The sequence below is a fragment of the Muricoccus vinaceus genome, from assembly GCF_042433125.1.
Lineage (GTDB): Bacteria > Pseudomonadota > Alphaproteobacteria > Acetobacterales > Acetobacteraceae > Roseomonas > Roseomonas vinacea.
Genome location: NZ_JBHLVZ010000005.1, coordinates 1 through 54,690, shown reverse-complemented (window position 1 = coordinate 54,690; position 54,690 = coordinate 1). Strand labels below are relative to the sequence as shown.

The window sequence follows — 54,690 nt, the reverse complement described above, 5'->3', positions numbered from 1 at the left end:
CCAGCGGGCGCGGCCGTCAGGGCCCGTGCGCTTCGACGGGTTGAAGGCCGTGGGATCGAGTCCCGATTTGCGGGCGAGGCCCGAGGCGGAGAGGCCGTTCTCCGCTGCCAGGGCGTCGAGCGCGCGCCAGATGTCGCTGTGTTGCATGTTTCCTATCATATAGGCGGTGAATCACGGGGCAACAGGAATAACGTCGTAGAATCGCCTTGACGTTCACGAGTTCGCGGGTAGATGTTCATGTTGTGTTCACAACCGACAGGATCAGCCCCCGATGACCCGTCCCGCATCCGGCACTCTTCGTGCAGCGGTTGCTACCCTCTCCAGCCTCGACAAGGTGCAGCCTTTCCGCAGTGCCGACGAGGCCTGGTTCTGGACCATGTCGGCCCTTGTCGCGCGGCGCGACGGGGCGCGCATCGTGTCCGGCCGAGGCCTGGTCAGCCGGCCCTGCGAGCCCGATGACGTGGTGAAGTGCCTCGACCGGCTGTACCGGCAGCGTCGGATCGACCTTGCCCATGCCCGGATCATGCGGATCTGGGGGGAGCGCGGCACGGCGCCCGACCCGACCTCTCCGCGGGAGCGTGGCGACCACCGGCTTTGGCGCGAGGCGATGGACCGCATGGAGTGGCCGCTGCGGCTGAAGGGCATCGTGGGAGGGGCGGCCACGAGCGCCGAGGCCGGCGGCGTGGTGCCCTTTCCAGGGAGCTGACCCTTTGGAAAGGCTGCGTTTGGCGAATACGGCCGACCTGCTCGACGCCGCACCGGGGAACCGGGGCGGCGTTGCCGTGCGTGGTGGCGCCGGGCACCGGCGGGTGGCGGAGTCGCGGCCGCAACTGCTGTGGCTGGCCTTCGGCGGGCGGGCGGACCAGGGATGGATGCGGCTGCTTCGGCCGGAGTTCCGGCACTGCTTCGCGGCGCTACGCGACGAGGCCGGGTGGACGGTGCTGGATCCGTTGTCCGGGCGGTTGCTGGTGACGCGCCTGGATGTGGGGGCGGGGTTCGACCTGCCGGGCTTCTGGAGGAGGGCGGGGTGCCGGGTGCTTGGCCCCTTTGTTCCCGGCGAGCCCTCGCGCGCCTGGCCATGGGGGCTGCCATTCTCCTGCGTGTCCCTTTGCCGGGCCTTGCTGGGCACGGGGGCTCCCGTGGCCATGACGCCATGGGGCTTGTTCCGGCAGTTGGAGAAGAATTTCCAAGAAAAGGAAAATCTTCTTGACAGCGGGGTGGCTCGCCTGTAGAACCCTCCTTGTCAACGGGTGAATTGCGCCTGGCGACGCACCGCCCCGATCGCTTCCGAACTTTCAGACCCGGCCCGGACCCTTCCGGCGCCGGGTTTGCGCTGTTGGGGACGGGCCGATCAGGCGGAGCGGGATTTCAACAGAGAGGAGCAGGCGCGCATGGGCGACAGCAACCCTTCCCCGCCGCGCCCCGAGGGAGGGGCCGCGGCATGACGCCCGACGAGATCGTTGCCCGCGCCGAGCGCGCGCTGGAGCGGCGCCGCCCCTGGGAGGCGGTTTGGCGCGATTGCTACGACCATGTGCTGGCCTGCAGCCCCGGCACCGGCGGTCCGGCGCTGTTCGACGGTACGGCGGCCGATGCGGCGGAGAATCTGGCGGCTTCGCTGCTGGCGGAACTGACGCCGCCCTGGTCCCGCTGGTTCGGCCTGGCGCCGGTGGAGGATGGCGCGGACCCGGCTCTCGGCGCCGCGCTGGAGGGGGCAGCGGAGGTGCTGCAGGGGCACCTGGACCGGTCCAACTTCGCGCTGGAGATGCCGCAGGCCTTCCTGGACCTGGTGGTGGCCGGCACCGGCGTGGTGCTGGTGGAGGAAGCGCCTTCCGGCGAGGCTTCGGCGCTTCGCTTCACGGCGGTGCCGCTGCGCGAGGCGTTGCTGGAGGAGGGCGAATCCGGGCGGCTGGACACGGTGTTCCGGCTGGTGCGCATGGGCGGGGCAGCGATCGCCGCGCGCTATCCGATGGCGGCGCTGCCGGCGGACATGCCGGGGGCGGATGAGGGCGGTGACGGCCACCGGGTGATCGAGGCGGTGTGGCCGGGCCTCGGCGGCACCTGCTTCGCCGCGGTGCTGGAGCGCGACGGCGAGGCGACGCTGCTTGGTTCGGGACGCTTCGAGGAAAGCCCGTTGCTGGCCTTCCGCTGGATGAAGGCGCCGGGCGAGACCTATGGCCGCGGCCCCGTGATGAAGGCGCTGCCGGATATCCGCACCGCCAACAAGGTGGTGGAGCTGGTGCTGAAGAACGCCTCCATCGCGGCCACGGGAATCTGGCAGGCCGATGACGACGGCGTGCTGAACCCGGCAACAGTGCGGCTGGAGCCGGGGGCGATCATTCCCAAGGCGGTGGGGTCCTCGGGGCTCACGCCGCTGGCGGCGCCGGGTTCGTTCAACGTGTCGCAGCTTGTGTTGTCGGACATGCGGGAGCGGATCCGCGCCGCCCTGCTGGCAGACCGGCTGACCGTGCCGGGGCGCCCGAACATGACGGCAACGGAGGTGCTGGAGCGGAGCGCCGAGACGGCGCGGCTGCTCGGCGCCACCTATGGCCGGTTGCAGGCCGAGCTGCTGACGCCGCTGATCGCGCGGTGCCTGTCGATCCTGCGCCGGCGCGGGGAGGTGCCGCCGATCCTGCTGGACGGGCGAGAGGCGCGGATCGCCTATCGCTCCCCGCTGGCGCGGGTGCAGGGGCGGGCGGATGCGGCGAACACGATGCTGTTCCTGCAGGCCGTGGCCGCGATGGGGCCGGCGGCCTCGGGCGTGGTCGACCTGCCGGCGGCGGCGCGGCACCTGGCCCGAACCCTTTCGGCGCCCAGCGCCATCCTGGCGCCCAATCAGGAGAAAGAGAGCGCATGAGCGAGAACCTGCTGGAGGTCGAGCCGCTGCCCGCGGAGGAGGTGGTGCCGGAGGACGCCGTTCCCGCGCGGCCCGAGGACGTGCCGGAGAAGTTCTGGGATGCCGGGCGCGGCGTGTTGCGGACGGAGGCGCTGCTGAAGTCCTACCGCGAGCTGGAGCGCAAGCTCTCGGCCCGCTTCGCCCCCCCGGGGGAGGATGCGCCGGAGGAGGAGCGGCTGCGCTTCCGGCGGGCGATCGGGGTGCCGGACACGGCGGAGGAATATGCCGTGGAGCCCCGGCACGAGCTGGTGGGCCCCGATCCCGAGGTGAATGCCGTGCTTCACCGCGCGGGTTTCACCCCGGCCCAGGTGCAGCTTGTTTACGACCTGGCGGCGGAACGGCTGTTGCCGATCGTGGCGGAGGCGGCCTCGAACCTGGAGGCGGAGCGGCAGCGGGACCGGCTGCGGGCCGAGTTCGGCGGTGAGGCGCGGTATTGCCGCACCGCCGGCCAGATCTCGGCCTGGGGCAAGGCGAACCTCCCGCCGGAGGTGCTGGCGGCGCTTTCCACCACGGCGGATGGCGTGATCGCGCTGGCTCGCATGATGGAGAAGGGCGAGCCGGTTCTATCGCGCCAAGCCGAGGCCCCGGCGGCGGCGGACGAGGCTGCGCTCCGACGGATGATGCGCGACCCGCGCTACTGGCGGTCCCGCGAGCCGGACTTCGTGAAGAGGGTGACGGAGGGTTTTCGACGCCTCACGGGAGGGTGATTCCGAAGCTCAACCGAATCTTCAGGTTCCTGCGCTAAGTTCCTGAAACCGAGGTTCGGCTGGCGTGTTCTTCCGATACCTCCGCGACGTGATCACCGCATACTTCCCCCCATGGTGATCGCGTTGTTGCCGGCCCCGCATCCCCCCTCGTGCGGGCTGGCTGCGGGGGCGGGTGGCACCGTACTTCCCCTTGGTGCCGCCCGCCCCCGTTTTCTTCGGCCCGAAAAAGGCCCCTTCGCTCGGCGAAGGGGCCTTTTCGCGTTTCGAACCCGTTTTTCCGGCGCGAACAACCTGCCCTGGCCCCTGATGGCCGCGGCGGGCGCGTGCCGTTTCGCGCGCCGTTCGGCCACGCCCCTTCCGGCCGTGCCAACCGGCCGGCCGCACCCCCAGCACCGAAACCCCATCCGAAGGAGGACGTGCGTGTCCGCCACGATCGACCAGGCTTTCGTCAAGCAGTTCCAGGCCGAGGTGCACGAGGCCTTCCAGCGCCAGGGCAGCAAGCTGCGCCCCACCGTGCGCTCCAAGACGGGCGTGCAGGGCGCCTCCACCGTGTTCCCGCGGGTCGGCAAGGGCGTGGCTGCGGCCAAGTCCCGCAACGGCGTCGTGCCGGTGATGAACCTCGACTATTCCGCGGTGGAGTGCTTTCTCCAGGACTATTACGCGGGCGAGTGGGTGGACAAGCTCGACGACATCAAGACCAACGTCGATGAGCGCGCGATCGTCGCCAATGCCGGCGCCTACGCGCTGGGCCGGAAGACGGACGAGTTGATCATCTCCGCGCTCGATACCGGGATGCAGGAGGCGGTGGGCACCGCGTCGGGCCTCGCGGACACGGACGGGCTGACCAAGGCAAAGGTGCTGATGGCCTTCGAGATGCTCGGCGCCGCCGATGTGCCCGATGACGGCAACCGGTATGCGGTGGTCGGGTGGAAGCAGTGGAGCCAGCTTCTGCAGATTCCGGAATTCGCCAACTCGCAGTTCATCGGCGAGGGCGACCTGCCGTGGAAGGGCATGCAGGCGAAGCGCTGGCTGGGCGCGCTGTGGATGCCGCATTCGGGGCTGACCAAGAGCGGCAACCTGCGCTTCTGCTACTTCTACCACCGCACGGCCATCGGCCATGCCGTGGCGCAGGACGTGGTGACGGACGTGACCTGGCACGGCGATCGCGCCGCGCACTTCGTCAACAACATGATGAGCCAGGGCGCGGTGCTGATCGACAACGCCGGCGTCGTGCGGATGCGCGCGGCGGAGTAGCCGCAGAGAGCATCGAAACGGCGCCGCGCGCGACGGGTATCGCCGCGCGCGGCGCCGCCCATTCTCCGGGAGGATGCGCGCCGTTGCTCAGGCGGAGCGCCCTGCGCAGGGCTGGCCGCCCGCTGGCGCCGCCTGCCGCCGGCTCCGTGCCGGCGGCGTTCGCGGTCGATCCGCGGTCGGCCCCGCGCGCCTCCATCCGCTTGCCCTCCAAACCCCATCCAGGGAGCAACGATACGATGGCGCTCTCCGCCCTCGCCCTCTGCACGCGCGCGCTGCTCAAGGTCGGCGCGCAGCCGGTCGCCTCCCTCGAGGAAGGGACGGCCGAGGCGGAGGTGGCCGCCAACCTTTACCCGGGCTCGCGGGACTCGCTGTTGTCCTGCCATCCCTGGACCTTCTGCACGGGGCAGATGCGCCTCAACCGGCTGGATGCCGTACCGGTGGCGGATCTCGCGAACGCCTTCCAGCTTCCCGCGGGGCTTCTGCGCGTGATCTCGGCCGGAACCGGGCGGGGGCGCGGCGCGCCCTATCGCATCCATGAGGGCCGGCTGCACGCGGATGCGGCCGAGGTGACGCTGACCTATGTCTTCCGGGCCGACGAGGCGGAGTTCCCGCCCTTTTTCGCGGCCGCGCTGGTTTCGCGGCTGGCGGCGGAGTTCTGCCTGCCGCTGACGGAGAACACGTCGCGCGCCGAGATGCTGCACCGCCTCGCCGAGGCCGAGCTGCGCCAGGCGCGGCTGGTCGACAGCCAGCAGCAGACGACCCGGGGCTTCGAGAACTTCCCGCTCGCTAGCGTCAGGGGTTGAGCGCCATGCCCGCGATCAGGCGCGCGAAGAGCGCCTTCACGGCCGGGGAACTGGCGCCGGAGCTGTTCGGACGCGACGACGTGCCGGCCTGGGGCAACGGGGCCGCCCGGCTGCGCAATGTGTTCATCCAGCCGACCGGCGGCGTGCAGCGCCGGCCCGGGCTGCGCCACCTGCTGACGCTGCCGGGCACGGCTCGCCTCGTTCCCTATGAAGCGAGCACCGAACTGACCTTTCTGCTCGTGCTCACGGACGGAGCCCTGCGCGTCGTGCGCGACGACATGCTGGTCACGCAGGTGGCAGCGCCATGGACGGCGGCGATGCTGCCGCAGATCACCTTCACCCAGAACGCGACGATGCTGCTGCTGCTGCACCCTTCCATGCCGCCACAGGTGGTGCGGAGGTCGGACGAGGGAAACTGGTCGGTCAGCCCCTTCGCCTTCGCGGCGGAGCCCTTTTTCCGGCATGCACCGGCCGGGATCGGGCTGGTGCCGAGCGGCACCACGGGCAGCGTGTCGGTGACGGCCACGGACGCGGTCTTCGCGGCCGGGCATGTCGGCGCGCAGCTTCTTCTGCGCGGCAAGCGGCTGCGCATCACGGGCGTGGCGGGCGCGACGGCGGCCACGGCGCAGGTGGTGGACACGTTGGAGTCCACCGAGGCAAGCACGGAATGGACTGAGTCCGCGTTCAGCGGCGCGCATGGCTGGCCGGTCAGCGCCTGCTTCCATCAGGGAAGGCTGGTGCTGGGCGGCGGGCGGGACGCGCCGAACCGGCTGTGGTTCTCGCGCAGCGCGGACTACGGGAACTTCGACCCCGGCACGGGGCTGGACGATCAGGCGATCGCCTTCTCGCTCGTGTCGGACCAGCTCAACGCCATCCGTGCCGTGTTCGCGGGGCGGCATCTGCAGGTTTTCACCTCCGGCGCGGAGTGGATGGTCTCCGGCGACCCGCTGACGCCGGCCTCCATCCAGGTGACGCGGCAGACGCGGGTGGGCTCGATCGCCGAGCGCAGCGTGCCGCCGATCGACGTGGACGGGATGACGGTGTTCGCCTCGCGGTCCGGGCGGGCGGTGTGCGAGTTCTCCTATACCGACCTGCAGCAGGCTTATCAGGCGGATGACCTGGCGCTCGTTGCGCGGCACCTGGTCGTGACCCCCGTTGCCATGGCCTACGATTCCCGCAGGCGGCTTCTGCACATTGCGATGGCGGATGGCGGGCTGGCGACGCTGACCATCTACCGCGCGGAGCAGGTGACGGGCTGGACACGCCAGGAAACCGACGGTGCCTTCCGCTCCCTCGGGGAGATCGACGGCACGCTCTACGCCGTTGTCGAGCGCGCGGGCAGCTTCCGGCTGGAGCGCTTCGACGACGCGATGGGCATGGACGCCGCGGTGATGGCCAGCGGCGACGCGTCGGGCCTGGCATGGTCCGGGCTGGGACATCTGGAAGGGCGCGACATCGGCGTGCTGGCGGACGGCGCACCGCGCGGCGCGGCGACGGTGACGAACGGACGGGTCACGCTCGATGCGGTGGCCACCAGCGTGCAGGCGGGGCTTTCCTTTGCCCATGTGGTCGAGCCGATGCCGCCCGAGAGCGCTTCGGCGGCCGGGGTACGGATGGGGCCGCTGCGGCTGGTCGCCGCACGCTTCCGGCTGTTCGGGACGGGCGCGCTCTCGGTGGATCTCGGACGGGGCGTTCAGCCCGTGCCGTTCCGGCGGCTGGACACCCCTGTGCTGGACGCGCCGCCACTCGCCTTCACCGGCGATGTCACCCTGCGCGGCCTGGGCTGGCGGCGGGACACGTTTGCGCCGCTCTGGCGGATCGAGGGTGACGTGCCGCTGCCCTTCACCCTGCTTTCCGTCACCACAGAGACGAGGACGACCGACTGATGGCGCAGCTTGCCCCCATCGTGACGCTCGCTGCCACCGGCGCTTCCATCTACGCGCAGACGCAGGAAGCGGAGCGGCAGAAGAAGAACGCGCGGACCCAGCAGGAGAACGCGGCGGCGCAGCAGGCGGCGCAGCGGCAGGTGCTGGCCGTGCAGGCGGCGCAGGACACCGCCGAGCGGCAGGCGGCGCTGGAGCGCGGCATCGCCTCCGCCCGGGCCCGGCTGGCTGCGGGCGGGGTGAACCCCAATGACGGCTCCGCCGCAGCCCTGACCGAAGGCCTGCGCAGCACGGCCGCCGCTGCGCAGGCGAGCGACGACGCGACCTATGCGGCACGGCTCACGGCCGGACGCAGGTCGCTGCTGAACCAGGACTCCTCGATCCTGAACTGGGCACGCGCGGGGCAGGGCCTCGGACGCGTTGCGAGAAGCCTGCTGGACTGACCCCGAGACACGCCCCCGCGGCAGAACTGGAGATCCCTGATGCCCGAGCACATCCGCATCGGCGACATCGCGCCGCGCGTGCAGTACGTGGCCGACGGTGCGCAGAACAGCTTCGTTTATCCCTTCCCCGTTTTCGGGGCGGGCGACATGGACGTGCATGTCGATGGCCTGTTCATCGCGGGCGGCTATGCCGTTTCCGGTGCCGGCAGCTCGGAAGGTGGGCTGGTCACCTTTGCCGTTCCTCCGGCGGCGGGCGCAAAGGTGGTGCTGCGGCGCCGGCTGGTGATGGAGCGCGTCACCGATTACCAGCCCAATGGCGTGTTGCGCGCCAACACGTTGAACGACGAGCTGGATCGCCAGGTGGCGGCCCTGCAGGAGCTGCGCGAGGACATCGCGGGTGCGCTCCGACAGTCGCCGGGCGAGGTGGGGGCGCGGCTCGAATTGCCCATGCGGCCGGCGCGCGCAAACCGGCTGCTGGGATTCGACAGCCTCGGCGATGTCGCGACCTTCTCCCGCGGCGAGGCGACGCTTTCGGCGCCCTTCCCGGGCGGCGTCCCGCGCACGGTGGAGGACAAGCTGTCCGAACGGCTGTCCGCGCGTGACTTCGGCGCGGTGGGCGATGGCATCGCCGATGACGGGGCGGCGCTGCAGGCGGCCATGAACGCCGCGGCGGCGTCCGGCAAGCACCTGCAGATCGGGGAGGGGACCTATCGCACGACCATACCGCTCACCTTGCCCGGGGCGGCCGCCGGGCTGACCATGCGTGGCGCCCTCCTGTATGACGGCGCGGGCGGCGAGGCGGCGCTGACGCTGGGCGATGGCGGCGCGGTGCGCAACCGCACCAAGGTCTATGAGGGGCTGCGGGTGCTGCGCAATGCGCTGTCCTCCTGGGAGGACGAGCGCGACGTGGGCATCGTGATCCGCAACCAGGACTCTGGCCTGATTGAAATCCGCCAGGTGGAGCGCTTCACCATCGGCGTGCAGACACTGGGCGTGGAGCGCGGCTTCGAGGACAGCGTGCTGCATCTCGGGCGCATGGTGGACAACCGCTACGGCCTCGACGTCCGCACGGCCAGCGCGGGGGCCTGGAACACCTCGGTCCGCTACCATGGCGGGCATTTCGCGATGTCGGCCGCGACATGGCCGGACAAGGACCGCTACGGCATCCGCCTCTCGGCCGCGCCCGGCGCCTATGTGGCGCACAACCGCCACGTGTTCGACGGCCCGGCCTTCGAGCTGCAGTCGCGCGACCGGCCTATCGACGGCATTCCCTTCCTGGTCGAGGTGAACTCGCGCGCCGTGATCGCGCGCAACATCCGCATGGAGGGCTGCGACGCTTACGTGGCCCGCCACACGGGGGCCGCGCAGGACCATGTCTATGAGGTGGCCTGGGCCAGCCAGGGCTACGGTGTCGATGTCGACTACACCGCCACGGCGACGCGCGTCGGCAGCGTGGTGCGGGCCTACCATCAGGCGGTGGCGCATCGCGACGCCACGCGCACCCTGGCGGAGGTGCCCAACCTGCGCGCCGCCGCGATCCGCTGGAACGCGACGGAAACGGGCTTCGAGAAGCTGGCCTGCCTTTCCACCAATGTCGGCGGAACACCGACCCTGCTCCAGCACTTCGCCTTCCAGGCGCTGGACAGCTACACGCTGACCGACCGTGGCGTGGTCCTCACGGGCGGGCGGGGCCTTGGCTTCGTCGTGGATGCGCGGCGCTGCAAGGAGTTCGCCCTGGCGGTGGACGCCGACGATCCCCGCATGATCATCCAGTGCTTCGGCGCGGGCGGCACGCTGCTGTCACCCGTGGATGGAACGATGGTGCGGGCATCCGGCATGTCGCTCACCTATGCCACGGGGCCACGCTGGTGGCAGGGCAACGCCGACAGCAACGACGCTGGCCTGACGCGCCTGCAGGTGATCCGCCTGGCGCCGCAGGTGCAGAGCGCGATCATCGGCGTGGCGCGCATCGACGTGGATTACGAAGTGCGGAGCCTGCGCCTCGCCTGCGATCCCTCGCAGAGCCCGCCGGTTCTCTACGGCACGCCGGAGCTGCCGCACGGCGTGCGGGAGCTCAGGGCGGAACTTGCCTGGGATCCTGCCTCCATCGCGGCCGGCGGCACGGCGCAGGTCAACGTGCCCTGCCCGGGCGCGCGGCCGGGGGACTTCGTGCAGGCGGCCTTCAGCCTTTCCACCTCGGGCGTCGTGTTCCTGGCGCAGGTGGGCGCGCAGGACGTGATCACGGTGACGGCCTGGAACCGGAGCGCGGCCGCGATCGACCTGGCGGCAGGCACGGTCCGCGTGCGGGCGGTGAAGTCGTGACGCCGCTGACGCCCGAGGAGCTGCGCCGTGCGGTGCGCAAGGTGGTCGCGGATTACGAGGCTTTCGTGGCCCGTGGGCCGGCTGCGGACGCCGAGGAGGACCCAAAGGCCTTCGCCGCCCGCCATGCCGCGGCGCGTTCCGCCCTGGCCCATCTCGAGCACCTGATGAAGCTCGCGCCCGGGGGGGAAGGAGAGTCGGTGGCCGGCGAGGCCGGAGCGCTGATCGCGCAGGCGAGGCAGTCCATCCGTGTCGACGAGCAGGTGGACCGGGAGGGCGAGGGAGGCATGGAGGATGACGACCAGTGCTGAGCCGCCGGGCCGCACGCCGGCCGGGTATGACTTCCTGGAGTTCCTTTACGCCTGGAACATGCGGGCGGGGGTACCGACCCCAGCGGTTCACCGTCGCGTCGCCCGCTGGTTCATGGCGCGCGAGGCGACGGGGGAGCGGCGCCTGCTGCTGATGGCGTTCCGGGGTTGCGGCAAGTCCACGCTGGTGGGGCTGTGGTGTGCCTGGCGCCTGGCGGTGAAGCCGGAGATGCGCATCCTGGTGCTGGCGGCGGACCACACCCTGGCCGCGCGCATGGTTGCCAGCGTGCGGCGCATCGTGGAGCGCCACCCCCTCTGCCGGCACTTGCTCGGCGGTGGGGAGGTCTGGGCCGCGGACCGCTTCAGCGTGCGGCGCCCCGGCGCGATCCGCGAGCCTTCCATGCTCGCCCAGGGGATCGGCGGGAACGTGACGGGGACGCGCGCCGAGCTGATCGTCTGCGACGACGTGGAGGTGGCGGGCAACTGCGACACGCCGGGCAAGCGGGAGGAGCTGCGCGAACGGCTGTCGGAATGCGAGTTCATCCTGACCCCCGGCGGCACCATCCTGTTCGTCGGCACGCCGCACTGCGCGGACAGCCTTTATGCCCCGGCCGGGGCGGAGGGTGCCTATCTCGCCACTTACCGGCGCCTCCGCATTCCGCTGCTGGACGGGCAGGGGCGCAGCGCCTGGCCCGAGCGGTTTCCGGAGCAGGCGATCCGCGCCCAGCGCGAGCGGGTGGGGCCGCTGCAGTTCCGGCGGCAGATGATGCTCGACTGCGCGGCCGCCGAGGCGGGGCGGCTCGATCCCGCGCTGATCGTGCGCTACGCCGAGGATCTGGACTACCGCGAGGCGAATGGCCGCCCGGTGCTGTCCCTGCTGGGGCGCCGCCTGGTTTCGGGTGGGGGCTTCTGGGATCCCGCCTATGGACGGCCGGGTCAGGGCGACAGCAGCGTGCTCGCCGCCATCTTCTCGGACGGGGAGGGCAACCACTACCTGCATCGCCTGGCCTATGTGACCCAGGACCCGGAGGCCCAGCCCGACCCTGCAACGCAGCAGTGCCGAAGGGTCGCGACGCTCGCCCGCGAGCTGCTGCTGCCCGTGGTGCGGGTGGAAACCAACGGCATCGGCCGCTTCCTGCCCGCGCTGCTCCGGCGGGAAATGGCGCGCGCCGGCGCGGCCTGCACGGTGATGGAGCACACGAGCCACCGCCCGAAGGCGGAGCGCATCCTGGGTGCGCTCGACCCGGCGCTCGCGGCGCGCCGCCTGCACGCGCACGAGGCGGTGTTCCGCACCCCCTTTCCGGGGGAGATGGCGGAGTGGAAGCCCGGCGCGCACGGGGTGCACGACGATGCGCTGGATGCGGTGGCGGGCTGCCTGCTCGCCGAGCCCGTTCGCCTGCCGGGGCTTCCCCCGGCGCCGCGCGGTGCGTCCTGGCGGGGGTGACGAGGCTCCTGTTCCGGCGCGCCGGACCCAACCGGCAGGCCTGCCTTCAAGGCAGGCCTGCCGCACCTCAGGCCGCCGACTTCCGCAGCACCTCCGCCGCGTGCCGCGCGCTTCCCGCCTCCGTCATCGCGAAGCGGCCCGGCGGCACTTCAGCCGCCATGCCCATCCCGCTCAACCGCCGAAGGCACGCCTCGTCCGGCAGGCCCGCCGGGCGCGTGCCGCCATGGGTCAGGAACAGGCGGTGCAGCGCCGAGCGGCAGCAGGTTTCCAGATAAGGCTCGTTCCACGTCGTCAACGCACAGCATCCCCGAGGGCGTCCCCAAAGGTCGGGGTGCCGTCACGCGGGATCAACCCCAACCGGCCCGATCCCTGAAGGAGGACCCATGCCGTCCTTTGTCACCGAATCCCAGTGGATTGCCGCTGCGGTGGACACGCCCTTCATGGCGGTGCTCGCCTGGATGCTCCACTCGCTCCGCCGCAGCCTGGCCCAGGCGCCCGAGCCCGGGCCGCGCGACGACGACCAGCACCGCGCCTCGCTGGAGCGCACGCGCGAGGACCTCACCGCCTTCAAGCTGGAGGTCGCGCGCACCTATGTGCCGCTCTCCCTCATTCGCGAGGTGGATGGGCGGCTGACCGGCCACCTGCTCCGGATCGAGCAAAAGCTCGACGAAGCCACCCGCACCGCCCACAGCACCGCCGCCCAGGTGCGCGTGCTCGCCGAGGACCGCTGACCATGACCGCCGCCGCCACCGAGATGCTGGCCCGCACCCTCTACGCCGAGGCCGGGATGCGCCCGGTCCGGGCCATCGAGGCCCTGGCCGCGCTGGCCGCGAACCGCGCCCGCGCCGCCCTGCCGCGCCCGGCGCGCGTCCCCGGCGCCGCGCCCTTCGCGCCCGGCGGACACGCCCGCCTTCCCGAGCCAAGCCCAGGCTCGATGGCCGACACCTGCCGCGATCCCTTCCTGTTCCCGGCCCGCAACCCCCGCCACCCTGCCCATGCCCTGCTGGATGCGCCGCCCGCGGCGGACCCGGCCATGGCGGTGTGCCGACGCATCGCCGCCCGCGCGCTCTCGGGCGCGCTCGCCGATCCGACCGGCGGCGCCACCCACTGGCACGCGGCCGACCAGCTTCCCGCCTGGGCCGTCGCGCGCGAGGCTGCGGCCGAGATCGGGGGGCTGGTCTTCTACCGGCTGCAAACCGGGCAGGCGCCCGCCCGCCCGGCCGCGCCCGCCCTGGTCGCCGCGGCCTGAACCGCTAGAAGGGGCTCATGGAACCCCTCATCCACACCCTCATGCGCGGCGCGGACTGGCGTGCCGCGCAACGGGCCGGCGCCTACCACGGCAGCGCCGACGACCGGCGCGACGGCTTCCTGCACTTCTCCACCGCGGCCCAGCTCCGTGCCAGCGCCGCGAAGCACCGCGCGGGAGAGGCCGACCTTTGGCTGGTCAGCGCCGAGGGCGCGGCCCTCGGCGGCGCTCTCCGCTGGGAACCGGCCTCGGGCGGCAGCCGCCCAGGGCTGTTCCCCCATCTCTACGGCCCGCTGCCGCTCGGGGCCGTGCGCGGTGCGGCCTTCCTGCCGCTGGGGCCGGACGGGCGGCACCGCTTCCCTGGCTGGGTGCCCTGAACGGCTAGCGGCGCTCCCCCACGTTCTTCGCGATCCAGTTCACCAGCCAGTCCGCCAGCTCGACCGAGTTCCGGTCCTGCATCAGCATGTGAGAATTGCCGGGGATGCCCATCTCGGGCAGCACCGCCACCTCCACCTTGCCACCCGCGGCGTTGGCGGCGCGGGCGAAGTCGCGGCAGGCCTTGAGGCGCGGCGCCCAGCGCGGGGACTCCTCCACGAAGTCGCCCCACAGAACCAGGATGGGCAACCCGGCATAGGGCGTCATATCCCCGTCCGCTGCCGGGCAGGCGCCAGGCTCGATCGAGACGATCCCGGCGATGCCCTCCCGGCTGGCCGCCGCTGCCTGGAAGGGAAAGATCCCCGACTGCGAATGGCTGACCAGCACCGCCCCCTCCAGCCGCGCGGCCAGCGCCGAGAGCCCCACCACCGTCGGGTGGGGGGAGGGGAGCGCGAAGTTCCAGTCGGGCACCATCTGCTTCCAGAACTCCTCCTGCGCCTCCAGCGGGAAGAGCAGGCCGGGAAAGGTCTCGGGCGCGCGGCGGCCGAAGCGGAAGATCGCCCAGGCATCCTCCCGCCCGGCGGCGAACACGGGCGGCAGGGTGTCCGCGCCGGCCTGCCCGGTTTTCACGGCATTGATGCTGGTGGGATGGGCGGCGGAACGGCCGCGCCAGGGCTGGTCCACCACATAGGTCGGGTGGCCCCGGCGCAGCAGCACCTCGTCCCAGCCCATGCGGCCGTCCGGGGTGGTTTCCCAGGTCTTGCCGGTGAGGCAGCAGCCGTGCACCAGCACCACAGGCCGCCGCCCGCCCGCATCGGCCGGCACCTGGAAGCGCACGTACATCTGGTCCAGCGTGATGGTGCCGCTCGGCGCGTAGGCGGGCATCGTGGACAGCGTGTCCGAGCGCAGCGCCCGCCCGCCCACGAAGAAGGAGCCTTGCCGTTCGATCGAGACGGGCCCCTGCAGCGGCCGCGCGGGCTCCTGCGCGGCGGCGGGCGTCAGCGCCGCCAGCGGCGCGGCCAGCAGGGCGGCGAGGCCGGTGGCCCGGGTTGGAAAGGGCATGGGCGATCCTCCGTTGCGTCGTGGCCGCACAGGGGCGGCCGGGCAGGGTAGGGGGCGCGCGGCCCGCCCTGTCAAACCCACCCGCTCAGGCCGCCCGCCCCCGCCTCTGCGCCATCACCCCCGCGAAGCTCACCACCGCCGCCCCCGCCCAGACCCAGGCCGAGGGCCAGACACCCCAGACCGTCACGTCCGCGATCACGGCGAAAACCAGCGCCGTGAACTCAAGCGGTGCCAGCCTGGGCGCGGAAGCGTGCCGGAAGGCCGCCGCCAGCGCGATCGTCGCGCCACCGGCCAGCACGCCGTTCGCCGCCAGCGCGAGGGCATCCCCGAACGGTGGAGTGGACCATTCCGCCCAGGCCCAGGGCAGCAGCAGGGGCAGGGTGGGCGCCGCGCTCCAGAGGATCAGCCGGGCCATGCCGGGCTCGTCCCGCAGGCTGCGGTTCATCACCAGCACCATGGCGTGGCAGAAGGCGCCCACCAGCCCCCAGCCATAGGCCACCCAGGCCCCCCCGGCCGAGAGCCCGGGCCAGAGCGCCAGCAGGACCCCGGTGAACCCCACCGCGCACCAGCCCCAGGCCGAGGCCGGCACGGGTTCCTTCAGCAGCAGCCGGAACAGCGCCAGCAGCATGAAGGGCGCGGTGAAGTAGACGAGGTAGCCCTCGGCCAGCGGCAGATGGCGGAGCGACATGAAGAAGCCGCCCCCGGAGCCCACCATGAAGCCCGCGCGAAGAAGCTGCGCCCCGGGCCTTTGCGTGCGGAGCGGCCCGAGCGCCCCGCCGCGCAGCAGCCCCACCACGGCCAGCAGCAACAGCAGCACCGCGTAGCGGAAGGCCAGCACCTGACTCACATGGTAGCCGCCCGACAGCAGCTTGGAGTTGGCATCAAGCACCGCGAAAAGCCCGAGCGCGGACAGCAGCAGCAATGGTCCGCGCAAGCGGCGTTCCCCCGTTTCCCAGAAACCGGTTGTTTCCGTGGCCGCGCTTGTCCCGTCCCCCCGCCGCGGCGTCAACGCGCCCCCGGCGTTGCCGTCACCCCTGGCCTCGCGCGCTGCGCTGCGGCACAAGCTATTCCCGATGTGCCCCGCCCTCGCCTCCGCCCTGCTGCCGCTCGTCCGGGGCCTGGACCCGGAAGGGGCGCATGAGTTCTCCCTCCGTGCCCTGAACTGGGGCCTGGCCGGGCGCGACCGCAAGCCGGACGATCCCATCCTGGCGGTGCGCGCGATGGGGCTGGATTTCCGCAATCCCCTCGGCCTCGCCGCCGGCTTCGACAAGAACGCCGTCGCGGTGCTGCCCCTGATGCGCCTGGGCTTCGGCTTTGTGGAGGCCGGAACGGCCACCCCCCGCCCACAGCAGGGCAACCCCCGACCCCGCGTGTTCCGGCTGGAGGAGGACCGCGCGGTGATCAACCGCCTGGGCTTCAACAACGCCGGGCTGGACGCCTATGCCGCCAACCTCGAGGCCCTTCCGCGCCCGCTGCCCGCGGTGCTCGGCGCCAATGTCGGCATCAACAAGGACAGCACCACGCCGGAGCGGGACTACCCCGCGCTCTATCTCCGCGTCGCGCCGCTGGTGGACTACGTCACCGTCAACGTGTCCTCTCCCAACACGCCGGGCCTGCGCGACCTCCAGGGCGAGGCGCGGCTGGCCGCCATCCTGGATGCCGTGCTCGCTGCCCGCGCGGAGCTGCCCCGCCGCCCGCCCGTGCTGGTGAAGATCGCCCCCGACCTGAGCGAGGCCGCGGTGGAGGCCATCGTGGAAACCTGCCTCAACCGCGACGTGGCCGGGCTGATCGTCTCCAACACCACCATCGCCCGGCCGGACACCCTGCGCTCCACCCAGAAGCGCGAGGCGGGAGGGCTGTCCGGGCGGCCGTTGTTCCAGGTCTCCACGGAACTCCTGCGGCGCGTGCACCGCCTGTCCCGCGGGCGGCTGACCCTGATCGGCGCCGGCGGCGTGGAGAGCGGCGAAACCGCCTACGCCAAGATCAAGGCCGGCGCCTCCCTGGTGCAGACCTATGCCGGCTTCGCCTATGCCGGCCCCGCCATGATCCCGCGCCTCAAGCGCGACCTTGCAGCCCTTCTCCGCCGCGACGGCGTCGCAAGCCTCGCGGACGCGATCGGAGCCGAAGCCTGATGCGCATCCTCGACGGCGTGGCCGAACTCGCCACCCGCTACCGCGGCTTCGTGCTGGACCTCTGGGGCGTGGTGCATGACGGCCAGGCCGCCTTCCCGGGCGTGGCGGACGCCCTGGCCCGCCTGCGCGACGCCGGCGCGCGCGTGGTGTTCCTGTCCAACGCGCCCCGCCGCTCCCACGTGGTGGAAGCGCAGCTCACCGGGTTCGGGATCGAGCGCGGGCTGTATCATGCGGCCATGACGAGCGGCGAGGTCACCTGGCGCCTGCTGCGCGACCGCACCCATCCCTTCGTGCGCGACCTCGGCCCCCGCGCCCTGCACATCGGCGCCACGCGCGACCATTCCGTGGTGGAGGGGTTGGGCATCACCCTGACCGACCGCGCGGAGGAAGCGGACTGGCTCCTCAACACCGGCCCGGACCCCGAGCGCGGCGGCCAGTCGGTGGAGCCCTACGAACCCGTGCTGCAGGCGGCGCTCGCCCGCAGGCTCCCCATGCTCTGCGTCAACCCGGACCGCCTGGTGGTGGTCGGCGGGCGGCTGATCATCTGCGCCGGCGCCCTGTCCGAGCGCTACGCGGCGCTGGGCGGCGCGACCCTCGAGATCGGCAAGCCCGATCCCGCCACCTATGAGCCCGTGATGGCCCTCATGGACCTGCCGCGGGACCAGGTGCTGGCGATCGGCGACAGCCCGCACACCGACCTTGCGGGCGCGCAGGCCGCGGGGCTGGACGCGGTCTGGGCGCTGGGCGGCCTGGCGGCGGAGGAAGGCCTGGCCAATGCCGACTCCGAGACCCTCGCGGCGCGCGCGGCGGCGGAAGGGGTTTCCCCCATCGCCGCGCTTCGCGGCCTGCGCTGGTAGGGCGGCCTCAGCGCCGGCCCGGCTCCACGCGGTCACCCACCCAGTTCCCGGCGCGGTCCAGCGCCCCGCCGGTTTCGCGTGCCGCGGTGCCCAGCGCGCCGCCCGTGCGGCCGGCCGCACGGTCGAGCGACCGGCCGGCCCGCTCGGCCGGTCCGGGCTCGGCGCAGGCGGCCAGTGCCAGCAGCGCGAACAGGGCAGGGAAGAAGGTGCGGTGCATCGGCCTGCTCCTTGTCGCAAAAGGGAAATGCAGGATGGCGCGGTGCCCGGTGTGCCGCCAGTCCCCAACCTCCGCCTTCGCGTTGACCCATCCGGGCCGCGACGCTAGTTCTGTTACGTGAGTGCTATCGATCCGGATGTCGCGGCCCAGTTGGCGATGGAACTGCCCCGCGACGTGTTCATCAGCATCGTCCGCGGCTTCGAGCAGGACCTCGCCCGCCTGGTGGGCCAGATGATCGATGCCGCGCGCGCCAACGATGCCGAGGATTACCGCCGTGCCGCCCATGGCCTGGCCGGGGCCGCCGGCTCCATCGGCGCACGCCCGCTGGAGAGCCTGGCGCGGCAGGCCATGCGCCGGGATGACCGCACGCCCGCGCAGCAGATGATCCTGCGCATCGGGGATGAGGCGAGGGCTGCCCTGGCAGAACTGGCCGCCCTGGCCGGGGAAAGCGGCCCCACCGCCTGAACCGGGCGGGGGCGCCGCCCTGCTCCGGGCCCGTGCCCGATCCGCATGATCCGCATGATTCGCGCGTTCGCCCGTGCCGGCCTCCGGTCGCGCGCTATCCCGCTGCCGCCACGCCCAGGGCAGGAGCCAGGCCGATGGCATGGCCCAGCTGGTCGCGCTGCACCGGCTTGGACAGGTAGTCGTCCATTCCGGCTTCCCGGCACTGCCGCTCGAACTCCGTGCCCACGGCGGCGGTGAGGCCGATGATGCGGGTCTCGCGGTTCAGCCCGGCATGGCGGATGGAGCGGGTGGCCTCCAGCCCGTCCATGACGGGCATCTGCAGATCCATGAGGATCGCGTCGAACACCGCCGCGCGGCAGTGCTCCACCGCCTCCTGGCCGTTGTCCGCGATGGTCACCTCCGCCCCCAGCCGGGCGAGAAGGGCACGCATGAGGAGCTGGTTGGTGGCGTTGTCCTCCACCAGGAGGATGCGCCGACCCTGGCCATGGGCCGGCGCGGGAAGGACGCGGGAAGGCCGCGCCTCGGCGGCAGGCGGGGAGGCGGGCGACGGGACCAGCGCCTGGCCCAGCGCCTCCCGCAGGCGGCCCGGCAGGGCGGGCTTGAGCAGCATGGCGTCGATCAGCCCGGGCGGCAGGTTCTGGCCGGACATCTGCTGCGCCTCCACCCCGAAGGAGCAGAGGATCAGCGCGGGGTTGCCCAGCGATCGCGCTTCCGCCCGGATGCGTCCGGCCAGCTCCAGCCCTCCCATCCCCGGCATGGTTCCGTCCAGGAACACCGCGTGAAAGGGGGTGCCGCGCCGCGCGGCCAGCCGCAGCAGGTTCAGCCCGGCCTCGGCGCACTCGGCCGCCAGCGCGCCGGCACCTGCCGCGCTGAGCTGGCGCACCATCGCCTCCCGGTTCAGCAGCAGGTCGTCCACCACCAGGATCCGGCGGCCGGCCAGTGGCGGGGGCGCGGGCCTCGGCGCGGGCAACGCCCCCACCTCGATCCAGAAGCGGAAGACGCTGCCGCCACCCCGGCGCGGCGTCGCCTCGACGCCGCCTCCCATCTGCTCGGCCAGCTTGCGGCAGATCGCGAGGCCCAGGCCCGTGCCGCCGTACTTGCGGCTGATCGAGGCGTCGGCCTGGGTGAAGCGCTCGAACAGCATGGGCACCTTGGCGGCGTCCACGCCGATCCCGGTATCGGCCACCGAGCAGGTCAGCCGCAGCAGCCCGTCCTCCTCCTCGACCGGGGCGGCGGCGAGGGACACCTCGATCCACCCGGCCTCGGTGAACTTGATGGCATTGCCGACCAGGTTGAACAGGATCTGGCGGAACCGCCCGGGGTCGCCCAGCACCTGGCGCGGCAGGTCCGGCGGCAGGGAGGCCACCATCTCCACGCCCTTGGAGGCGGCGCGATCCGCGAAAAGCTCCACGATGGTGGAGATCTCGTTCTCCAGCGTGAAGGCGATCCGTTCGTGCTCGATCATCCCCGCCTCCAGCTTCGAGAAGTCCAGGATGTCGTTCAGCACCATCAGCAGGTGCTCCGCGCTGCCCTGGATGGTCTCCGCGTAGCGGCGCTGGATGGTGTCGAGGTTGGAATCCAGAAGCAGGCCGGTCATGCCGATCACGCCGTTCATGGGCGTGCGGATCTCGTGGCTCATCGCGGCCAGGAACTCCTCCTTGGCCCGCGTCGCGGCGCGTGCCTCGCGCTCGCTCTCGCTCAGCGCATCGCCCTGCGCCTTGAGCGCCGCCGCCTGGCGCGACATCAGCCAGAGGGCCACGAGCATGATCGCGGCGATGGCGATGCCACCACCGATCAGCAGCGCGCCCAGCCGCTCCACCCCCTCGAAGGCCGCCGCCCGCCGGCGCGCGGCCTCGATCACCATGGTGCCGCCGCGCAGCGTGGAGAAGGAGGCGAAGACGTCCTGACCGTCCTGGTCGATGCCGGAGAAGGTTCCGCTGTCGCGCCGCGGCAGGAAGTCGCGGAACAGCCACGCGCTGCCGTTCGCCTCCCCCACGCCGTCCACCCGCCCGTCCGAGCGGGCGAGCAGCACCCCGTTCAGGGAGTGGATGCGGACGGTGACGCCGAAGGCCTCGGCGTGGCGCCGCCCGACGGAGATGAGGTAGTCCGGGTTGAGCAGCGCCACGGCCGCCCCGTTGAACTCCCCGCGCGCGTTGCGCAGCCCGCGGACGAGCGGGATGGACCAGATCCCCGCCGCCTGGATCGCCCGCGCCTGAAGCGCGGCCGAGCCGCCCAGGAAGCGCCCGGCCTCGGGCGATCCCAGACGCAGCGACGCGCCGCCCATGCGCAGCACCCGGAACCATTCCCGGTCGGCGACGGAGGCACCGCGCAGGTTCTCCACCGTCGATGCCGTGACCTGCCCGCTGCCGTCCACGATCAGAACGGCCCGAAGCTGCGGCACGTCCCGGATCCGCCCGGCCAGGGCGCGTGCCGTGGCCGCGGGGTCGGAATCCGTGCTGCGCTCGGCCATGTCCAGCAGCACGAAGTCCACGGTCTGGATGGCGCGGGCCAGCTGGTCCGCCATGGCGGCGGTGACGCCCATGGTCAGGCGCTCCGCTTCGTTCGCGGCCTCCCGCTGGCCGCGGTCGAAAAGGATGAGATAGACAGCCGCGAAGCAGATCCCGACCACCATGACCGTGGCCCCGAACAGGCGCCACGGGCGCGGGGTGCCCGGCCTGGACAGGCCAAGCTTCAGGACCCGGCCAAGGGAGAGCGCGTTTCTCATGCGTTGTGCCGCCGCGGCCATCATTGCAGGCCTTCTCGCGCATTGCGAGGGCGGCGGAGCCGCAGCCAGTGCCGCTCGGCGCCCCGCGGCGCCCGATGACCCTGAAATCGAAACGGAACGCGCGGCTGCCTTCCGTCTGGCCCTGATCCGCCCCCGCCCGGAGCTTTTGCTCCGCGCCCTGTCCGAGATCTCCGCCCTGTTCTGGCGCAACGCCCGCACCGGGAGCTGGAGGGGCTGGGTGCCGACCTGGCCCGCCTCTCCGCCGCGCAACCGGCCGTCACGGAAGCGGGGGCGCCGGGGTGGCCGGCTCACTCCGCCTTGCTGCTCGCCGGCGGCCCGACGGGGTTTGCGGATCGGGCTGGTGAACTGATTCCGCTCAGCCCTGGCCGAGGGATTCCAGCCAGCGCCGCTTGCCGCCTTCGGCCACATGCGCCTCGCCCAGAGCGCGGGCGCGGGGGGCATCGCCGGCGGCCACGGCATCCAGCATCGCCGCGTGTTCGGCGTTGCTCTGCCGCATGCGGTCCGGGTGGGCCAGCGATTGCTGGCGCGCTAGGTGGCTTTCCTTGATCAGGGAGTCGTAGAGCCCCGAGGCGCGGCGATGCCCGGCCGCGCGGTGCAGCGCCTCGTGGAAGCCGAGGTTGCGGGCGTAGTAGCCCGGGGCGTCCCCCGACTTCGCCATGCGCTCCATGGCCTCCACCTGCGCGCGAAGCTCCTCCAGCGTGCCCGGCGGCAGCGCGCGGCGGGCCATGCGCTCGGCGATGCGGGCCAGGATGAAGCCCTGCAACAGGGCCCGCATGTCGTACAGCTCCGCCATCTCGGCGGGCTCCAGCCGGCGCACGCTCATGCCCTGCCCGGCGGGGCCGGCCGTGACCAGCCCGTCCCGCTCCAGCCCCCGCAGCGCCTCGCGCAGCGGCCCGCGCGAAAGGCCGAGGCGTGCGGCCAGCGCCACCTCGTTGAGCCGCGTGCCGGGGGCGATCTCGCCCGACAGGATCAGCTGCTCAACCGCCGCCCGCGCGCGCTCGGACAAGGTGGCGGCCAGGGGGGGCGCAGCCGGGGGGAGGGTGTCCATGCCACCAAGGGCATCACGGCGCCGCGTGGCCTGTCAACAGCCTGTTGACAGGTGGGCGGCGCGCCCTCAGCCTGCGCGCCAGTCAGGAGGAGATGCCATGCTCGATGCCCCGAACCCGGCCGCCGCGAGCGGTGCGGATGCCACAGCCGGCGCGCTCTCCCGCTTCACCGTGCTCGACCTCACCCGCGTGCGCTCCGGCCCCACCTGCGTGCGGCAGCTGGCGGACTGGGGAGCCAAGGTCATCAAGATCGAGATGCCCGAGGGGCTGGACCAGGGCGACCCCATGGGCGGCCCCCGCGGCGGCCCGGACTTCCAGAACCTTCACCGCAACAAGCGCGGCCTGACGCTGAACCTGAAGTCGCCCGAGGGCGTCGCCATCCTCAAGCGCCTCGTGCGCGAGGCCGACGTGGTGGTGGAGAACTTCCGCCCGGACGTGAAGGACCGGCTGGGCATCGGCTACAAGGAACTCTCGGCCGAGAACCCGCGCCTGGTCTACGCCTCCATCTCCGGCTTCGGGCAGGACGGCCCCTATGCCGGCCGCCCCGGCTTCGACCAGATCGCGCAGGGCATGGGCGGGCTGATGTCCATCACCGGCCTGCCCGGCCAGGGCCCCGTGCGCGTCGGCATTCCCATCGCCGACCTCTGCGCCGGCCTCTTCGCGGCCCAGGGCATCATGGTCGCGCTGCTGGAGCGCGAGGTGTCCGGCAAGGGCCAGTGGGTGCAGACCTCGCTGCTCCAGGCCCAGGCCTTCATGCTCGACTTCCAGGCCGCGCGCTGGCTCCAGGCCGGCGAGGTGCCGAAGCAGGCCGGCAACAACCACCCGACGAGCATTCCGACCGGCGTGTTCAAGACCAGCGACGGCCACATCAACATCGCCGCCACCGGCAACGCCATCTGGAAGCGCTTCGCGGTCGCCGCCGGCGCGCCGGAATGGCTGGAGGACCCGCGCTTCAAGGATGCGGGCTCGCGCTCCGACAACCGCGACGCGCTGAACGCCTTGATCGACGAGAAGATCGCCGGGCGCACGAGCGAGGAATGGGTGACGGCCCTGAACGAGGCCGGCGTGCCCGCCGGGCCGATCTATTCCATCGACCAGATGTTCGCGGACCCGCAGGTGAAGCACCTGGGAATCGCGGCCACGCTGGACGACGGCACACGGGCGCAGACCTATGTGGCGCAGCCCATCGGACTGTCGCGCACGCCCGCGCGCATCAACACCCACCCGCCCGCCATCGGCGAGCATTCCGCCGCCGTGCTCCGCGAGGCCGGCTACACCGACGACGAGATCGCGGACCTCAAAACCCGCCAGGTGATCTAGGACCCATCATGCCCGACGCGCTTCCCCCGCCGAACCCGGCTCTCGGCACCGACAAGATGCTTTCCCGCAAGGAGGGCGGCGTCGGCTGGATGATCTTCAACAACCCCGAGCGCCACAACGCCGTCTCCATGGAGATGTGGGAGGCGGCGGAGAAGATCCTGGCCGATTTCGCGGCCGATCCGGCCGTCCGCGTGGTCGTGGTCACGGGCGCGGGCGGCAAGGCCTTCGTGTCCGGTGCGGACATCTCCAAGTTCGAGAGCGAGCGCTCCTCCAAGGAGGCGGTGGACGCGTATCAGGTGCAGACCGCGAAGGTTTATGACGCGCTGGCGGACTTCTCGAAGCCCACCATCGCCGCCATCCGCGGGCACTGCATCGGCGGCGGTTCCGCGCTGGCCGTGTGCTGCGACATGCGTATCTGCACGGAGAAGTCCTCCTTCGGCATTCCCGCCGCCAAGCTCGGCCTGGGCTATCCGCTGAAGGGCATCCGCCGGCTGGTGGAGATCGTCGGGCCTTCCTTCGCCAAGGAGCTGTTCTTCACCGCCAAGCGCTTCTCCGCCGAGGACGCGCGCGTGATGGGGCTGGTGAACCGCGTGGTGGCCGACGACGCGCTGGAGGCGACCATCGAGGACTACGCCGGCACGATCGCCGGCAACGCGCCGCTGACGGTGGATTCCGTGAAAGCCATCGTGCGCGAGGCGCTGAAGCCCCAGCCCGACGAGGCCCTCTGCGCGCGCCTCGTGGCGGAGTGCTTCGCCAGCGAGGACTACATCGAGGGCCGCCGCGCCTTCATGGAGAAGCGCCCGCCACAGTTCCAGGGACGCTGAATCCAGCGCCGCTGACACGGGCGCCCGGCAAGCCCCGCGCGAGATGGGGCCGGGCGCACCGATGAAGGGAGAGATACGATGATGCGACGCCGCAGCCTGCTCGGCGCCGGGGGCCTCGCCCTCGCGCTGCCCGCGCTCCAACTCCGCGCGCAGGAGGGATGGCCGAGCAAGCCCATCCGCATCGTCGTCGGCTTCGCGGCCGGCGGCGCCACGGACATCAGCACCCGCGTGATGCAGCCCAAGCTCTCCGCCCTGCTCGGCGTGCCCGTGGTGATCGAGAACCGTCCGGGCGCGGGCGGCAACCTCGCGACCGAGGTGGTGGTGCGCGCCCCCGCCGATGGCAGCACCTTCCTGATGGGAACCATCGGCGCGCTGTCCATCAACACCAGCCTCTACGCCAGCCTTCCCTTCGACCCGCAGGCGGACCTCACCCCCGTCTGCATGGCCGGCAACGTGCTGAACGTGCTCGTCGTGCCCGCCGAACGCCCGTGGAAGAGCGTGGCGGAACTGATCGCGGCGGCGAAGGCCGCGCCGGACACCATCACCTACGGCTCCTCCGGCGTGGGCGGGGCCGGGCATCTGGCGGGCGCGCTGCTCGACCGCATGGCCGGGGTGAAGACCGTGCACGTCCCCTATCGTGGCGGCGGTCCGATGATCACAGACCTGATCGGCGCCAAGATCGACTATGCCTTCTCGACCGCGCCCACGGCCCTGCCGCACGTGCAGTCCGGGCGGCTGCGCATGCTGGCGGTGCCGACGCTCAAGCGCGTCCGCTCCATGCCAGGCACGCCGGCGCTGGCCGAGACGCTGCCGGGCTACGAGGTGCAGAACTGGTACGCCCTCGTCGGCCCCAAGGGACTGCCGCCGGCGATCGTCGCCCGCATGAACGCGGCGATGCGGGAGGCGCTGGACGATCCCGCCGTGTCCTCCTCCCTGGAAGGGCAGGGGGTGGAGCCGATCCCGACCTCACCGGAGGAACTCGGCCGCTTCATCCGGCAGGAAGCGGAGAAATGGGCGCCGATCGTGCGCGAAACCGGCGCGAGGGTGGAGTAGCGGCATGGACCTTGGGATGCACGGCCGCCGGGCGCTGGTGATCGGCGGTTCCTCCGGCATCGGGCTGGCCACCGCAGGGCTGCTCCTGCGGGAGGGCGCGTCCGTGCTCATCGCCGGGCGCGATGCGGCACGGCTGGATACGGCGTCGGAGACATTGCGGGCGCAAGCGGGCACGGCGCCCGAGGCCATCCTCTGCGACCAGTCCGACCCGGCGAGCCTTGCGGCCCTCGTGGCGCATCTGGGGGGCGAACCGCTGCACGCCCTGGTCTGCGCCGCCGGCGGCAGCCGTCGCAGCGCCTTCGAGGATCTCTCCGACGAGGCCTGGCTGGAGAACTACGAGTTCAACATCCTCGGCACCGTGCGCGCGGTCAGGGCCTTCCTGCCGGCGCTTCGGCGGGCGGGGGATGGGCGGGTGGTGCTGCTGGGCGCCGTTTCCGCCCGCCAGCCCACGGCGCATCAGGTGGTGTCCAACGTCCACAAGGCCGGGGTGCTGGCCCTGGCCAAGACGCTGGCGATCGAGCTGGCGCCGGACGGGATCGCGGTGAACAGCGTTTCCCCCGGCCGCGCGCTGACGCCGCTCTGGCAGAACCGCGCGGCGCAGATGTCGAGGGACGAGGGAATCCCGGAGGCCGAGGTTCTCGCCCGCGCCTCGGCCGACATCCCCATGCGCCGCTTCGGCACCGCGGAGGAGGTGGCCGCCATGGTCGCCTTCCTGGCCGCCCCCGTCGCCGCCTATGTCACGGGGCAGGGGGTCGCGGTGGACGGCGGCTGGCAGCGGGGGGTGTGAGCCTCACCCCACCCGCAGCAGGGTGGGCCCGTTCCGCCTGAGCCAGTCCTGCGCCGCCTCCCGGTGCGGCGTCAGCCGCGCCACATGGGCCCAGAAGCGGTCGGAGTGGTTGAGTTCGCGCAGGTGGCCGACCTCATGCGCGACCACGTAGTCCAGCACCCAGTCCGGCGCCATCACCAGCCGCCATGAGAAGGCCAGGGTGCCGTCCGGCGCGCAGCTTCCCCAGCGGGACCGCGTGTCCTTCAGCACGATGCGCCGGATCTTCACCCCCAGCGCGGCGGCGTGCCCCGCCGCCAGCACCGCGATGCGGCGCTTGGCCTCGCCCTTCAGGAAATCCGCCACGCGGCGCGTGAGAAAGGCCTTGTCCCCGGCCACCACGATCTCCCCGTTCCAGAGGATCGCGGGACCCCGCGCCGACGGGTCGTGGCGGATGGCATGCGGCACGCCGCCGAGCGGCACGGCCTGCCCCTCCGCCAGCGGCACGGCCGGGGCCAGGCTGCCCAGGCGCTCCTTCACCCAGGCGGCATGGGTGTTCAGCAGCGCCATGCCGGCCCTCCGGCCGGAGCGCGGCGGCAGGGTCACCACCACCTCACCCGCGCGTGGGTCGATCCGCAGCGAGACGCGGCGAGCCCGCGCCGAGCGGTTCCAGCGCACCGGTGTCGGCGTCGGAAGGGCCAGGGGATGGGCGCGCAGGGGAACGACCTCGGTCTCGTTATGTTCCATGGAAAGAGAATGGACCCTGGGCGGGGTCGGGTTCAACGACTTGACAGCCGCCACGAAGGGCGTGTGGTTTGCGCGGTGCGAAAAGAACGCGAAAACAGCCATTTGGCCAAAGGTTCCTCCCGCATCGCCTTTGCCCAGGCGCTGCGGGGCCTGGCCGCCCTCTCGGTGCTGCTGAGCCACTACACCCAGCACTTCTGGACCAACCGCGCCACCGCCGCCGCCTTCGTCGGCGCCCCCATCTGGGAGGGGCCCTCGCCCTCCGTGCTGGCGGTGCATGGCTGGCTGCCGCAGGGCTTCGCCGGGCATTTCGGGGTCGCGTTGTTCTTCCTGATCTCCGGCTTCGTGGTGCCCTTCTCCCTGGTGGGGCGGGGTAGGGCGGGCTTCGCGCTGGGGCGCGCGCTGCGGATCTGGCCGACCTATGCGCTCGGGCTGGGGGTCACCATGGCCGCCGTGTGGGCCTGCGCCCGATACTTCGGCAATCCCGCCCCCTTCGGCACGGCGCAGTGGCTGGCCCACCTGTTCTTCGTGCAGGACCTGCTGGGCCTGCCGACCATCGACGGCATCAGCTGGACGCTCGCGATCGAGGTGCGCTTCTACCTGCTCTGCCTTCTGCTCGCCCCCGCCCTGCGGGCCGGGCGCGTGCGGCCCCTGCTGGCAACCGGCTTCGCCCTGACCGGGGCCGCTGCGGTGGCGGGCGCCATTCCCTGGCCGCCGGCCATACAGGCCGCCATGGGGGAACTGGCGCTCAGCGCGCAGATGATCACCTTCATGCTGGTCGGCACCGTGTTCGGCGCCCGCCACCGGGCGACGGAAGGCGGCCCGGCGTGCCTGCGCGGCGGGACGCTGCTGCTCGCCCTTTTCGCCCTCCAATGGGCGGGGGGGATCATGGGGCAGGCGATCCTGCCGGGGCTGCTGGCCTATGGCGCCGCCCTGGCGCTCTTCGCGGCCTGCTTCGCGGCGCGCCACCGCGTCCGGCGGGTGCCGGTGCCGCTCGAGGTCCTCGCCCGGGTCAGCTACCCGCTCTACGTGGTGCACGGCGTGGCCGGCTACGCCGTGCTGCGCCTGCTGTTGGAAGCCGCTGTTCCGGCCTGGGCCGCGATCCTCGCGACGACGGCCCTGGCCTTCGCCGCCGCCTCCCTTCTGCACGTGCTGGTGGAGGTCCCGACCCAGAGGGCCGGGCACCGCGTCAGCCGGGGTGGGCCTTGAACTCGATCTCCACGAAGGAGAAGGGCTCGGTGCCGCCATTGACCACGTTGTGCTCCACCCCCGGCGGGCGGGTGTAGGACACGCCGGCCTTGATGGTGGCCTCGCGCGTGGCGCCGCCGGGTTCCTCCAGCGTCATGGTCCCATCCGTCACGGGCACCACGAGATAGGCCCAGCCGTGCCGGTGCCATCCGGTTTCCGCGCCGGGCGGGAAGTCCCATCGCGTGACGCGGGACGTCTCGTCGTCCGCCTGCACCGTGGCGGTGGCGGGGATGCGGCAGCGCAGGGTCTCGCTCATGCCGCTCATTCCGCCGCCAGCGACATGCCGTATTCCTCCAGCCCCGGCAGCGGCAGGGCGCCCGTGCCCTGCCAGGCGGCCCAGACGGCATCCGCCTGCGCCGGGGAAAGGCGGGTGTGCGGCGGGCGGATGTGGCGCCAGCCCTCGTCGCCCGTGCTGCGCGCCAGCACCTCCCGCAGGCCGGGGATCAGGGGCGCCGAACCGGCGGCGGCGCGGCAGGCATCCACCACCCGCTGCGCCGCGTCCGCCTCCGGCCCGCTGCGCTGGGTGAACACCACCTGGGAGAAGCGGGCGCAGATGTTGCTGGCCGCGGTGATGCAGCCGGCGGCGCCGATCGCCAGCATGCGCTGCAACAGGTTGTCGGCGCCCGGATAAACCTCGAAGCCACGGCTGGCGAAGGCCTTGATGAAGCCCTCGGCCTGGGCCGGGTCGCCCGTGCTGTCCTTCACGCCCCGCACGACCCCGGGGAAGGCCTCGATCAGCCGTCCGATCAGCTCCACCGTCAGCGGCACGGCCGACTGCGCCGGGAAGTGGTAGAGATAGAAGGCCAGCCCGCTGCCCGTCCGCTCGATCACCTCCGAGAAGTAGGCGTAGAGCCCCTCCCCGCTCGGGTTCTTGTAGTAGAAGGGCGGCAGGACCAGCACGCCCGGGCAGCCCAGGTCGCGCGCGTGGCGGGACAGCTCCACGGTGTCGGTGATGTTGGGAACCCCGGTGCCGGGCATCAGCCGGGTCACGGGCACGTCGTTCTGAACCAGGGATTCCAGGATCTCCCGGCGCTCGCGCAACCCGAAGGAAGCGGCCTCCCCGGTGGTGCCGAGCACGCCCAGGCCGTCGCATCCATTGGCCAGCAGCCACTTGGCATGGGCGGCGGTGCGGACATGGTCGGGCGCGAGATCGGCTCCCACCGCCGTGATCAGGGCGGCATTCACGCCGCCATAGAGCGCTTGGGTCATCCCGTCTTCCTTTGCCTGCTCTGCCTGGCAGCTTCCGCCGCCCTGGGTGCGCCGCGCTTGGCAGGCCAGCGGCCAGGCCAGGCGACCACGTGATCTTCCAGCGGCCCGGCATCCCGCTCCGTCACGGCGCGTCCGCGGACGGAGATGCCGGCGCGGTGAACGCTTTCGGGATCCCCCGACACCAGCGGGTGCCACTCGGGCAGCTCCTGCCCGCGGGCGAGGAGGTGATAGGCGCAGGTCGGCGGAAGCCAGTCCAACGCGGGCACCATCTTCGCCTTGAGCTGCACGCAGTCCGGCACATGGGCGCGGCGGTTGGCGTAGTCGCGGCAGCCGCAGCCCTGCGTATCCAGCATGCGGCAGGCGACGTTGGTGAAGTGGACCTCCTCCGTGTCCGCGTCGCGGATTTTGTGGAGGCAGCAGCGGCCGCAGCCGTCGCAGAGGGATTCCCACTCCGCCCGGGTCATGGCGGAGAGCGACTTCCGCTTCCAGAAGGGGAGGTTATCGGGCACGCCCCTCCCTACACCCGGCAGGGGGCGCAGGTGAAGCTTGACCTCCCTCACGTCTGGGGGTGAATCCGGCCCATGCCGCTGGACCTGACCATTCCCGAGCGCACGGCCTCCACCTGCCGCGCCGCCATGCGCTTCTGTGCCCGCCACCGCTGGGCCCCCCTCGCCGAGATGCCCATCCCCTGCGGGCGGCGGCTGGACATCATGGCGCTGACCCCCGAGGGCTGCCTCTTCGCCATCGAGGTGAAGTCCGGCCCGCGCGACTTCCTGTCCGACAACAAGTGGCACGAGTACCGGGCCTGGTGCGACCGGCTCTACTTCGCCGTGGATTGCGACTTCCCGCAGGAGCTGATCCCCGAGGAGATCGGCCTGATCGTGAGCGACGGCTTCGACGCCGTGATGCTGCGCGACACCGAGCACCGGCCCTTGGCCGGGGCGCGGCGCAAGTCGCTGATGCACCGCTACGCCGTGCTGGCGGCGGGACGCCTGGCGGCGGCGATGGACCCCATGGGTGCGCAGGAGATGAGGGCGGCGCTGCTCTGCGAATAGCGGCAGCTATTCTGTCCAACGGAACTGCGGGACGGACCGCCCGTTCCTTCTCCGCCTCCCGTGCCACCCGCGCGGCGGCACCTTCCGGAGAACGCACGCCATGAACCGCCGCACCATCCCGCTCGCCCTCGCGGGGGCCGCCCTTCTTCCTGTCCTCGCCCCCGGCCTGGCCCAGGCCCAGGGCAACTCCCCCAGCGCCAACGTGCCCCCGGAGAACCTGGCCGCGGCCCCGCCCGAACGCCTGGCGCGCATGCTGTTCGAGGCCGGCTCCTTCTCCCATGCCACCGCCAGGATCGGGGGCGAGAAGGCCACCAACCCCGAGGTGAAGCGCTTCGCCCAGTTCGAGGTGCAGGAACAGGAGGGCGTGGCCCAGGCCATGAAGCTGGCCGGGCACGACTTTCCCATGGCCAGCCTGGGCAACGAGCGCGGCAAGATGATCGAGGCGCTGAATGCCGCAAGCGGTGCCGAGTTCGAGCGCATGTTCCTCGAGGTTCAGGAACGCGGCCATCAGGAGCTGCTGAGCCTGACCAGCGCCATCATGGAGGGCCGCGGGCCGGTCCCCGACAAGATCATGGCGACACTGTCCAACAACTCGATCAAGGAGCACCTGATCCTGATCGGCACGCTGCGCGGCCAGACGGTTCAGACCACCCAGGGCGGCGGGAACCCGCCCTCGGCCGTGCCGCCGCCCGCGCGCTAGCCCAACGCCGGAAAGGGGCTGGCCGCCGCATCCCGCGGCCGGCCAGTCCCGCTTCAGTCCTGCAGTCCCGCCACCGCAGCGTTCCCGTCGGGCAGCAGCGCCGCCAGGCGGACGGTGCCGCCCCATTCCTGGACCAGGGTGCCGCCGATCACCTCGTCCGCCCGGTAGTCGGCGCCCTTGATCAGGACGTCCGGGCGGACGGCCTCCACCAGGGCGAGCAGCGCGTCGTCGTCGAACACGGTCACGAGGTCCACGGACGGAAGGGAGGCGAGCACCGCCGCCCGCGCCGCTTCGGCCTGGACGGGGCGGGTGGAGCCCTTCAGGCGGCGCATCGCCTCGTCCGAGCGCAGCCCCACCACCAGCCGGTCGCACCAGCGCCGCGCCTGTTCCAGCATGTGCAGGTGGCCGGGGGTCAGCAGGTCGAAGGAGCCATCGGCGAAGCCGATGCGCCAGCCATGCCGGCGCCAGCGCTCCGCCTGCTCCGCCGCGCGCAGGCGGGAGACGATCTTGCGCAGGGCGCCGCCTTCCGCGCCCAGGGATTCCAGGATGTCGGCATCGCGGGCCACCGCCGTGCCCACCTTGCCCACCACCAGCCCCGCCGCGATGTTGGACAGGCGCGCGGCCACCGGAAGGGGCAGGCCCGCCGCCATGCCGGCCGCCACCAGCGCGGCCACCGTGTCGCCGGCGCCGGCCACGTCGGCCACCTCCAGCGCCTCGGCGTGGAAGTGGTGCACGGTGTCGCCGTCCAGCAGCGTCATGCCCTCCTTGCCGCGCGTCACCAGCACGGCGCCGATGCCGTGGCGGTCGCGCAGCGCGCGGGCGGCGGCCAGCAGGGCCGCCTCGCCGTCCACGGGCATGCCCGTCGCGGCGCGCAGCTCCGCCCGGTTGGGGGTGATCAGGTCGGCACCGGCATAGGCGCCGTGCTCGCCGCCATGGGGATCCACAACCACGCGGCGCCCCGCCGCGCGGGCGGCGGCGATCAGGCGCTGCGGCACGTCGCCGGCCAGCACGCCTTTCCCATAGTCGGACAGGATCATGACCTTGGTGGCCGCGATCGTGTCCTGGGCGATCCGCACCATGCGGTCCGCCAGCCGCGGGTGGATGGCCTGGGCCACCTCGTGGTCGGCGCGCATCAGGTGCTGGCCCGAGGCGATGAAGCGCGTCTTCGTGGTGGTGGCGCGCCCGCCCTGCACCAGCAGCCAGGGCTCCACCCCCGGCTGGCCGCCGATCAGCCCGGTCAGGTCCGACCCCGCCTGGTCGTCCCCCACCACCGACAGGAAAGCGACGGAGGCTCCAAGCGCGGTGAGGTTGCGCACCACGTTGCCGGCACCGCCGGGGGTCGCGACCTCGCGCTCCACGGTCAGCACGGGCACGGGGGCCTCGGGCGAGATGCGGGTGACCGTGCCATAGACGGTGCGGTCCAGCATGGCGTCGCCCACCACCAGCACCGAGGCGCGGCGAAGCGCGCGCACCGCCTCCGAGAGGTCGGCCGCGGCCATGGGGGGGATCGGGGTTTCTGGCGCGGGGCCGTTCATCCGCTTTGGGGTAGCCCGCCGCCGGGTCGGGTGGCAACCGGGCGATGCGCGTGGTGACGGCGGGTTAACCCTGGCGGCGCAAAATCAGCGCCATGATCCCCGCCCCGCACCAGGCCCGGCATGGGCCACCGCTCGCGGCGCTGCTGTTCCGCCCGGGCCCCGGCCTCGCACCGGAAGCCCACCGGGTGGCCCGCGCGCTGCTGGAGGACGCCGCGCGCAACCGCGGCGGCCGCGTTTCGGCGGCCGGGCAGGGCGCCTGGCGGCTGGAAGCCGCGCCGCCCGCCCTGGAGATGGCGCGGCGCGCGCTCTCGGCCGTGCTGAACGGGCGGGACGCCGCCCTGCTGACCGAAGCCCCGGCGACGCCGCCCGCCGCCGCCGCAAGCGCCTCCGGGCCCGAGGCCATTCTCCGCGCCCTTCCGCTGGAAGCTTTGCTGGAACGCCGGCCCATCCTCGGATTCGGCGCGGGTGGCGGCCCGCGCCCGGCGGGGCTGCGCGTCCTGCCCTCGGCATCCGCCATCGCGGCGGCCCTCGGCCCGCGCTGGGCGGGCGCCCCCTGGCAGGAGCATGCAGGCAACCTGGTGGCCCGCCGGGCACTCGGCCTGGTCCCCCCGCCGGAGGGACCGCTCCATCTCGACTTGCCGCCCGAGACCCTGCCGGACCTCGGCGCGGCACCCCTCCTGCCGGTCCTTCCGCTGCGCGCCCTGGCCCGCCCGCCCGCCGCCCTCTTTGGCGTCGACGGCCTCTCCGTCGCGGCGCTCGCCCTGCTGGACCCGGCGCAGCTGCCGGGCGCGGTGCTGCACCTCACGCTCGAACCCGGGCTGGACGCGCTGCCCGCCGGCCTGTGGCGCCTGTTGAACCCGGCGCGGGTGGTGTTGGGGGGCGTTGCGGACGCTGCGGGGCTGGAATGGGGCCTGGCGCGGGGAATCGGCCGTTTCACTGGCCCCTGGCCGGACCGCCTTCTCGCCGCGTGGTGGCGTCGGGCGGACGGGCGCGCAGGATGAGCCTCGCCCTCGATTTCCCCGCGCGTGCCAAGTGGGCCAGCCCCCTGCCGGCGGACCCGCCGCCCCTCACCGGCCCGGACGGCGGCGCGGCGGAACTGGCGGCGCTGGTGCGCCTCTGCCTCGCCTCCGGCGCGGTGCGGGACGTGCTGTGGCTCAAGCTGTCCCGCCTGCCGCGCGGCCTGGACCGCCCGCACCATCGCCGCCTGCTGCGCGAGGCCCTGGCCCTGCCCCAGCACGCCCGCCGCGCCCGCGTCTTCCACCTGCCGGACGGCGACATGGCCGTGGCCACCGCCCCGCCCGATACGCTCCGCCCGGCCGTGCTGCGCGTGCTCGACGGCGCGCTGGAGGATGGCGCCGCCGCCGAGGTGGTGCGCGGCCTGCGCCTGCCGGAAGAGTCCGGCGCGGTGTTGGCGGCGTTGGAGGAAAGCCTGGGCCTCGCCCCCGCCGCACCGCCCGCCACGCCCGCGCTGCCACCGCTGCAAGCCGAGGCGCTGGCCGCCATCCTGCCCGCGCTGATGCGCGCCGATCCCGCCCCTTATCTGCGCCGCCAGCCCGTCTGCCGCCTCTGGCCGGAAGGGGGGTCGGGGGTGGAGGCGGAGGCCATCGCCCCGATGCCCGCCGCGCTGCGGGACCGGTTGCTCCCCGGCTTCGGGCTGGAGGAAGCGCCCGCCCTGGCCGCCCGGCTCCGCCTGCTGCTGGAACAGCGGATGCTGGCGGGCATTGCCCGGCCGGAATGGCTGGCATCGCCGAAGCCGCTGCACTTGTCGCTTTCCGTCGCGGCGCTCACCTCGGAAGCCTTCCTGGCGCTGGACGGGCGTCTGCCGGGGGCGGTGCGGCCCATGCTCACGCTGTCCATCCCGGCGGCGGGCATCCTGGCGGACCCGGCGGGCTTTGCCCTGGGGCGGGACCTCGCGCTCAGCCGAGGCTACGGCCTGGCGCTGGAGGCGGGCTGCGGCGCCGCGCTGGCCCTGCTGAAACCCGCGCGGATCCGCGCGACCATGGTGCGCCTGGCCTGGAACGAAACCTTGCCCGCCGATCCCGGCGCGGTGGCGGCCCTCGATGGAATGGAGGTGGTGCTGACGGGCGCGGACCGGGCCGCCGCCATCGCCTGGGGGTGGGAGAACGGCGTCACCCTGTTCCAGGGCCGGGCCACGGACCGCCACCTGCGCCGCTGAACGCCCCTGGCGGGCCACCGCCGGGCGGCTTACTCCACTGAACCATGCGCCACGCACCCGACCCCCAGGCCCCCGCCATCGCGGCGGAGGGGCTGACCAAGCGCTACGGCGCCACCCTGGCGGTGGACGACCTGTCTTTCATCCTGCCGCGCGGCGGCACGGTGGGGCTGCTGGGCGGGAACGGCGCGGGCAAGAGCACCACCATCGCCATGCTGCTGGGCCTGCTGATCCCCACCACCGGGCGGGTCAGCCTGATGGGCCACGACATGGCGCGGAACCGCTTCGCCGCCCTCGCGCGCGCCAACTTCTCCTCCCCCTACATCGCGCTGCCCCATCGGCTGAGCGTGGGGGAGAACCTCCGGGTCTATGCCCACCTCTACGACGTGCCGGACGCGGAGCACCGGATCGCCGAACTGGCCGCGCAGCTTTCCCTGGAGGACCTGATGGACCGCCCGGCCGGGCAGCTCTCGGCCGGGCAGAAGACACGGGTGGCGCTGGCCAAGTCCCTGATCAACCGGCCGGACGTGCTGCTGCTGGACGAACCCACGGCCAGCCTGGACCCGGACACGGCGGACTGGGTGCGCTCCTGGCTGGAGCGCTACCGCGCGGAAAGCGGCTGCGCGATCCTGCTCGCCTCCCACAACATGGCGGAGGTCGAGCGGCTCTGCGGCCATGTGCTGATGCTGAAGAAGGGCCGTCTGGTGGACAGCGGCGCGCCCGCCGAGTTGCTCTCCCGCTACGGCCGGGACGACCTGGAGGAGGTCTTCCTGGACATCGCGCGCGACCGGCGGACGGGGTGAGGAACGCCATGACCGCCAAGCCCAGCCGCTCCTCCGGCTCCGAGGCCTATGACCTGCTGCTGGAGGCCATCGACAGCGGGGCGCTTCCGGCCGGCACCCGCCTGCGCGAGGCCGAGCTGGCGGAGCGCTTCCGCATCAGCCGGACCCCCGTGCGCGAAGCCCTGAAGCGGCTGGAGGCGCAGGGGCTGGTGCTGCACGAGCCGCATCACGGGGCGGTGGTGGCCAGCCTCGGCTATGCCGAGATGACCGAGCTCTACCACATGCGGGAGGTGCTTGAGGGCACCGCGGCCGGCCTGGCCGCCACCCATGCCACCGCCACCGAGGTGGAGGTGCTGCGCGAGATGGTGGAACGCGACGGCGGCCTGCTGGACGACCCGGCGGCGCTGGCCGGTACCAACCGCCTGTTCCACCGCCAGATCTGCCTGTCCGCCCGCAACGGCTTCCTCAACACCATGCTGGAGAACCTCCGGCTCTCCCTCGCCCTCCTGGCGGGCACCACCCTGGCCGTGCCGAACCGGGGGTCGGAGTCCGTGCGGGAGCACGCGGCGATCGTGGCGGCCATCGAAGCGCGGGATGCCGCGGCGGCCGAGGCGGCGGCGCGGCGGCACATCCGCAATGCCTTCAAGGTGAGGATCGGCCTCTCCAACGGACCGGGCTGAAAGGCGCCGCCGCCAGAAGGCTTGAAACCGCGGCCCGCACATCGTATCCGCCGGTATACATTCGGGGGGACACGAGCGGCGATGCCGGATTTCTCGCGCATCTGGGACGTGCTGGTGATCGGCGGGGGCAACGCCGCCCTCTGCGCCGCGGTGACCGCGCGCCAGGCCGGCTGCTCGGTGCTGCTGATCGAGCACGCCCCCAAGCCCATGCGCGGCGGCAACAGCCGCCACACGCGCAACATGCGGACCATGCATCCCGAGCCCACCAAGGTGCTGACCGAGAGCTACCTGGAGGACGAGTACTGGGACGACCTGCTGCGCGTCACCGGCGGGCAGACCGACGAGAACCTGGCGCGGATGACCATCCGCCTGACGCATGACGCGCTGCCCTTCATGGAGGCCTGCGGGGTGCGCTTCCAGCCCTCGCTTTCCGGCACGCTGAGCCTGTCCCGCACGAACCTCTTCTTCCTCGGCGGCGGCAAGGCGCTGGTGAACGCCTATTTCGCGACGGCCGAGCGGCTGGGCATCGACATCCTCTACGACACCGAGGCGGTCGACCTGAAGATGGACGACGGCTTCGTGCGGGAGGTGGTGATCGACCACCGCGGCTTCCCCGAGACGGTCCGGGCCAAGGTCGTCATCGCCTCATCCGGCGGCTTCCAGGCGAACCTCGAATGGCTGAAGGACGGATGGGGAGAAGCCGCGCAGAACTTCCTGGTGCGCGGCACGCCCTATGCCCAGGGCAAGGTGCTGCGGAACCTGCTGGACCAGGGCATCGCCTCCGTCGGCGATCCCTCCCAGTGCCATGCGGTGGCGATCGACGGGCGCGCGCCGAAATACGACGGCGGCATCGTCACGCGCCTGGACTGCGTGCCCTTCTCGGTGGTGGTGAACAAGCACGGACAGCGCTTCTACGACGAGGGCGAGGATGTCTGGCCCAAGCGCTATGCCATCTGGGGGCGGCTCGTCGCGCAGCAGCCGGACCAGGTCGCCTATTCGATCATCGATTCCAAGGCCGAGCGGCTGTTCATGCCTTCCGTGTTCCCGGCCATCAAGGCGGACACGGTGGGGGAGCTGGCGGTGAAGCTGGGCCTCGATCCGGCGGCGGTGGAGAAAACGGTCGCGCAGTTCAACGCGGCCTGCGTGCCCGGCGAGTTCAACGGCACGCGGCTGGACGGCTGCCGCACCGAAGGGCTCGATCCGCCGAAGACCCACTGGGCGCGGCCGATCACGGACCCGCCCTTCATCGGCTATCCGCTGCGCCCGGGCATCACCTTCACCTATCTCGGCGTGAAGGTGGACGAGACGGCGCGGGTGCGGATGGACGACGGGCGCCCCTGCGCGAACCTCTTCGCCTCGGGCGAGATCATGGCCGGCTCCATCCTCGGCAAGGGCTACCTCGCCGGCTTCGGCATGGCGATCGGCACCGTCTTCGGACGGATCGCAGGCAGGGAGGCCGCGAAGAATGCGCGAAACTGAGGCCACCACCGAAGCCCGCCGCGCGATGGAGGTGTGCAACGCCTGCCGCTACTGCGAGGGCTTCTGCGCCGTCTTCCCGGCGATGACGATGCGCCGCGAGTTCTCCACCGGGGACCTCAGCTACATCGCCAACCTCTGCCACAACTGCAAGGGCTGCTACTACGCCTGCCAGTACGCGCCGCCGCACCCCTTCAACATCAACGTGCCGCAGGTGCTGGCCCAGGTGAGGGCGGACACCTACGAGGAATATGCCTGGCCGGGGCCGCTGGCGGGGCTGTTCAAGCGCAACGGCACGGTGGTGTCGCTGGTGGCCGCGGCCGGCATCGCGCTGGTGCTGCTGCTGACCATGGCCCTGGTGGACCATCGCGTGCTGTACCAGCCGCAGGTCGGGCCGGGCGCCTTCTACCGCGTGATCCCGTGGTGGCTGATGACCACGCTGGCGGGCGGCACCTTCCTCTTCTCCATCCTCGCCCTGGTGATGGGCTTCCGCAACTTCTGGCGCGACACCGGCGGGCGGGCGGATGAGCTGACGCGCGGCCGGCCGCTGATGGTGGCGCTGCACGACATCCTCACGCTGAAGAACCTGGGCGGCGGGGGAGGGGGCTGCAACGACCGCGACGAGGCCTTCTCCCAGTCCCGCCGGCGCTTCCACCACGCGATGTTCTACGGGTTCCTGCTCTGCTTCGCCTCCACCAGCACGGCGACCGTGTACGACCACTTCCTTGGGCTGGAGGCGCCCTATGCTTTCTTCAGCCTGCCCGTGCAGCTCGGCTTCTGGGGCGGGATCGGGATGGTGGTTGGCACGGCCGGGCTGATCTGGGCCAAGATCGTCTCCGATCCCGCGCCGGCCGCGCGCAACCTGCTGGGCGCGGATTACGCGCTGCTGGTGCTGCTGCTGCTCACGGCGTCCACCGGGCTGCTGCTGCTGGCTCTGCGCGAGACCGGGGCCATGGGCGTGCTGCTGGCCGTCCATCTCGGCATCATCCTGGCCCTGTTCCTGGTGATCCCCTACTCGAAGATGGTGCACGGGGTTTACCGCTCGGCCGCCCTGCTGCGCCACGCACTGGAGCGGCACCCGACGCCGCCGCCTCCGGGCACCGCGCCCTCCGACCGGGCGCTCGGCTCCGCGGCCTGAGGCTCGCGGCTTCGGGAAGACGCCGGGGGCGGGAAAACCCTGGCGGGATGGCGCGGCCAGGCGGAACATGCGGGCGCAACATGCCCGCAACGGCCGCGCAGGCGCGGAACGGAGGAGGAAAGCCCATGCTGGAACACGCGAAGAAGACGCTGCGGATCACCCCGATGCGGGAGCGCGTGACCCCCGCGGAATGGCAGGCGCGCATCGACTGCGCCGCCTGCTACCGCCTCGTTGCCCATTACGGCATGGCGGACATGATGGCGAACCACATCTCCGTCCGCGTGCCAGGCGAGGACAATGCCTTCCTCATCAACCCCTACGGCATGATGTACGAGGAGATGACGGCCTCCGCCCTCATCAAGGTCGACATCGACGGCACCATCCTCGACAAGCCCGACTACGGCGACTTCGACTATGGCATCAACCGCGCGGGCTACGTCATCCACTCCGCCATCCACCGCGCGAAGCACGAGCTGGACTGCGTGATCCACACGCACACCTGGCCGGGCATGGCGGTGTCCTCGCTGGAATGCGGGCTGCTGCCGATGACGCAGACGGCGATGCGCTTCACCCGGATCAGCTACCACGAGTACCAGGGCGTGGTGCTGGACCTTGCGGAGCAGGACGCGCTGGTCGCCAACCTCGGTGACAACAACGCCATGATCCTGCGCAACCACGGCCTGCTGACCGTCGGCCGCTCGGTGGGCGAGGCCTTCAACGCGCTGCACCGGCTGGAGCTGTCCTGCCGCGCGCAGATTGCCGCCATGTCCTGCAACACGCCGCTGCACCCGGTGCCGCAGCCCGTGCTGGATGCGACCTTCCAGAACTACCAGCCCAATGTCCGCCGCCCCTACGGGTTGATGGAATGGCCGGGCCTGCTGCGCATGCTGGACAGGCTCGACCCGACCTACGCGGAATGATGCGCGTGGCGCTAGTTCACGCTGGCGCCGGACAGGCGGACGATGCCCGCCCAGCGCGCGATCTCCGCATCCAGGAAGGTGCCGAACTCGGCGGGCGTGCTGCCCACGGGATCGGCGCCCTGCTCCACCATCTGGCGCTCGATGTCGGGCCGGCGCATGGCGGCGGCTGCATCGGCCGATGCGCGGTCCACCACCTCCCGCGGGATGCCGGCCGGGCCCAGGATGCCGAACCAGGAGGATGCGTCGAAGCCGGGAAAGCCCTGCTCCTCCATGGTCGGCACATCCGGCGAGGAGCGCGAGCGCTTCAGCGTGGACACCGCCAGCGCCCGCAGCTTGCCGCCCCGGATCTGCTCGATCACGGAGGGGATGGTGGCGAACATGAAGTCGATGCGCCCGCTCATCAGGTCGTTCAGCGCGACCGCCCCGCGATAGGGCACGTGCGTGGTCTGCACGCCTGCCATCTGGTCCATCATGGCGCTGGACAGGTGCGAGGATGTGCCCACGCCGGTCGAGCCGTAGGAAAGCTGGCCCGGCCGCGCCTTCGCCAGCGCCACCAGGTCCGCCACGCCGCGCGCGGGCGAGTCCGGTGCCACCACCAGGATGTTCGGCACGTTCGCCAGCAGCGTGACGGGCGCGAGGTCGCGGCGCGTGTCGTAGGGCATGGTGCGGTAGAGCGACTGGTTCACCGCCAGCGGACCCACGGAGGCGACCAGCAGCGTGTAGCCGTCGGGCGCCGAACGCGCGACGTATTCGGTGCCGATGTTGCCCCCCGCGCCCGCGCGGTTCTCGATCACCACCGGCTGTCCCCAGCGCTCCGAGAGCAGGTTCCCGACGATGCGCGCGATGATGTCCGTGGTGCCGCCCGCCGTGAAGGACACGACGATGCGCACCGGCCTCTCCGGCCAGCGGCGCTGCGCGAGGGCGGGCTTGGCAAGCAAGGGGCTGGAAAGAAGCAGCGCGCGGCGGGTGGCGGTCATCGATTCCTCCGGTACAGCCATTCTGCGGCGGCCGTCTTCCATCATGGTCGCAAGCGCATGGGTTGGCTTGCAAGCGCCGGCTTCGAAGCGGGCACGCAGAAGGGAGTAAACGGATGATGATCAAGCGGCGCGGCCTGCTGGCCGCATCGGGCGCGATCCTCGCGGCGCCCGCGCTCGCGCAGCGCTGGCCGGAGAGGCCGGTGACGCTTGTGGTGCCCTACGCCGCCGGCGGCTCCACCGACGTGGTGGCGCGGCTGCTCTCGCCGAAGCTGCAGGCGATGCTGGGCGGGTCCTTCGTGGTGGAGAACCGCACGGGGGCGGGCGGTTCCATCGGCACGGCCGCGGTGGCGCGTGCGCCGGCGGACGGCACCGTCTTTCTCGTCTCCTCCGCCAGCAACCACGTGATGTACCCGATCGTCGCACCGGGTAGCATGCCGGACCCGCGCCAGGCCTTTGCCGGGGTTTCCATGCTGGCGGACGTGCCGCTGGCGCTGACCGTCGCCAGGCGGCTCGGCGCGTCCGACCTCGCGGGGCTGCTCGCGCTGCTCAAGCGCGAACCCGGGAAGCACTCCTTCGCATCGTCCGGCGTCGGCGGGTCGCAGCACCTGGCGGGGGAGCTCTTCGCCATGCGGGCGGGGGTGGACATCGTCCATGTTCCCTATCGCGGCGGCGGGCCCGCGCTGAACGACCTCGTGGCCGGGCAGGTCTCGCTCGCCTTCCTCAACCTGCCGACGGCGCTGCCCCAGGGCGAGGCCGGCACGGTGAAGATCCTGGCCGTGGCCGGGGAGAAGCGCTCGGCGCTCAAGCCCGACATCCCCACCGTGACCGAGCTCGGCGTGCAGGACTTCGCCGTGCGCTCCTGGACCGCGCTCTTCGCGCCCCGCGCCACGCCGCCCGAGATCGTGGCCCGCTTCAGCGCCGCCCTGCGCGAGATCCTCGGCGACCCCGCGGTGAAGGCGCGGCTCGCCGAACTCGGCACGGAGGCCGAGGGCTCCGCGCCGGCCGAACTCGACGGCTTCGTGCGCGACGAGTTCACGCTGTGGGAACCGGTGATCCGCGCCGCCAAGGTTTCGGCCCAGTAGGGGCCGCTTATTCGGAGACTGCGACTGATGTCATTGAGCAACGCGATGCACCTGGTGGTCCTGCCCGGGGACGGCATCGGGCCGGAGATCACGGAGGCCACCGTCGCCGTGCTCGAGGCCGCCTCCACGCGCTTCGGCCTCGGCCTCCGGCTCGACCCCGACATGGCCGGGCACGAGAGCCTCAAGCGCCACGGCACCACCGTGCGGCCGGAGCTGCTGGACAAGGTGCGCGCGGCGGACGGGCTGGTGCTCGGCCCCATGTCCACCTTCGACTACACGGACGAGAGCAAGGGCGGCATCAACCCTTCCATGTTCTTCCGCAAGAACCTCGACCTCTTCGCCAATGTGCGGCCGGCCCGCACCTATCCGGGCGTGCGCCACCACGCGGCGGCGGAGTTCGACCTGATCGTGGTGCGCGAGAACACCGAGGGCTTCTACGCCGACCGCAACATGGAATCCGGCGGCAGCGAGATCCTGGTGACGCCCGATGTCTGCATCTCGCTCCGCCGCATCACGCGGCTCTGCTGCGAGCGCATCGCTCGCGCCGCCTTCCGCCTGGCCGCGACCCGGAAGAAGCATGTCACCGCCGTGCACAAGGCCAACGTGCTCAAGATCGGCGACGGCATTTTTCTCGACGAATGCCGCAAGGTCGCGGCCGAGTTCCCGGGCATCGTGCTGGACGAGATCATCATCGACGCGATGTGCGCCCATGTGGTGCGCGCCCCCCAGAACTTCGACGTGATCGTCACCACCAACATGTTCGGCGACATCCTCTCGGACCTGACGGCCGAGTTGTCGGGCAGCATCGGGCTGGGCGGCTCGGTGAACGCCGGCGCGCGCTACGCCATGGCGCAGGCGGCGCACGGCTCGGCGCCCGACATCGCCGGGCAGGACCGCGCCAACCCACTTTCCCTCATCCTCTCGGCCGCGCAACTGCTCGACTGGCACGCGGAGCGGCTGGGCAGCAGCGCCTTTGCCGCCGCCAGCCGCGCGATCGAGGCCGCGGTGGCGGAGGCGGTGGCGGCGGGCGAATCCACCTCCGACATCGGCGGGCGGCTCGGGACAAAGGCCACGGGGCAGGCGATCGTCGCGCGGCTGGCGGAAGCGCGGGCCGCATGATCCACCGCCGCTCCCTCGGCGCGGGGCTCGCGCTGCTCGCGGGACCCGCGGTGGCGCAGGGCGCGGCGGAGGGGTGGCCCAGCCGCCCCATCCGCCTGATCGTGCCCTACAGCGCCGGCGGCGGGACCGACGTGATGGCCCGCGCGGTTGCCGAGCGCGCCGGGCAGCGCCTGGGCGTGCCGGTGGTGGTGGACAACCGCCCGGGGGGCGCGGGCAACCTGGCGACCGGCATCGCGGCCGAGGCCGCGCCGGACGGCTACACCCTGCTGGTCGGCAATATCGGCCCCATCGCGGTCAACCCCAGCCTCTTCCGCAATCTTCGCCCCGATCCCGCCGAGGCGCTGACGGCGGTCACCCTGCTGGCCGCGGCACCGATGCTGATCCTGGTCAACCCGAAGGTGCCGGCCACGGACCTTGCCGGGTTGATCGCTATGGCGAAGGCCAGGCCGGGGGCGCTGAACTACGGCTCCGCCGGCAACGGCTCGGCCAATCACCTGGCGGGCGCCTATTTCGCGCTCAGGGCCGGCATCGAGATCCAGCACGTGCCCTATCGCGGCGCGGGGCCGGCACTGAACGACCTCGTGGCGGGCACGCTGGAGATGATGCCGGCCACCATCCCCTCTTCCATCGGGCTGGTGCGGGACCGGCTGGTCCGGGCCCTGGCCGTCACCTCCGCCACCCGCGTGCCCGCGCTGCCCGACCTGCCCACGGTCGCCGAGGCGGGGGTGCCTGGCTACGAGATGGCCGCCTGGTACGGGATCATGGCCCCGGCCGGCACGCCGCGCCCGATCGTGGACCGCCTGCAGCGCGAGATCGCCGCCGCGCTGTCGGCTCCCGATGTCCGCGCCCGCATCGCCGACGACGGCGCCGAGCCCTCCGGCAATTCGCCCGAGGCCTTTGCGGCCTTCGCCGCCGCCGAGCGCCGCAAATGGGCCGAGGTGGTGCGGGACGCGCGCATCACCGTGGACTGACGCACCCATGGACCGACGAAGGGAGGGACACACCCCATGCGGACCCTGATCGCGCTCGCCGCCGCGGGCTGGGCGGCGCTCGCCGCGCCGGCCACGGCCCAGGCGCCGGACTACCCCACCCGGCCCGTGCGAATGGTGGTGCCCTTCGCCGCCGCCGGCACGGCCGACATCGTGGCGCGGCTGGTCGCCTCCTGCATGGCACCCTTCCTGGGCCAGCCGGTTGTTGTGGAGAACCGCGGCGGCGCGGGCGGCACGATCGGCACGGACGCGGTCGCGAAGTCGGCGCCCGATGGCTACACCATCGCGCTGCACACCGTGTCCTCCGCGGTGCTGAACGGCTTTCTCTACAAGAACCTGCCCTATGACATCCGGCGGGATTTCGCGGCGGTCAGCCAGGTCGGGCTGGCGCCCAACGTGCTGGCCATCCGCGCCGAGATCCCCGCCCGCACCGTGCAGGACTTCGTCGCGCTGCTGCGCGCGAAGCCCGGCGGCTACAGCTACGGCTCATCCGGCCCCGGCACGATCCTGCACCTCTCCTCCGCGCTGTTCACGCGCATGGCGGGGGTCGAGGCGACGCATGTGCCGTATCGCGGCGAGGGGCCGGCCATCAACGACATGATGGCAGGCAACATCGACTTCATGATCAACGTCATTCCGGCCCTGCTGCCCTTCGTGCGCGACGGCCGCTTCCGCGCGCTGGGCGTCAGCACCGCGCAGCGCGTGCCGCTGCTGCCCGACGTGCCCACCATCGCCGAGGCCGGGCTGCCCGGCTACGAGACCTATATCTGGCATGGCCTCTTCGCCCCCGCCGCCACCCCGGGGCCGCTGATCGAGCGGCTGGCCGATGCCGCGGTGAAGGCGGTGCGGGAACCGGGCTGCCGCCAGCGCATGGTGGAGATCGGCGTCGATCCCGTGGGCTCCCGCCCCGCGGAGTTCACGGCCTTCTGGGACCAGCAGATGCGCTACTGGGGGCCGGTGGTGCAGGCCTCCGGCGCGACGCTCGACTGATGGGCACCATGGACATGCCCGCCGGCAGCACGGATTGCCACGTCCACGCCTTCGGCGACCCCGCGGCCTATCCCTTCGATCCCGCGCGCGCCTACACGCCGGGCCGGGCGGACCTGCCCGACCTCGCGGCCTTTCTCGGCGCCCACGGGCTGGATCGTGTGGTGGTGGTGCAGCCCAGCGTCTACGGCACGGACAACCGCTGCACCCTCGATGCCGTGACCGCCCTCGGCAGCCGGGCGCGGGCCGTGCTGGTGCTGGAGCCCGATGTGGACGACGCCGCCCTGGCGGCGCTGCACGCGCGCGGCGCGCGGGGCGTCCGCCTCAACCTTCACACCGGCGGGCAGGATGACGCCTCGGCGGCGGCCCGTGTGCTGGAGCGCTTCGCCGGCCGGCTCCGGGGAAGCGGGTGGCACCTGCAGGTCTTCGCGGCCCATCACGTCGTCTCGGCGCTGGGCCCCGCGATCCGCGGGGCGGGGCTGCCCGTGGTGATCGACCATTTCGGCCTAGTCGCACGGGGCGGCGTGCCGCTGCGGGAAGCCGGGGCCGCGCTCCTGCGCCTGGTGGCGACCGAGGGCGCGCATGTGAAGCTCTCGGCGCCCCACCGCGTGGTGGCTGACCCCGACGCCGCGCCCGGTCTCGCGGCCCTCGTCGGCGAACTCGCCCGCGCCGCGCCGGAGCGGCTGCTCTGGGGCAGCGACTGGCCCCATACCAGCCGCAACCGGGCCGCGGCGCCGTCCGCCGTGGAACCCTTCGAGGCCGTCGACGACCGCCGCGCCCTCTCGCGCATCGGCGGCTGGCTCGGGGATGAGACCGTGTGGCGGCGCATGCTGGCGGACAACCCGGCCGACCTCTACGGCTTTCCCGCCCGGTCCTGAGAGGGAACGCATGAAAAAGGCCGCCCGGCTTCCCGGGCGGCCTTCGTCGGTGCCTCACGCCTATTCGGCGGGAGCCGGATGAGCCCCCTGCGGCGCGGCGCGCGAACCCCGGCGCAGGCGCCCCGCCGCGCTGGCCAGCGCATCGAAGCCCAGATAGAGCACGGGGGTCACGAAGAGCGTCAGTGCCTGGCTGACCGCGAGCCCGCCCACCACCGCGAGGCCCAGGGGCTGGCGAAGCTCCGCCGCGGCGCCCCAGCCCGCCGCGATCGGCACGGCGCCCGCGGCGGCCGCCAGCGTGGTCATGATGATCGGGCGGAACCGCAGCAGGCAGGCATCCCGCACCGCCGAGAGCGGGTCGGCGCCTTCCCGCTGGCGGGAAAGGGCCACGTCCACGATCATGATGGCGTTCTTCTTCACCAGCCCGATCAACAGCAGCACGCCGATCACGCCGATCACCGACAGGTCCATCCCGAACAGCCAGAGAGTCGCGAGCGCGCCGAGGGCGGCGGCCGGCAGGCCGGACAGGATGGTCAGCGGATGGACCAGGCTCTCGTAGAGGACGCCCAGCACCACGTACATCACCAGCACCGCGGCCAGGATCAGCATGCCCTGGCCCGCCAGCGCCTGCTGGAACACCTGCGCGGTGCCCGAGAAGGCGCCGATCACGCCCAGGGGCGGCTGGAGTTCGGCCTGTGCCGCCTGGATGGCCTCCGTCGCCGCGCCGAGCGAGACGCCCGGCGCCACGTTGAAGCCGATGGTCACGGCGGGAAGCTGGCCCTGGTGCCCGACCGTCAGCGGGCCGGTGCTGCGCTGCACCGTGGCCAGGGCGCTCAGGGGAACCAGCCGCCCGGTGTTGGAGCGGAGATAGATCTTCTGCAGCCCCGTCTCGTCCCGCTGATCCTCGGGCAGGGCCTCCACGATCACGGGATAAGCGTTGGCCTGGGCATAGATGGTGGAGACCTGCCGCGCGCCGAAGGCCGAATAAAGGGCCTGGCGCACCTGGTCCACGTTCACGCCGAGCGCCGCGGCCCGGTCGCGGTCCACCTGCACGGACACCACGGGGGCGTCGAGCTGAAGGTCGGTGTTCACGTCCTGCAACAATGGGCTCGACCGCAGGCGGGCCGCGAGGCGCTGCGAGAAGTCGTAGAGCGGCCCCGATTCCAGCCCCTGGAGCGTGTAGATGTAGAGGGTGCGGGACTGGCGGGCGCCGAAGTTCAGGTTCTGGATCGGCTGGAGGAAGACCTGCATGCCCGGCACGCGGGAGGTCTCGCGGCGAAGCTGCTGGATCACCTCCTGCACGGGCGGGCGCTCGTTCCGGGGCTTCAGCTCGATGAACATGCGGCCCTGGTTGATCGACAGGCTCTGCCCCACCGCGCCCACGTTGGAAGCGACGGTCTGGACGTAGGGATTGGCCTGGATGATCCGGGCGACCTCCCCCTGCAGCTCCACCATGGCCTCGTAGGAGGCGTCGCGCGGCCCCTCGGTGGCGCCGTTGGCGAGGCCGGTGTCCTCGATGGGGAAGAAGCCCTTGGGCATGGCGACCGCCAGCCAGCCGGCGGCGACCAGAGAGGCGAAGAACAGCGCCCAGACCACCAGCCGGAAGCGGAGCGCCAGGTTCAGCATCCAGCCATAGCCGCGCTCCACCGCCTTGAAGCCGCGCTCAAGGAAGGCATCCACCCGGCCCGGCGCGGAATGCGCCGGCAGCCAGGAGGCCATCAGCGGGGTGAGGGTGAGCGACACGAAGCAGGACACCAGGACCGCGAGCGAGACGGTGGCCGCGAAGGCGTTGAACACGCGCCCCACCACGCCGCCCATCAGCAGGATCGGCAGGAAGACCGCCGTCAGGGACAGGGTGATCGAGATGATGGTGAACCCGATCTCGCGCGATCCCTTCAGCGCCGCCTCGAAGGGGTTCATCCCTTCCTCGACGTGCCGTACGATCGATTCCAGCATCACGATGGCGTCGTCCACCACCAGCCCCACGGCCAGCGTCAGCGCCAGCAGGGTCACGTTGTCGATGCCGTAGCCGAGCAGGTACATCAGCCCGAAGGTGCCGCAGAGCGAGATCGGCACGGCGATCATGGGGATCAGGGTCGCCAGCAGGCGCCGCAGGAACAGCCACACCACCAGCACCACGAGCCCGACCGCGATCAGCAGGCTTTCCTGCACGTCGTGCACGGCGGCGCGGATGGAGGCGGAGCGGTCCAGCGCCACCTCGATCTTCGAGCCCGGCGGCAGGGCGGCGCGAAGGGCGGGCAGGGCGGCGACGACGCCGTCCACCACCTCCACCGTGTTGGCGTCCGGCTGGCGCTGCACCGCCAGGGTCAGGCCGCGCACCCCGTTGCGGTAGGAGGCGACGCGGTCGTTCTGCACGCCGTCCACCACGTCCGCCACGTCCGACAGGCGCACGGGAGCCCCGGCGCGCCCGGCGATCACGAGGTTGCCGAAGGCCTCGGCATCCGGCGGCTGGTCGTTGGCGCGCAGCACGAGCTGCTGGCGCTGTCCGCTGAGGGTGCCGACCGGCGTGTTGGAATTGGCCGTGGCCACGGCGCTGCCCACCTGGTCCAGCGTGAGCCCCATGGAGGCCAGCCGGTCGGGACGCATCCGCACGCGGACGGAGAAGAGCTGCTCGCCATAGGTGACGACCTGCGCCACCCCGGGCACCCGGGAAAGGGCAGGGGAGACCAGGGTCGAGGCGATGTCGTTCAGCTGGTAGAGCGGCACGTCGCCGCCCGAAAGCGTCAGCAGCACCACCGGCGCGTCGGCCGGGTTGGCCTTGCGGTAGGAGGGCGGCTGCGTCATCTCGATCGGCAGGCGCCGCTGGGCGCGGGTCAGCGCCGCCTGCACGTCCTGCGCCGCCGCATCGATGTTGCGGCTCAGCACGAACTGCAGGGTGATCTGCGTCGTGCCCTGGCCGGAGGTGGAGGAGATCTGGTCGATCCCCGTGATGGTGGAGAACTCCCGCTCCATCGGCAGGGCGACGGAGGTCGCCATCGTGTCCGGGCTGGCGCCGGGAAGCTGGGCGCTGACGGTGATCACCGGAAAGTCCACCCGCGGCACGGCGGCCACGGGCATGGACAGGTAGCCCATGATCCCCGCCAGCACGATGGCGCAGGACAGCAGCCCGGTCATGACCGGGCGGCGGATGAAGACGGCGGAAAGGTTCATCGGGCGTCCGCCTGCGCCTGCTGCGCCCCCTGGGTTGCGCCCGGGTTTGCGCCTTGGGCCTGCGGCCGGCTCCCGGGGGGCGTGCCGGGCGCGCGCACCGCGACGCTGGCGCCGTCGCGCAGCCGCTCGATCCCCTCCGTCACCACCCGTTCGCCGTCCGCCACCCCACCGTCGATCACGGCGCGGCCGGAGGCGTAGCGCAGCACCTTCACCTGCACGCGGCGGGCGGTGTTCTCGGGCGTGACGGCGTAGAGGAAGTTGCCGCCCTGCCCCACGCGCACGGCGGCAACGGGAACGGAGGTGGCCTGGGCATCGGTGCGCGGGATCATGACCACCTCGAGGTATTGGCCGGGCCAGAGCCGCGAGGCCTCGTTCGGGAAACGCGCCTTGAGCTGGATCGTGCCGGTGGCGGTGTCCACGGCGCTGTCGACGAAGACCAGCTCGCCTTGGGCGGGGGTTCCGGCCTCGCCGGGGGCCTGGGCGCGGACCCGGGCGGCCTCGCCGCGGGCGCGGGCGGCGCGCAACTCCGTCAGCCAGCGCTCGGGCACGGAGAAGGCGACCAGGATGGGGTCGGTCTGGGTGATGGTGGCCAGCACCGCGCCCTCGGAGGCGCGGACGAAGTTCCCGGCCTTCACCGGCAGGGAGCCGAGCCGGCCGGCGGCCTCGGCACGGATCGTGGCGAAGTCGATCGAAAGCCTTGTCTGGGCCACGATGGCCTCATCGGCCTTCACGGTGGCGGCCAGGGCTGTGGCGTCGGCGCTCGCCTGCTCGGCCCGCTGCGCCGAGGCATAGGCATCGGAGCGGAGGGAGGCATAGCGCCGGGCATCGGACTGGGCGCGCTCCAACTGGGCGCGGTCGCGGGCCAGGTTGGCTTCCTGCTGGGCCAGCAGCGCCTGGGCGGTGCGGGAATCCAGCGTGAAGAGCAGGTCCCCGGCCTTCACAAGCTGCCCTTCCTCCACGTGCACGCGCTCGACCTGCCCATCCACGCGGGAGCGGACGGAGATGACGGAGACGGCCTGCGCCGTGCCGTTCGCCGTCACCTCCACGGGCACGGCGCCGACCGTTGCGGGCGCCGCGGCAACGGATACAGGCGGGACCCCCTCCTGCGCCCGGGCGGGCATCGTGGCGGCGACGGCAAGGAGAAGGGCGGCGAAGACTGCGCGCATGCGGATGTTCCAGCCTGGTAGCCCCTCCAATGTCGCGTGTGCGACGGTGGATCGAAAGGGCGATGTTGCGTCGTCTGCCGAGTTTGACACCCTTTGTTACCCCCTCCGGGCAACGGCACGAGGCCGGGAGGGGTTAAGCCCTTGTTTGTGCCACATGGCCTCGCCAGGCGACCGGGATCGGCCGGATCGTCAAGGCGTTGCCATTCATGGAAGGTTCCTCGCCGGGCATGGTAGGTTAGCCTTCATGAACCATCTCTCGCCCGAAATTTCTTTCGATGTCCGTCCGAGCCGCAGGATCCTGCTGGGTGCCCTGCTGGCCTTGCCCGCACTGCCGGCCCTGGCCCAGGCAAGCCCCCAGGCGGTGGTGGAAGGCCTTCACGCGAGCCTGATCAGCGTCATGCAAGACGCGCGCCGCCTGGGCATTCGCGGAAGGCTGGACCGGCTGCGGCCGGTGATGCAGGCGGCCTTCGACCTGCCGGCCATGACCCGCATCGCCGTCGGGCCTTCCTGGTCGGGCATCGGCGCGGAGCAGCAGGCGGCGCTGGTGCAGGCCTTCTCCGAATGGTCGATCGCGACCTACGCCAACCGCTTCGACGGCTTCTCCGGCGAAAGCTTCACCACCACGGGCGAGACGACACTGGGCAATGGGGATCGCCTGGTCCGCACCACGCTGAACCGGGTGAACAACACCCCCGTGCAGCTCAACTACCTCCTGCGCCCGGCCCAGGGAGGGGCGTGGCGCATCGTCGACGTTTATCTCACCGGCACGATCAGCGAGCTGGCCTCCCGCCGCTCCGAGTTCTCGGCGGTGCTGCGGGAGGGAGGGGCGGACAGGCTGGTGGCGGAACTCCGCCGGCGCTCGGCGGACCTGCTGCGGGGCTGAGCCCCGGCGTGGCGGCTCAGCGCGCGGCGGGAACCGTGCTGGGGACCGAACCCGGATCCTCCAGCACGTCCAGCCGGTCCCCGGTGTCGCCGGTGCGGCCGAGCTCGGCGTCGCGGCGCTGCTCCCACACGCTGCGGAGCCGGGCGTAGAAGTCGAGCGAGCCGCTGCGCAGCGCGTCCAGGCTCTCGATGTTCTGCTCGCGCAGGTCCACGCCGCCGACGCCGGCGCGCGCCACGTTGCCGCTGAAGGGCAGCGCCCAGCTGATCGGATTCAGGAAGCCGTCGGCCACCAAGCCCACCGTGTCCCGCACGTTGGAGGGGCCGGCGATGGGCAGCATCAGGTAGGCACCGTCGTCCAGGCCCCAGGAATAGAGCGTCTGGCCGAAATCCCCCGTGCGCCGGGCGATGCCGAAATCGGTGGCGACGTCGTAGAGGCCGGCGACGCCGACGGTGGAGTTGAAGAAGAAGCGCATGGTGGTGTGCCCGGCGTCCAGGAAGCGCCCTTGAAGCACGTTGTTCGCGAAGATCCGCGGCTCCGCCATGTTGTCCAGCACGTTGCGGATGCGGGTGCGGGCATATTCCGGCACCGCCGCGCGATAGCCCTGGGCCACCGGCTTCAGCACGGCGTCGTCCACCGCCATGTTGACGTCGAGGACCTGGCGGTTGGTGGGTTCCAGCGGATCGCCGGGGCTTGCCGCGGCCTCCGCCCCCGGCCCCCGCGTGGCGCAGGCTCCGAGCGAGGCGGCCAGGAGGACGAGGGGGAGGATTCGGCGGATCATCTGCAAAGCATAGGCCGCGCCGCGCGCCGGCACAGCCGCCCCGGATGCACGAGCCTGTGATACCCGCCTCGCCGGGCAGGAGGTCAGTCCGCGGGAGGGCGCGCGAGCAGGGCCGGGCGGATCAGCAGCGTCACCAGGAGCTCCCACCCCAGGGAGATCATCAGCAGCCGCCCCATGCTGGCCGTGCCGGGATGGCTGGAGAGCCAGAGCGCCCCGAAGGCGGTGGCCGTGGTGAGCGCGCTGAACACCACCGCGCGGGTCAGGCTGGATTGCAGCAGGTCGGTTTCGCCGGCGCGCCAGGCCATGACGAAGTAGATGTTGAAGGCCACCCCGATGCCGAAGAGAAGGGGCAGGGCGATGATGTTGGCGAAGTTCAGCGGCAGGTCCAGCGCCGTGCAGGTGGCCAGGGTCAGCAGCCCGCTCAGCAGCACCGGCAACATGGCCAGCGCCACGTCGCGCACGCGCCGCAGCGCCACGGCCAGCAGTGCGGTGACCGCGAGGAAGGACAGGACGCCGGCCTGGATGAAGGCCTCCACGATGCTGCCGCCCGCGCCCCGGATGGAAATGGGCGTGCCGGTCGCGTCAGGGGCCACGGCCTGGACGGCCTCGGCGAAGCGGCGGAGGTTTTCGTCGTCATTCGGATTGCCGCTGGGAAAGGCCTGGACCCGCGCGCGCCCATCGGCGGTCACCCAATCCGCCACGAGGTCCGCCGGCAGGGAGGCTTTCGTGACGGGGCCCGCCTGGAGCACCGCGCGGGTCTGGGCCAGCAGGGTGCGGAGGGGCGCCGCCAGCATCTCCTGCGCCGCGAGGCGGTTCGCGGCCGGGCCGGCCTCCAGGCGGGCCATGGCCTCGGCCAGCCGGCGCGCGGCGGTTGAAGCCGGATCGAGGGCGTCCCCGGCCGCGCGCCGCAGCGCCGCCGCCGTGGTGGACAGCGCCCGCACCAGCTCCGTGTCGGAGGGTGGGGGAAGTGGCTCGACCCCTTCCAGCGCCGGGCCGAGCAGCATGGCGGCGTCCGCGACCAGGGCGAGCTTCTCCTCCTGGTCGGCCGGGATGAAGGTCGAGAGGCTGACGGTGTGCGACACCTGCGGCAGCGCCTCCAGCCGCTTGGCCAGGGCTGCGGCCGCTTCGAGGGAGGGGGCCAGCGCGCTGATGGTGTTGGGTGTGCGGTCCGGGTCCGCCATCAGGTCGGTCAGGGTCGCCATGGACTCCACGTCCGGGCTGCGTAGGTGCAGGGGGTCGAAGTCGAAGCGGAGAAAGGGCACCAGGGCCAGGGAGAGCACGGCCGCCGCGCCCGCGATCCCCAGCACGGCCCCCCGGCGCCGGTGCACCAGCCGGTCGAGCGGGGCGAGCAGGTGGGTGCTGCCTTCCGCCAGGCCGCCCGCCCCGGCACGCAGGATCATCAGCAGGGCGGGCAGCAGCGTGATGCTGAGCACGAAGGCCACGGCCATGCCGATGCCGGCGATGGCGCCCAGCTCCGCCACGCCGATGTAGCTGGTCGGCAGAAAGGCGAAGAGGCCCGCCGCGATGGCCGCGGCCGCCAGGGCCAGCGCCCCGCCCACCCCGCGGCCCGCCGCCGCCAGGGCATCGGGCAAGGCCCGGCCGTGCTGCCGCTCCGCCAGCGCGCGGACGGCGAGCTGGATGTTGAAGTCGATCCCCAGGCCCACGAAGAGGGGGATGAAGGCAACCGAGATCAGGTTGAAGCGCCCCGTCACCGCCAGCCCCAGCCCCGCCGTGACCACCAGGCCCAGAAAGGTCGCCGCCACGATGGCCAGCACCACCCGGGCGGAGCGCACGGCCAGCCACAGGATGCCCAGAAGCGCCAGCAGCATGGCGCCGGACACCAGCCCGGCATTCTCCGAGATCGTGGCGAACTCCTCGTCGGCCAGGGGAACGGGGCCGGTGAGGCGCACCGTCACCCCATGCGCGGCATCCAGCCCCAGCCCGGCGGCGCTGGAGCGCAGGGCGGCGCTGGCCGCCGCCGCAGGTTGCAGTGCGCCGTAGTCCAGCACCGGCTGCACGAGGATGAAACGCCGCGTTTCGCGCGGTCCCGGCGGAGTGCCGGCGAAAAGGGCGCGCCAGGAGAAAAAGGCCGGCCGGCCGGAGGCGGCGGCCTCCAGCGCCTGGGCGAGGGCGGACAGGGCGGGCCGGAGGTCGGCGAGGCCGGCATCGCCGCGCGCGACGCCCTCCAGCGCCGTGCCGATCACGCCGGCCACCCCGCGCAGGCTGGGATCGGCAGCCAGCGGGCCGAGGAAGGGCTGGGCGTTGACGAGCTGCTCGGTCGCCGAGCGCACCTCCGCCAGCGGAAGCAGGAGAAGCCCCTCACGCTCGAAGAACGGGCCTGAGTCCGGGCGGCGGACGGTGCGGAACACGTCCGGGCGCCCTTCCAGCGCGGCGGCGAGGCGGGCGGCGGCGTCATCGGCCAGCTCGGGTGTCGCGCCGTCGATCACGGCCAGGATCAGGTCCCGCTGCTGGGGAAAGGCGGCGGCGAAGGCCAGCTCGCGCTGCCGCCAGGGCAGGTCGGTCGAGATCAGCTCCGCGGTGTCCGTGGTCATCGCGAAGTGGCGGGTGGTGTAGAAGAGGGCGCTCAGGGCGATCGCGAGGGAAAGGAAGGCCACCACCAGCGGGCGGCGGGCGCTGGCCGCGACGATGCGGCCGGTCAGCGATAACTCGGTGGACAAGGGGAGGCCCTGAGGAATGGTGCGGCGCACATGACCACGCGCCGCACCGCTTGCGAAGCCTTCCCTGTTCAGGCCCGGGCGGGCCTGGTGGCCTGATCCACGCCCAAGGCGCTGATGGCGGCTTGTGCGATCTGTGGTGCGTTGAGGCCGGCGAGGTCGTACTGC

At 72.3% G+C, this 54,690-nt stretch carries 54 protein-coding genes (1 of these 54 only partly in view); 37 read left to right on the top strand and 17 right to left on the bottom strand.

From position 1 onward, the window contains the following. On the bottom strand, positions 1-147 hold the 5' end (the start) of the coding sequence (locus tag ACFFIC_RS06760) for a S24 family peptidase (protein WP_377049405.1). Its footprint begins 489 nt before the window's first position; only the first 147 of its 636 coding nucleotides appear in the window; it begins with the start codon at positions 145-147; the stop codon falls past the left edge of the window. Positions 148-271: 124 nt separating this feature from the next. On the opposite strand from ACFFIC_RS06760, the gene ACFFIC_RS06755 reads away from it, so the two are divergent. The 11 genes from ACFFIC_RS06755 to terL all read left to right on the top strand — a co-directional run bounded on the left by ACFFIC_RS06755 (position 272) and on the right by terL (position 12,054). Next, positions 272-706 (top strand): hypothetical protein, encoded by a 435-nt coding sequence (locus tag ACFFIC_RS06755; protein ID WP_377049404.1) that lies wholly within the window; start codon positions 272-274, stop codon positions 704-706. 19 nt (positions 707-725) lie between these two features. Next, positions 726-1,232, top strand: a complete 507-nt coding sequence (locus ACFFIC_RS06750; RefSeq protein ID WP_377049403.1) for a hypothetical protein — start codon at positions 726-728, stop codon at positions 1,230-1,232. A 209-nt stretch (positions 1,233-1,441) separates the two neighbouring features. Further along, a complete protein-coding gene (locus ACFFIC_RS06745; protein WP_377049402.1) occupies positions 1,442-2,854 on the top strand; it encodes a portal protein in 1,413 nt (470 codons plus the stop codon). After that, positions 2,851-3,600 carry a capsid assembly protein gene (locus tag ACFFIC_RS06740; protein ID WP_377049401.1) on the top strand — a complete coding sequence of 250 codons (750 nt, stop codon included), beginning with the start codon at positions 2,851-2,853 and terminating at the stop codon, positions 3,598-3,600. The genes ACFFIC_RS06745 and ACFFIC_RS06740 overlap by 4 nt, the downstream gene beginning before the upstream one ends. A gap of 420 nt (positions 3,601-4,020) precedes the next feature. Beyond that, positions 4,021-4,854, top strand: coding sequence for a phage capsid protein (locus ACFFIC_RS06735; RefSeq protein ID WP_377049400.1), 834 nt, complete (start codon positions 4,021-4,023; stop codon positions 4,852-4,854). Positions 4,855-5,090: 236 nt separating this feature from the next. Further along, positions 5,091-5,657 carry a hypothetical protein gene (locus ACFFIC_RS06730; protein WP_377049399.1) on the top strand — a complete coding sequence of 189 codons (567 nt, stop codon included), beginning with the start codon at positions 5,091-5,093 and terminating at the stop codon, positions 5,655-5,657. A 5-nt stretch (positions 5,658-5,662) separates the two neighbouring features. Continuing rightward, entirely contained in the window at positions 5,663-7,543 is a 1,881-nt protein-coding gene (locus ACFFIC_RS06725) for a hypothetical protein (RefSeq protein ID WP_377049398.1), read from the top strand. Further along, entirely contained in the window at positions 7,543-7,983 is a 441-nt protein-coding gene (locus ACFFIC_RS06720; RefSeq protein ID WP_377049397.1) for a hypothetical protein, read from the top strand. The genes ACFFIC_RS06725 and ACFFIC_RS06720 overlap by 1 nt, the downstream gene beginning before the upstream one ends. Positions 7,984-8,022: 39 nt before the next feature. Then, the gene (locus ACFFIC_RS06715) at positions 8,023-10,305 is read left to right on the top strand and encodes a glycosyl hydrolase family 28-related protein (protein WP_377049396.1); all 2,283 of its coding nucleotides are present in this window, start codon (positions 8,023-8,025) and stop codon (positions 10,303-10,305) included. Beyond that, positions 10,302-10,613: a hypothetical protein gene (locus ACFFIC_RS06710; RefSeq protein ID WP_377049395.1), complete on the top strand. Its 312-nt coding sequence runs from the start codon at positions 10,302-10,304 to the stop codon at positions 10,611-10,613. The genes ACFFIC_RS06715 and ACFFIC_RS06710 overlap by 4 nt, the downstream gene beginning before the upstream one ends. Continuing rightward, entirely contained in the window at positions 10,597-12,054 is a 1,458-nt protein-coding gene (terL, locus tag ACFFIC_RS06705) for a phage terminase large subunit (protein WP_377049394.1), read from the top strand. The genes ACFFIC_RS06710 and terL overlap by 17 nt, the downstream gene beginning before the upstream one ends. A gap of 67 nt (positions 12,055-12,121) precedes the next feature. On the opposite strand, the gene ACFFIC_RS06700 is transcribed toward terL, so the two are convergent. After that, on the bottom strand, positions 12,122-12,349 hold the full coding sequence (locus ACFFIC_RS06700) for a hypothetical protein (RefSeq protein ID WP_377049393.1): 228 nt from the start codon (positions 12,347-12,349) through the stop codon (positions 12,122-12,124). Between the two features lie 88 nt (positions 12,350-12,437). Between ACFFIC_RS06700 and ACFFIC_RS06695 the strand changes: the two genes are divergently transcribed. From ACFFIC_RS06695 to ACFFIC_RS06685, 3 genes are read left to right on the top strand one after another with little or no spacing between them, the layout of a single operon-like run. Continuing rightward, positions 12,438-12,785, top strand: coding sequence for a hypothetical protein (locus ACFFIC_RS06695; RefSeq protein ID WP_377049392.1), 348 nt, complete (start codon positions 12,438-12,440; stop codon positions 12,783-12,785). A 2-nt stretch (positions 12,786-12,787) separates the two neighbouring features. Further along, the gene (locus tag ACFFIC_RS06690) at positions 12,788-13,303 is read left to right on the top strand and encodes a cell wall hydrolase (protein WP_377049391.1); all 516 of its coding nucleotides are present in this window, start codon (positions 12,788-12,790) and stop codon (positions 13,301-13,303) included. A 17-nt stretch (positions 13,304-13,320) separates the two neighbouring features. Continuing rightward, positions 13,321-13,677 (top strand): DUF952 domain-containing protein, encoded by a 357-nt coding sequence (locus tag ACFFIC_RS06685; protein WP_377049390.1) that lies wholly within the window; start codon positions 13,321-13,323, stop codon positions 13,675-13,677. Positions 13,678-13,681: 4 nt separating this feature from the next. Here ACFFIC_RS06685 and ACFFIC_RS06680 read toward each other — a convergent pair whose 3' ends face one another. Both ACFFIC_RS06680 and ACFFIC_RS06675 read right to left on the bottom strand, forming a co-directional pair. After that, positions 13,682-14,737 (bottom strand): alpha/beta hydrolase family protein, encoded by a 1,056-nt coding sequence (locus ACFFIC_RS06680; RefSeq protein WP_377049389.1) that lies wholly within the window; start codon positions 14,735-14,737, stop codon positions 13,682-13,684. An 85-nt stretch (positions 14,738-14,822) separates the two neighbouring features. Then, positions 14,823-15,671, bottom strand: a complete 849-nt coding sequence (locus ACFFIC_RS06675; protein WP_377049388.1) for a DMT family transporter — start codon at positions 15,669-15,671, stop codon at positions 14,823-14,825. A gap of 139 nt (positions 15,672-15,810) precedes the next feature. Here ACFFIC_RS06675 and ACFFIC_RS06670 point away from each other — a divergent pair, with 139 nt between their 5' ends. Beyond that, on the top strand, positions 15,811-16,869 hold the full coding sequence (locus tag ACFFIC_RS06670) for a quinone-dependent dihydroorotate dehydrogenase (RefSeq protein ID WP_377049658.1): 1,059 nt from the start codon (positions 15,811-15,813) through the stop codon (positions 16,867-16,869). Beyond that, entirely contained in the window at positions 16,869-17,726 is an 858-nt protein-coding gene (locus ACFFIC_RS06665) for a TIGR01459 family HAD-type hydrolase (protein WP_377049387.1), read from the top strand. Before ACFFIC_RS06670 ends, ACFFIC_RS06665 begins: the two co-directional genes overlap by 1 nt. Before the next feature lie 7 nt (positions 17,727-17,733). On the opposite strand, the gene ACFFIC_RS06660 is transcribed toward ACFFIC_RS06665, so the two are convergent. Further along, on the bottom strand, positions 17,734-17,943 hold the full coding sequence (locus ACFFIC_RS06660) for a hypothetical protein (protein ID WP_377049386.1): 210 nt from the start codon (positions 17,941-17,943) through the stop codon (positions 17,734-17,736). A 117-nt stretch (positions 17,944-18,060) separates the two neighbouring features. Between ACFFIC_RS06660 and ACFFIC_RS06655 the strand changes: the two genes are divergently transcribed. After that, positions 18,061-18,408: an Hpt domain-containing protein gene (locus tag ACFFIC_RS06655; protein ID WP_377049385.1), complete on the top strand. Its 348-nt coding sequence runs from the start codon at positions 18,061-18,063 to the stop codon at positions 18,406-18,408. Between the two features lie 94 nt (positions 18,409-18,502). On the opposite strand, the gene ACFFIC_RS06650 is transcribed toward ACFFIC_RS06655, so the two are convergent. Both ACFFIC_RS06650 and ACFFIC_RS06645 read right to left on the bottom strand, forming a co-directional pair. Next, positions 18,503-21,133 carry a hybrid sensor histidine kinase/response regulator gene (locus ACFFIC_RS06650; RefSeq protein WP_377049384.1) on the bottom strand — a complete coding sequence of 877 codons (2,631 nt, stop codon included), beginning with the start codon at positions 21,131-21,133 and terminating at the stop codon, positions 18,503-18,505. A gap of 376 nt (positions 21,134-21,509) precedes the next feature. Then, on the bottom strand, positions 21,510-22,202 hold the full coding sequence (locus ACFFIC_RS06645; RefSeq protein ID WP_377049383.1) for a GntR family transcriptional regulator: 693 nt from the start codon (positions 22,200-22,202) through the stop codon (positions 21,510-21,512). Between the two features lie 97 nt (positions 22,203-22,299). Here ACFFIC_RS06645 and ACFFIC_RS06640 point away from each other — a divergent pair, with 97 nt between their 5' ends. From ACFFIC_RS06640 to ACFFIC_RS06625, 4 genes are all read left to right on the top strand, one after another. Beyond that, positions 22,300-23,520 (top strand): CaiB/BaiF CoA transferase family protein, encoded by a 1,221-nt coding sequence (locus ACFFIC_RS06640; protein WP_377049382.1) that lies wholly within the window; start codon positions 22,300-22,302, stop codon positions 23,518-23,520. An 8-nt stretch (positions 23,521-23,528) separates the two neighbouring features. Then, positions 23,529-24,344: an enoyl-CoA hydratase gene (locus ACFFIC_RS06635; RefSeq protein WP_377049381.1), complete on the top strand. Its 816-nt coding sequence runs from the start codon at positions 23,529-23,531 to the stop codon at positions 24,342-24,344. Positions 24,345-24,422: 78 nt separating this feature from the next. Beyond that, positions 24,423-25,397 (top strand): Bug family tripartite tricarboxylate transporter substrate binding protein, encoded by a 975-nt coding sequence (locus tag ACFFIC_RS06630; protein WP_377049380.1) that lies wholly within the window; start codon positions 24,423-24,425, stop codon positions 25,395-25,397. 4 nt (positions 25,398-25,401) lie between these two features. Further along, complete coding sequence (locus ACFFIC_RS06625) at positions 25,402-26,184, top strand: SDR family oxidoreductase (protein ID WP_377049379.1); 783 nt, start codon at positions 25,402-25,404, stop codon at positions 26,182-26,184. A 3-nt stretch (positions 26,185-26,187) separates the two neighbouring features. Here ACFFIC_RS06625 and ACFFIC_RS06620 read toward each other — a convergent pair whose 3' ends face one another. After that, complete coding sequence (locus tag ACFFIC_RS06620; RefSeq protein ID WP_377049378.1) at positions 26,188-26,907, bottom strand: M48 family metallopeptidase; 720 nt, start codon at positions 26,905-26,907, stop codon at positions 26,188-26,190. Between the two features lie 102 nt (positions 26,908-27,009). On the opposite strand from ACFFIC_RS06620, the gene ACFFIC_RS06615 reads away from it, so the two are divergent. Beyond that, the gene (locus ACFFIC_RS06615; RefSeq protein WP_377049377.1) at positions 27,010-28,113 is read left to right on the top strand and encodes an acyltransferase family protein; all 1,104 of its coding nucleotides are present in this window, start codon (positions 27,010-27,012) and stop codon (positions 28,111-28,113) included. Here the strand turns inward: ACFFIC_RS06615 and ACFFIC_RS06610 are convergent. Genes ACFFIC_RS06610 through ACFFIC_RS06600 form a run of 3 tightly spaced genes read right to left on the bottom strand, consistent with a single transcriptional unit; the run spans position 28,094 to position 29,870 of the window. Further along, the gene (locus ACFFIC_RS06610; RefSeq protein WP_377049376.1) at positions 28,094-28,408 is read right to left on the bottom strand and encodes a cupin domain-containing protein; all 315 of its coding nucleotides are present in this window, start codon (positions 28,406-28,408) and stop codon (positions 28,094-28,096) included. The genes ACFFIC_RS06615 and ACFFIC_RS06610 overlap by 20 nt on opposite strands. A 5-nt stretch (positions 28,409-28,413) precedes the next feature. Continuing rightward, positions 28,414-29,361: a dihydrodipicolinate synthase family protein gene (locus ACFFIC_RS06605; protein WP_377049375.1), complete on the bottom strand. Its 948-nt coding sequence runs from the start codon at positions 29,359-29,361 to the stop codon at positions 28,414-28,416. After that, positions 29,358-29,870: a YcgN family cysteine cluster protein gene (locus tag ACFFIC_RS06600; RefSeq protein WP_377049374.1), complete on the bottom strand. Its 513-nt coding sequence runs from the start codon at positions 29,868-29,870 to the stop codon at positions 29,358-29,360. Before ACFFIC_RS06600 ends, ACFFIC_RS06605 begins: the two co-directional genes overlap by 4 nt. 72 nt (positions 29,871-29,942) lie before the next feature. Here ACFFIC_RS06600 and ACFFIC_RS06595 point away from each other — a divergent pair, with 72 nt between their 5' ends. Continuing rightward, on the top strand, positions 29,943-30,416 hold the full coding sequence (locus ACFFIC_RS06595) for an MmcB family DNA repair protein (protein WP_377049373.1): 474 nt from the start codon (positions 29,943-29,945) through the stop codon (positions 30,414-30,416). 100 nt (positions 30,417-30,516) lie between these two features. Continuing rightward, positions 30,517-31,116, top strand: a complete 600-nt coding sequence (locus tag ACFFIC_RS06590) for a DUF4142 domain-containing protein (protein ID WP_377049372.1) — start codon at positions 30,517-30,519, stop codon at positions 31,114-31,116. 53 nt (positions 31,117-31,169) lie between these two features. On the opposite strand, the gene ACFFIC_RS06585 is transcribed toward ACFFIC_RS06590, so the two are convergent. Continuing rightward, positions 31,170-32,615, bottom strand: a complete 1,446-nt coding sequence (locus ACFFIC_RS06585; RefSeq protein WP_377049371.1) for a PfkB family carbohydrate kinase — start codon at positions 32,613-32,615, stop codon at positions 31,170-31,172. Positions 32,616-32,743: 128 nt separating this feature from the next. On the opposite strand from ACFFIC_RS06585, the gene ACFFIC_RS06580 reads away from it, so the two are divergent. From ACFFIC_RS06580 to ACFFIC_RS06550, 7 genes are all read left to right on the top strand, one after another. After that, the gene (locus ACFFIC_RS06580) at positions 32,744-33,652 is read left to right on the top strand and encodes a hypothetical protein (RefSeq protein WP_377049370.1); all 909 of its coding nucleotides are present in this window, start codon (positions 32,744-32,746) and stop codon (positions 33,650-33,652) included. After that, complete coding sequence (locus tag ACFFIC_RS06575; protein ID WP_377049369.1) at positions 33,649-34,827, top strand: hypothetical protein; 1,179 nt, start codon at positions 33,649-33,651, stop codon at positions 34,825-34,827. The genes ACFFIC_RS06580 and ACFFIC_RS06575 overlap by 4 nt, the downstream gene beginning before the upstream one ends. 44 nt (positions 34,828-34,871) lie before the next feature. Continuing rightward, entirely contained in the window at positions 34,872-35,627 is a 756-nt protein-coding gene (locus ACFFIC_RS06570) for an ABC transporter ATP-binding protein (protein ID WP_377049368.1), read from the top strand. 8 nt (positions 35,628-35,635) lie between these two features. Next, entirely contained in the window at positions 35,636-36,286 is a 651-nt protein-coding gene (locus ACFFIC_RS06565) for a GntR family transcriptional regulator (protein ID WP_377049367.1), read from the top strand. An 81-nt stretch (positions 36,287-36,367) separates the two neighbouring features. Next, positions 36,368-37,765 (top strand): FAD-dependent tricarballylate dehydrogenase TcuA, encoded by a 1,398-nt coding sequence (gene tcuA, locus ACFFIC_RS06560; protein WP_377049366.1) that lies wholly within the window; start codon positions 36,368-36,370, stop codon positions 37,763-37,765. Continuing rightward, a complete protein-coding gene (gene tcuB, locus ACFFIC_RS06555) occupies positions 37,752-38,900 on the top strand; it encodes a tricarballylate utilization 4Fe-4S protein TcuB (protein ID WP_377049365.1) in 1,149 nt (382 codons plus the stop codon). Before tcuA ends, tcuB begins: the two co-directional genes overlap by 14 nt. A 125-nt stretch (positions 38,901-39,025) precedes the next feature. After that, positions 39,026-39,820: a class II aldolase/adducin family protein gene (locus ACFFIC_RS06550; RefSeq protein WP_377049364.1), complete on the top strand. Its 795-nt coding sequence runs from the start codon at positions 39,026-39,028 to the stop codon at positions 39,818-39,820. Positions 39,821-39,831: 11 nt separating this feature from the next. Here the strand turns inward: ACFFIC_RS06550 and ACFFIC_RS06545 are convergent, their stop codons facing one another. Further along, a complete protein-coding gene (locus ACFFIC_RS06545) occupies positions 39,832-40,797 on the bottom strand; it encodes a tripartite tricarboxylate transporter substrate binding protein (protein ID WP_377049363.1) in 966 nt (321 codons plus the stop codon). A 113-nt stretch (positions 40,798-40,910) separates the two neighbouring features. On the opposite strand from ACFFIC_RS06545, the gene ACFFIC_RS06540 reads away from it, so the two are divergent. The 5 genes from ACFFIC_RS06540 to ACFFIC_RS06520 are packed head-to-tail and all read left to right on the top strand — an operon-like array spanning position 40,911 to position 45,852. Further along, positions 40,911-41,879: a Bug family tripartite tricarboxylate transporter substrate binding protein gene (locus ACFFIC_RS06540; protein ID WP_377049362.1), complete on the top strand. Its 969-nt coding sequence runs from the start codon at positions 40,911-40,913 to the stop codon at positions 41,877-41,879. A 27-nt stretch (positions 41,880-41,906) separates the two neighbouring features. Then, positions 41,907-42,998 carry an isocitrate/isopropylmalate dehydrogenase family protein gene (locus ACFFIC_RS06535; RefSeq protein ID WP_377049361.1) on the top strand — a complete coding sequence of 364 codons (1,092 nt, stop codon included), beginning with the start codon at positions 41,907-41,909 and terminating at the stop codon, positions 42,996-42,998. Continuing rightward, the gene (locus ACFFIC_RS06530) at positions 42,995-43,969 is read left to right on the top strand and encodes a Bug family tripartite tricarboxylate transporter substrate binding protein (protein WP_377049360.1); all 975 of its coding nucleotides are present in this window, start codon (positions 42,995-42,997) and stop codon (positions 43,967-43,969) included. The genes ACFFIC_RS06535 and ACFFIC_RS06530 overlap by 4 nt, the downstream gene beginning before the upstream one ends. Before the next feature lie 36 nt (positions 43,970-44,005). After that, on the top strand, positions 44,006-44,977 hold the full coding sequence (locus tag ACFFIC_RS06525) for a tripartite tricarboxylate transporter substrate binding protein (protein ID WP_377049359.1): 972 nt from the start codon (positions 44,006-44,008) through the stop codon (positions 44,975-44,977). Between the two features lie 8 nt (positions 44,978-44,985). Then, positions 44,986-45,852 (top strand): amidohydrolase family protein, encoded by an 867-nt coding sequence (locus ACFFIC_RS06520; protein ID WP_377049358.1) that lies wholly within the window; start codon positions 44,986-44,988, stop codon positions 45,850-45,852. 60 nt (positions 45,853-45,912) lie between these two features. On the opposite strand, the gene ACFFIC_RS06515 is transcribed toward ACFFIC_RS06520, so the two are convergent. Both ACFFIC_RS06515 and ACFFIC_RS06510 read right to left on the bottom strand, forming a co-directional pair. Continuing rightward, the gene (locus ACFFIC_RS06515) at positions 45,913-49,020 is read right to left on the bottom strand and encodes an efflux RND transporter permease subunit (RefSeq protein WP_377049357.1); all 3,108 of its coding nucleotides are present in this window, start codon (positions 49,018-49,020) and stop codon (positions 45,913-45,915) included. Then, complete coding sequence (locus ACFFIC_RS06510; protein ID WP_377049356.1) at positions 49,017-50,186, bottom strand: efflux RND transporter periplasmic adaptor subunit; 1,170 nt, start codon at positions 50,184-50,186, stop codon at positions 49,017-49,019. Before ACFFIC_RS06510 ends, ACFFIC_RS06515 begins: the two co-directional genes overlap by 4 nt. 244 nt (positions 50,187-50,430) lie before the next feature. Between ACFFIC_RS06510 and ACFFIC_RS06505 the strand changes: the two genes are divergently transcribed. Next, complete coding sequence (locus ACFFIC_RS06505) at positions 50,431-51,069, top strand: ABC transporter substrate-binding protein (RefSeq protein WP_377049355.1); 639 nt, start codon at positions 50,431-50,433, stop codon at positions 51,067-51,069. A gap of 16 nt (positions 51,070-51,085) precedes the next feature. On the opposite strand, the gene ACFFIC_RS06500 is transcribed toward ACFFIC_RS06505, so the two are convergent. Together ACFFIC_RS06500 and ACFFIC_RS06495 are read right to left on the bottom strand one after the other, a co-directional pair. Next, positions 51,086-51,847, bottom strand: coding sequence for an MlaA family lipoprotein (locus ACFFIC_RS06500; RefSeq protein WP_377049354.1), 762 nt, complete (start codon positions 51,845-51,847; stop codon positions 51,086-51,088). A gap of 83 nt (positions 51,848-51,930) precedes the next feature. After that, positions 51,931-54,525: an MMPL family transporter gene (locus ACFFIC_RS06495; protein ID WP_377049353.1), complete on the bottom strand. Its 2,595-nt coding sequence runs from the start codon at positions 54,523-54,525 to the stop codon at positions 51,931-51,933. Between the last annotated feature and the right edge of the window lie 165 nt (positions 54,526-54,690).

Bases quoted from the DNA above. Each gene is read 5' to 3' on its own strand.
- ACFFIC_RS06755 (WP_377049404.1), top strand. From the start codon at position 272: ATGACCCGTCCCGCATCCGGCACTCTTCGTGCAGCGGTTGCTACCCTC.
- ACFFIC_RS06745 (WP_377049402.1), top strand. From the start codon at position 1,442: ATGACGCCCGACGAGATCGTTGCCCGCGCCGAGCGCGCGCTGGAGCGG.
- ACFFIC_RS06740 (WP_377049401.1), top strand. From the start codon at position 2,851: ATGAGCGAGAACCTGCTGGAGGTCGAGCCGCTGCCCGCGGAGGAGGTG.
- ACFFIC_RS06730 (WP_377049399.1), top strand. From the start codon at position 5,091: ATGGCGCTCTCCGCCCTCGCCCTCTGCACGCGCGCGCTGCTCAAGGTC.
- ACFFIC_RS06725 (WP_377049398.1), top strand. From the start codon at position 5,663: ATGCCCGCGATCAGGCGCGCGAAGAGCGCCTTCACGGCCGGGGAACTG.
- ACFFIC_RS06720 (WP_377049397.1), top strand. From the start codon at position 7,543: ATGGCGCAGCTTGCCCCCATCGTGACGCTCGCTGCCACCGGCGCTTCC.
- ACFFIC_RS06715 (WP_377049396.1), top strand. From the start codon at position 8,023: ATGCCCGAGCACATCCGCATCGGCGACATCGCGCCGCGCGTGCAGTAC.
- terL (WP_377049394.1), top strand. From the start codon at position 10,597: ATGACGACCAGTGCTGAGCCGCCGGGCCGCACGCCGGCCGGGTATGAC.
- ACFFIC_RS06695 (WP_377049392.1), top strand. From the start codon at position 12,438: ATGCCGTCCTTTGTCACCGAATCCCAGTGGATTGCCGCTGCGGTGGAC.
- ACFFIC_RS06690 (WP_377049391.1), top strand. From the start codon at position 12,788: ATGACCGCCGCCGCCACCGAGATGCTGGCCCGCACCCTCTACGCCGAG.
- ACFFIC_RS06685 (WP_377049390.1), top strand. From the start codon at position 13,321: ATGGAACCCCTCATCCACACCCTCATGCGCGGCGCGGACTGGCGTGCC.
- ACFFIC_RS06680 (WP_377049389.1), bottom strand. From the start codon at position 14,737: ATGCCCTTTCCAACCCGGGCCACCGGCCTCGCCGCCCTGCTGGCCGCG.
- ACFFIC_RS06670 (WP_377049658.1), top strand. From the start codon at position 15,811: ATGTGCCCCGCCCTCGCCTCCGCCCTGCTGCCGCTCGTCCGGGGCCTG.
- ACFFIC_RS06665 (WP_377049387.1), top strand. From the start codon at position 16,869: ATGCGCATCCTCGACGGCGTGGCCGAACTCGCCACCCGCTACCGCGGC.
- ACFFIC_RS06660 (WP_377049386.1), bottom strand. From the start codon at position 17,943: ATGCACCGCACCTTCTTCCCTGCCCTGTTCGCGCTGCTGGCACTGGCC.
- ACFFIC_RS06650 (WP_377049384.1), bottom strand. From the start codon at position 21,133: ATGAGAAACGCGCTCTCCCTTGGCCGGGTCCTGAAGCTTGGCCTGTCC.
- ACFFIC_RS06645 (WP_377049383.1), bottom strand. From the start codon at position 22,202: ATGGACACCCTCCCCCCGGCTGCGCCCCCCCTGGCCGCCACCTTGTCC.
- ACFFIC_RS06640 (WP_377049382.1), top strand. From the start codon at position 22,300: ATGCTCGATGCCCCGAACCCGGCCGCCGCGAGCGGTGCGGATGCCACA.
- ACFFIC_RS06635 (WP_377049381.1), top strand. From the start codon at position 23,529: ATGCCCGACGCGCTTCCCCCGCCGAACCCGGCTCTCGGCACCGACAAG.
- ACFFIC_RS06630 (WP_377049380.1), top strand. From the start codon at position 24,423: ATGATGCGACGCCGCAGCCTGCTCGGCGCCGGGGGCCTCGCCCTCGCG.
- ACFFIC_RS06625 (WP_377049379.1), top strand. From the start codon at position 25,402: ATGGACCTTGGGATGCACGGCCGCCGGGCGCTGGTGATCGGCGGTTCC.
- ACFFIC_RS06620 (WP_377049378.1), bottom strand. From the start codon at position 26,907: ATGGAACATAACGAGACCGAGGTCGTTCCCCTGCGCGCCCATCCCCTG.
- ACFFIC_RS06610 (WP_377049376.1), bottom strand. From the start codon at position 28,408: ATGAGCGAGACCCTGCGCTGCCGCATCCCCGCCACCGCCACGGTGCAG.
- ACFFIC_RS06605 (WP_377049375.1), bottom strand. From the start codon at position 29,361: ATGACCCAAGCGCTCTATGGCGGCGTGAATGCCGCCCTGATCACGGCG.
- ACFFIC_RS06595 (WP_377049373.1), top strand. From the start codon at position 29,943: ATGCCGCTGGACCTGACCATTCCCGAGCGCACGGCCTCCACCTGCCGC.
- ACFFIC_RS06590 (WP_377049372.1), top strand. From the start codon at position 30,517: ATGAACCGCCGCACCATCCCGCTCGCCCTCGCGGGGGCCGCCCTTCTT.
- ACFFIC_RS06585 (WP_377049371.1), bottom strand. From the start codon at position 32,615: ATGGCCGCGGCCGACCTCTCGGAGGCGGTGCGCGCGCTTCGCCGCGCC.
- ACFFIC_RS06580 (WP_377049370.1), top strand. From the start codon at position 32,744: ATGATCCCCGCCCCGCACCAGGCCCGGCATGGGCCACCGCTCGCGGCG.
- ACFFIC_RS06575 (WP_377049369.1), top strand. From the start codon at position 33,649: ATGAGCCTCGCCCTCGATTTCCCCGCGCGTGCCAAGTGGGCCAGCCCC.
- ACFFIC_RS06570 (WP_377049368.1), top strand. From the start codon at position 34,872: ATGCGCCACGCACCCGACCCCCAGGCCCCCGCCATCGCGGCGGAGGGG.
- ACFFIC_RS06565 (WP_377049367.1), top strand. From the start codon at position 35,636: ATGACCGCCAAGCCCAGCCGCTCCTCCGGCTCCGAGGCCTATGACCTG.
- tcuA (WP_377049366.1), top strand. From the start codon at position 36,368: ATGCCGGATTTCTCGCGCATCTGGGACGTGCTGGTGATCGGCGGGGGC.
- tcuB (WP_377049365.1), top strand. From the start codon at position 37,752: ATGCGCGAAACTGAGGCCACCACCGAAGCCCGCCGCGCGATGGAGGTG.
- ACFFIC_RS06550 (WP_377049364.1), top strand. From the start codon at position 39,026: ATGCTGGAACACGCGAAGAAGACGCTGCGGATCACCCCGATGCGGGAG.
- ACFFIC_RS06545 (WP_377049363.1), bottom strand. From the start codon at position 40,797: ATGACCGCCACCCGCCGCGCGCTGCTTCTTTCCAGCCCCTTGCTTGCC.
- ACFFIC_RS06540 (WP_377049362.1), top strand. From the start codon at position 40,911: ATGATGATCAAGCGGCGCGGCCTGCTGGCCGCATCGGGCGCGATCCTC.
- ACFFIC_RS06535 (WP_377049361.1), top strand. From the start codon at position 41,907: ATGTCATTGAGCAACGCGATGCACCTGGTGGTCCTGCCCGGGGACGGC.
- ACFFIC_RS06530 (WP_377049360.1), top strand. From the start codon at position 42,995: ATGATCCACCGCCGCTCCCTCGGCGCGGGGCTCGCGCTGCTCGCGGGA.
- ACFFIC_RS06525 (WP_377049359.1), top strand. From the start codon at position 44,006: ATGCGGACCCTGATCGCGCTCGCCGCCGCGGGCTGGGCGGCGCTCGCC.
- ACFFIC_RS06520 (WP_377049358.1), top strand. From the start codon at position 44,986: ATGGACATGCCCGCCGGCAGCACGGATTGCCACGTCCACGCCTTCGGC.
- ACFFIC_RS06515 (WP_377049357.1), bottom strand. From the start codon at position 49,020: ATGAACCTTTCCGCCGTCTTCATCCGCCGCCCGGTCATGACCGGGCTG.
- ACFFIC_RS06510 (WP_377049356.1), bottom strand. From the start codon at position 50,186: ATGCGCGCAGTCTTCGCCGCCCTTCTCCTTGCCGTCGCCGCCACGATG.
- ACFFIC_RS06505 (WP_377049355.1), top strand. From the start codon at position 50,431: ATGAACCATCTCTCGCCCGAAATTTCTTTCGATGTCCGTCCGAGCCGC.
- ACFFIC_RS06500 (WP_377049354.1), bottom strand. From the start codon at position 51,847: ATGATCCGCCGAATCCTCCCCCTCGTCCTCCTGGCCGCCTCGCTCGGA.